General features: G+C 70.2%; 50 protein-coding genes (2 of these 50 cut by a window edge). 17 read left to right on the top strand and 33 right to left on the bottom strand.

Annotation, left to right across the window (positions count from 1 at the left end; translation table 11 throughout):
* From ABD648_RS19370 to ABD648_RS19330, 9 genes are all read left to right on the top strand, one after another.
* Positions 1–82, top strand: the end of a protein-coding gene (locus tag ABD648_RS19370; protein WP_282216563.1) for an ABC transporter substrate-binding protein. 1,514 nt of this gene lie to the left of the window's left edge; only the last 82 of its 1,596 coding nucleotides appear in the window; the start codon falls outside the window, past its left edge; the stop codon is at positions 80–82.
* Between the two features lie 22 nt (positions 83–104).
* Complete coding sequence (locus tag ABD648_RS19365; RefSeq protein WP_282216562.1) at positions 105–1,103, top strand: ABC transporter permease; 999 nt, start codon at positions 105–107, stop codon at positions 1,101–1,103.
* Positions 1,100–3,031 (top strand): dipeptide/oligopeptide/nickel ABC transporter permease/ATP-binding protein, encoded by a 1,932-nt coding sequence (locus tag ABD648_RS19360; protein ID WP_344709902.1) that lies wholly within the window; start codon positions 1,100–1,102, stop codon positions 3,029–3,031. Before ABD648_RS19365 ends, ABD648_RS19360 begins: the two co-directional genes overlap by 4 nt.
* Positions 3,028–4,071 carry an ABC transporter ATP-binding protein gene (locus ABD648_RS19355; RefSeq protein WP_282216560.1) on the top strand — a complete coding sequence of 348 codons (1,044 nt, stop codon included), beginning with the start codon at positions 3,028–3,030 and terminating at the stop codon, positions 4,069–4,071. Before ABD648_RS19360 ends, ABD648_RS19355 begins: the two co-directional genes overlap by 4 nt.
* Positions 4,072–4,090: 19 nt before the next feature.
* The gene (locus ABD648_RS19350) at positions 4,091–7,423 is read left to right on the top strand and encodes a serine hydrolase (RefSeq protein WP_282216559.1); all 3,333 of its coding nucleotides are present in this window, start codon (positions 4,091–4,093) and stop codon (positions 7,421–7,423) included.
* On the top strand, positions 7,423–8,538 hold the full coding sequence (locus tag ABD648_RS19345) for a M20 family metallopeptidase (RefSeq protein ID WP_282216558.1): 1,116 nt from the start codon (positions 7,423–7,425) through the stop codon (positions 8,536–8,538). Before ABD648_RS19350 ends, ABD648_RS19345 begins: the two co-directional genes overlap by 1 nt.
* A complete protein-coding gene (locus ABD648_RS19340) occupies positions 8,535–9,410 on the top strand; it encodes a GNAT family N-acetyltransferase (protein WP_282216557.1) in 876 nt (291 codons plus the stop codon). The genes ABD648_RS19345 and ABD648_RS19340 overlap by 4 nt, the downstream gene beginning before the upstream one ends.
* Positions 9,407–10,513 carry an o-succinylbenzoate synthase gene (gene menC / locus ABD648_RS19335; protein WP_282216556.1) on the top strand — a complete coding sequence of 369 codons (1,107 nt, stop codon included), beginning with the start codon at positions 9,407–9,409 and terminating at the stop codon, positions 10,511–10,513. Before ABD648_RS19340 ends, menC begins: the two co-directional genes overlap by 4 nt.
* A gap of 122 nt (positions 10,514–10,635) precedes the next feature.
* Positions 10,636–12,306: a helix-turn-helix domain-containing protein gene (locus tag ABD648_RS19330; RefSeq protein ID WP_282217454.1), complete on the top strand. Its 1,671-nt coding sequence runs from the start codon at positions 10,636–10,638 to the stop codon at positions 12,304–12,306.
* Positions 12,307–12,386: 80 nt separating this feature from the next.
* Here the strand turns inward: ABD648_RS19330 and ABD648_RS19325 are convergent, their stop codons facing one another.
* From ABD648_RS19325 to rsmA, 4 genes are read right to left on the bottom strand one after another with little or no spacing between them, the layout of a single operon-like run.
* A complete protein-coding gene (locus ABD648_RS19325) occupies positions 12,387–12,812 on the bottom strand; it encodes a hypothetical protein (protein WP_282216555.1) in 426 nt (141 codons plus the stop codon).
* 57 nt (positions 12,813–12,869) lie between these two features.
* Positions 12,870–13,799 carry a 4-(cytidine 5'-diphospho)-2-C-methyl-D-erythritol kinase gene (locus tag ABD648_RS19320; RefSeq protein WP_282216554.1) on the bottom strand — a complete coding sequence of 310 codons (930 nt, stop codon included), beginning with the start codon at positions 13,797–13,799 and terminating at the stop codon, positions 12,870–12,872.
* Between the two features lie 7 nt (positions 13,800–13,806).
* Positions 13,807–14,874 (bottom strand): aldo/keto reductase, encoded by a 1,068-nt coding sequence (locus ABD648_RS19315; RefSeq protein WP_282216553.1) that lies wholly within the window; start codon positions 14,872–14,874, stop codon positions 13,807–13,809.
* A gap of 9 nt (positions 14,875–14,883) precedes the next feature.
* Positions 14,884–15,753 (bottom strand): 16S rRNA (adenine(1518)-N(6)/adenine(1519)-N(6))-dimethyltransferase RsmA, encoded by an 870-nt coding sequence (gene rsmA, locus ABD648_RS19310; RefSeq protein WP_282216552.1) that lies wholly within the window; start codon positions 15,751–15,753, stop codon positions 14,884–14,886.
* Between the two features lie 36 nt (positions 15,754–15,789).
* Here rsmA and ABD648_RS19305 point away from each other — a divergent pair, with 36 nt between their 5' ends.
* A complete protein-coding gene (locus ABD648_RS19305; protein WP_282216551.1) occupies positions 15,790–17,073 on the top strand; it encodes an MFS transporter in 1,284 nt (427 codons plus the stop codon).
* Here ABD648_RS19305 and ABD648_RS19300 read toward each other — a convergent pair.
* The 11 genes from ABD648_RS19300 to rsmI all read right to left on the bottom strand — a co-directional run bounded on the left by ABD648_RS19300 (position 17,055) and on the right by rsmI (position 30,417).
* Positions 17,055–17,951, bottom strand: coding sequence for a TatD family hydrolase (locus tag ABD648_RS19300; RefSeq protein WP_282216550.1), 897 nt, complete (start codon positions 17,949–17,951; stop codon positions 17,055–17,057). The two genes, ABD648_RS19305 and ABD648_RS19300, sit on opposite strands and share 19 nt — an antisense overlap.
* Positions 17,952–18,032: 81 nt before the next feature.
* Positions 18,033–19,610, bottom strand: coding sequence for a methionine--tRNA ligase (metG, locus tag ABD648_RS19295; RefSeq protein ID WP_282216549.1), 1,578 nt, complete (start codon positions 19,608–19,610; stop codon positions 18,033–18,035).
* Positions 19,611–19,651: 41 nt separating this feature from the next.
* The gene (locus ABD648_RS19290; RefSeq protein WP_282216548.1) at positions 19,652–21,196 is read right to left on the bottom strand and encodes a molybdopterin-dependent oxidoreductase; all 1,545 of its coding nucleotides are present in this window, start codon (positions 21,194–21,196) and stop codon (positions 19,652–19,654) included.
* A 28-nt stretch (positions 21,197–21,224) separates the two neighbouring features.
* A complete protein-coding gene (locus tag ABD648_RS19285; RefSeq protein WP_282216547.1) occupies positions 21,225–22,394 on the bottom strand; it encodes a glycoside hydrolase family 1 protein in 1,170 nt (389 codons plus the stop codon).
* A 40-nt stretch (positions 22,395–22,434) separates the two neighbouring features.
* Positions 22,435–24,162, bottom strand: coding sequence for an ABC transporter ATP-binding protein (locus ABD648_RS19280; RefSeq protein ID WP_282216546.1), 1,728 nt, complete (start codon positions 24,160–24,162; stop codon positions 22,435–22,437).
* On the bottom strand, positions 24,159–25,073 hold the full coding sequence (locus tag ABD648_RS19275) for an ABC transporter permease (protein ID WP_282216545.1): 915 nt from the start codon (positions 25,071–25,073) through the stop codon (positions 24,159–24,161). The genes ABD648_RS19280 and ABD648_RS19275 overlap by 4 nt, the downstream gene beginning before the upstream one ends.
* Entirely contained in the window at positions 25,070–26,050 is a 981-nt protein-coding gene (locus ABD648_RS19270) for an ABC transporter permease (protein WP_282216544.1), read from the bottom strand. The genes ABD648_RS19275 and ABD648_RS19270 overlap by 4 nt, the downstream gene beginning before the upstream one ends.
* Positions 26,047–27,741 carry an ABC transporter substrate-binding protein gene (locus tag ABD648_RS19265; RefSeq protein WP_282216543.1) on the bottom strand — a complete coding sequence of 565 codons (1,695 nt, stop codon included), beginning with the start codon at positions 27,739–27,741 and terminating at the stop codon, positions 26,047–26,049. The genes ABD648_RS19270 and ABD648_RS19265 overlap by 4 nt, the downstream gene beginning before the upstream one ends.
* Before the next feature lie 84 nt (positions 27,742–27,825).
* Positions 27,826–28,932 carry a LacI family DNA-binding transcriptional regulator gene (locus ABD648_RS19260; RefSeq protein ID WP_282216542.1) on the bottom strand — a complete coding sequence of 369 codons (1,107 nt, stop codon included), beginning with the start codon at positions 28,930–28,932 and terminating at the stop codon, positions 27,826–27,828.
* A gap of 19 nt (positions 28,933–28,951) precedes the next feature.
* On the bottom strand, positions 28,952–29,599 hold the full coding sequence (locus ABD648_RS19255; RefSeq protein ID WP_282216541.1) for a class I SAM-dependent methyltransferase: 648 nt from the start codon (positions 29,597–29,599) through the stop codon (positions 28,952–28,954).
* The gene (rsmI, locus tag ABD648_RS19250; protein WP_282216540.1) at positions 29,596–30,417 is read right to left on the bottom strand and encodes a 16S rRNA (cytidine(1402)-2'-O)-methyltransferase; all 822 of its coding nucleotides are present in this window, start codon (positions 30,415–30,417) and stop codon (positions 29,596–29,598) included. The genes ABD648_RS19255 and rsmI overlap by 4 nt, the downstream gene beginning before the upstream one ends.
* A gap of 35 nt (positions 30,418–30,452) precedes the next feature.
* Here rsmI and ABD648_RS19245 point away from each other — a divergent pair, with 35 nt between their 5' ends.
* Complete coding sequence (locus ABD648_RS19245) at positions 30,453–32,006, top strand: dolichyl-phosphate-mannose--protein mannosyltransferase (protein ID WP_282216539.1); 1,554 nt, start codon at positions 30,453–30,455, stop codon at positions 32,004–32,006.
* 5 nt (positions 32,007–32,011) lie between these two features.
* On the opposite strand, the gene ABD648_RS19240 is transcribed toward ABD648_RS19245, so the two are convergent.
* From ABD648_RS19240 to hisC, 3 genes are read right to left on the bottom strand one after another with little or no spacing between them, the layout of a single operon-like run.
* Positions 32,012–32,494, bottom strand: a complete 483-nt coding sequence (locus ABD648_RS19240) for an Lrp/AsnC family transcriptional regulator (RefSeq protein ID WP_282216538.1) — start codon at positions 32,492–32,494, stop codon at positions 32,012–32,014.
* A 3-nt stretch (positions 32,495–32,497) separates the two neighbouring features.
* On the bottom strand, positions 32,498–33,904 hold the full coding sequence (locus tag ABD648_RS19235) for an amino acid permease (protein ID WP_282216537.1): 1,407 nt from the start codon (positions 33,902–33,904) through the stop codon (positions 32,498–32,500).
* Positions 33,901–34,992 carry a histidinol-phosphate transaminase gene (gene hisC / locus ABD648_RS19230; RefSeq protein ID WP_282216536.1) on the bottom strand — a complete coding sequence of 364 codons (1,092 nt, stop codon included), beginning with the start codon at positions 34,990–34,992 and terminating at the stop codon, positions 33,901–33,903. The genes ABD648_RS19235 and hisC overlap by 4 nt, the downstream gene beginning before the upstream one ends.
* 202 nt (positions 34,993–35,194) lie before the next feature.
* Here hisC and ABD648_RS19225 point away from each other — a divergent pair, with 202 nt between their 5' ends.
* A complete protein-coding gene (locus ABD648_RS19225) occupies positions 35,195–35,413 on the top strand; it encodes a hypothetical protein (RefSeq protein ID WP_282216535.1) in 219 nt (72 codons plus the stop codon).
* Positions 35,414–35,416: 3 nt separating this feature from the next.
* On the opposite strand, the gene ABD648_RS19220 is transcribed toward ABD648_RS19225, so the two are convergent.
* A complete protein-coding gene (locus ABD648_RS19220) occupies positions 35,417–37,216 on the bottom strand; it encodes a thioredoxin domain-containing protein (RefSeq protein ID WP_282216534.1) in 1,800 nt (599 codons plus the stop codon).
* 53 nt (positions 37,217–37,269) lie between these two features.
* Between ABD648_RS19220 and ABD648_RS19215 the strand changes: the two genes are divergently transcribed.
* The gene (locus ABD648_RS19215; protein WP_282216533.1) at positions 37,270–37,503 is read left to right on the top strand and encodes a type II toxin-antitoxin system ParD family antitoxin; all 234 of its coding nucleotides are present in this window, start codon (positions 37,270–37,272) and stop codon (positions 37,501–37,503) included.
* Positions 37,504–37,505: 2 nt separating this feature from the next.
* The gene (locus ABD648_RS19210; protein ID WP_282216532.1) at positions 37,506–37,796 is read left to right on the top strand and encodes a type II toxin-antitoxin system RelE/ParE family toxin; all 291 of its coding nucleotides are present in this window, start codon (positions 37,506–37,508) and stop codon (positions 37,794–37,796) included.
* A 23-nt stretch (positions 37,797–37,819) separates the two neighbouring features.
* Here the strand turns inward: ABD648_RS19210 and msuE are convergent, their stop codons facing one another.
* From msuE to ABD648_RS19180, 6 genes are all read right to left on the bottom strand, one after another.
* Positions 37,820–38,389: an FMN reductase gene (gene msuE, locus ABD648_RS19205; RefSeq protein WP_282216531.1), complete on the bottom strand. Its 570-nt coding sequence runs from the start codon at positions 38,387–38,389 to the stop codon at positions 37,820–37,822.
* Between the two features lie 75 nt (positions 38,390–38,464).
* On the bottom strand, positions 38,465–39,301 hold the full coding sequence (locus ABD648_RS19200; RefSeq protein ID WP_282216530.1) for an aldo/keto reductase: 837 nt from the start codon (positions 39,299–39,301) through the stop codon (positions 38,465–38,467).
* A complete protein-coding gene (locus ABD648_RS19195; protein WP_282216529.1) occupies positions 39,298–40,545 on the bottom strand; it encodes a heparan-alpha-glucosaminide N-acetyltransferase domain-containing protein in 1,248 nt (415 codons plus the stop codon). The genes ABD648_RS19200 and ABD648_RS19195 overlap by 4 nt, the downstream gene beginning before the upstream one ends.
* 43 nt (positions 40,546–40,588) lie before the next feature.
* The gene (locus tag ABD648_RS19190) at positions 40,589–40,879 is read right to left on the bottom strand and encodes a transcriptional regulator (protein WP_282216528.1); all 291 of its coding nucleotides are present in this window, start codon (positions 40,877–40,879) and stop codon (positions 40,589–40,591) included.
* On the bottom strand, positions 40,872–41,549 hold the full coding sequence (locus tag ABD648_RS19185) for a hypothetical protein (RefSeq protein WP_282216527.1): 678 nt from the start codon (positions 41,547–41,549) through the stop codon (positions 40,872–40,874). The genes ABD648_RS19190 and ABD648_RS19185 overlap by 8 nt, the downstream gene beginning before the upstream one ends.
* Positions 41,549–42,319, bottom strand: a complete 771-nt coding sequence (locus tag ABD648_RS19180; protein ID WP_282216526.1) for a CPBP family intramembrane glutamic endopeptidase — start codon at positions 42,317–42,319, stop codon at positions 41,549–41,551. Before ABD648_RS19180 ends, ABD648_RS19185 begins: the two co-directional genes overlap by 1 nt.
* A gap of 68 nt (positions 42,320–42,387) precedes the next feature.
* Between ABD648_RS19180 and hrpA the strand changes: the two genes are divergently transcribed.
* Together hrpA and ABD648_RS19170 are read left to right on the top strand one after the other, a co-directional pair.
* Positions 42,388–46,320, top strand: coding sequence for an ATP-dependent RNA helicase HrpA (gene hrpA, locus ABD648_RS19175; RefSeq protein ID WP_282216525.1), 3,933 nt, complete (start codon positions 42,388–42,390; stop codon positions 46,318–46,320).
* Positions 46,321–46,347: 27 nt separating this feature from the next.
* Positions 46,348–47,292 carry a quinone oxidoreductase family protein gene (locus ABD648_RS19170; RefSeq protein ID WP_282216524.1) on the top strand — a complete coding sequence of 315 codons (945 nt, stop codon included), beginning with the start codon at positions 46,348–46,350 and terminating at the stop codon, positions 47,290–47,292.
* A 9-nt stretch (positions 47,293–47,301) separates the two neighbouring features.
* Here the strand turns inward: ABD648_RS19170 and ABD648_RS19165 are convergent, their stop codons facing one another.
* The 8 genes from ABD648_RS19165 to ABD648_RS19130 form a co-directional block, all read right to left on the bottom strand.
* Positions 47,302–47,907 carry an alkylhydroperoxidase domain protein gene (locus ABD648_RS19165; RefSeq protein WP_282216523.1) on the bottom strand — a complete coding sequence of 202 codons (606 nt, stop codon included), beginning with the start codon at positions 47,905–47,907 and terminating at the stop codon, positions 47,302–47,304.
* A complete protein-coding gene (locus ABD648_RS19160; RefSeq protein ID WP_282216522.1) occupies positions 47,904–48,530 on the bottom strand; it encodes a CMD domain protein in 627 nt (208 codons plus the stop codon). The genes ABD648_RS19165 and ABD648_RS19160 overlap by 4 nt, the downstream gene beginning before the upstream one ends.
* Positions 48,527–49,546, bottom strand: coding sequence for a putative FMN-dependent luciferase-like monooxygenase (locus tag ABD648_RS19155; RefSeq protein WP_282216521.1), 1,020 nt, complete (start codon positions 49,544–49,546; stop codon positions 48,527–48,529). The genes ABD648_RS19160 and ABD648_RS19155 overlap by 4 nt, the downstream gene beginning before the upstream one ends.
* On the bottom strand, positions 49,543–51,159 hold the full coding sequence (locus tag ABD648_RS19150) for a dipeptide ABC transporter ATP-binding protein (RefSeq protein WP_282216520.1): 1,617 nt from the start codon (positions 51,157–51,159) through the stop codon (positions 49,543–49,545). The genes ABD648_RS19155 and ABD648_RS19150 overlap by 4 nt, the downstream gene beginning before the upstream one ends.
* The gene (locus ABD648_RS19145) at positions 51,156–52,049 is read right to left on the bottom strand and encodes an ABC transporter permease (protein ID WP_282216519.1); all 894 of its coding nucleotides are present in this window, start codon (positions 52,047–52,049) and stop codon (positions 51,156–51,158) included. Before ABD648_RS19145 ends, ABD648_RS19150 begins: the two co-directional genes overlap by 4 nt.
* Entirely contained in the window at positions 52,046–53,014 is a 969-nt protein-coding gene (locus ABD648_RS19140; RefSeq protein ID WP_282216518.1) for an ABC transporter permease, read from the bottom strand. Before ABD648_RS19140 ends, ABD648_RS19145 begins: the two co-directional genes overlap by 4 nt.
* A gap of 16 nt (positions 53,015–53,030) precedes the next feature.
* On the bottom strand, positions 53,031–54,665 hold the full coding sequence (locus tag ABD648_RS19135; protein ID WP_282216517.1) for a TIGR04028 family ABC transporter substrate-binding protein: 1,635 nt from the start codon (positions 54,663–54,665) through the stop codon (positions 53,031–53,033).
* Positions 54,666–54,799: 134 nt separating this feature from the next.
* Positions 54,800–56,182, bottom strand: coding sequence for an NtaA/DmoA family FMN-dependent monooxygenase (locus ABD648_RS19130; protein ID WP_282216516.1), 1,383 nt, complete (start codon positions 56,180–56,182; stop codon positions 54,800–54,802).
* A 105-nt stretch (positions 56,183–56,287) separates the two neighbouring features.
* Here ABD648_RS19130 and ABD648_RS19125 point away from each other — a divergent pair, with 105 nt between their 5' ends.
* Positions 56,288–57,152, top strand: the 5' portion of a protein-coding gene (locus ABD648_RS19125; protein WP_282216515.1) for a Gfo/Idh/MocA family protein. It continues 131 nt past the right edge of the window; the window shows 865 of its 996 coding nt (coding positions 1–865); its start codon is at positions 56,288–56,290; its stop codon lies off the right edge, out of view.

Raw genomic sequence — 57,152 nt, 5'->3', positions numbered from 1 at the left:
CGTCCTGACAACGTTCGGCAACAAGGCGACCTTCACCGAGGGCGACGGCATCGACCCCGCCTCGATCCGCATGTACGAGTAGACCCGAGAGCCGGAGGCAGCCGATGGCCAGCACCACCGCCACGCAGGCGATACTGATCAGATCCGCACGGTCGGACAACCCCTGGGTGTCCTTCCTGGTCCGGCGCGGCGGGCAGTTCGTGCTGTCGGTGTGGGTGCTGGTCACGGCTGCCTTCCTCATGATCCACCTGGTGCCGGGCGACCCGGTCCGCGCTGCGCTCGGGATGAACGCTCCGGTGGAGCTCGTCGAGGCGCGCCGCGCCGCGCTCGGGCTCGATGAGCCGCTCTTCGTGCAGTATCTCCGCTACATCGGCGGCCTGTTCACCGGCGACATGGGCACGTCCATGATCACCGGCCAGCCGGTCGCCGACATCATCACCACCCGGCTGCCTGCGACTCTGCAGCTCGCTCTGCTCGCGGTCGTGCTGGTGCTGCTGGTCTCCGTCCCTCTCGGGGTGACGATGGCCGTCGCGACCCGCGGCGGCCGGCGTCGCGGCCTGGAGCTGGCCTTCGCGACCGGATCGGTGATCCTCGCCGCGATCCCCGAGTTCCTCCTCGCCGTCGGCCTCGTCTACGTCTTCGCGGTGTCGCTCGGCTGGTTCCCCATCGCCGGCAACACCGCCCCGTTCGCCCTCGTGCTCCCGGTGATCGCCCTCTCGGTCGCACCGATCGCGGTGTTCTCGCGCATCATCCGGGTCGAGGTGCTTTCCGTCCTCAACCAGGACTTCATCCGCACCGCCCGGGCCAAGCGACTCGCGCCACGCCGGATCTACTCGCGCCACGCGCTGCCGAACGCCATGACTGCGACTCTCACCCTCACCGGACTGCTGCTGACGGGCATGGTCGCCGGCACCGTGCTGGTCGAGAACGTCTTCGCCTGGCCGGGCCTCGGCACCATGATCGTGCAGTCGATCCTGACCAAGGACTACTCGGTCGTCCAGGGGATCGTCCTCGTCTACGGCATCGGCGTCCTCATCGTGAATCTGGTGATCGACGTGATCCTCGCGCTCCTCGACCCTCGCTCCACCATCCGGGAGGCATGATGTCCGCACGCACCGCATGGACAGGGATCGTCCGCTCACCGCTCGGCATCACCGCGCTCAGCCTGGTGCTGCTGGTCACGCTCGCCGCGATCTTCGCGCCGATCATCTGGGGCGCTCAGGCCGAGCAGGTGAATCCGACCGAGATCACGCAGGGGCCGAGTGCCGCCCACCTGCTGGGCACAGACACCCTCGGTCGCGATGTGCTCGCACGGGTGCTGGTCGCGACCCGGCTCTCGGTCGTCCTCGCCGTGATCGCCGTGATCATCGGCGTCGTCGCCGGAACGCTGCTCGGCACCGCCCCCTCCGTTCTCCCGCGCTGGATCGGGCGACCCATCGTAGGCTTCGTGAACATCGCCGTCGCGTTCCCCGGGCTGCTGCTCGCGCTGTTCTTCGCGGTCATCTTCGGGGTGGGGTCCACGGGCGCCGTACTCGCGATCGGCTTCGCGATGGCGCCGCAGTTCGCGCGGCTCACCCAGACCCTCTCCGCCGCGATCGCCGGACGCGACTTCATCGACGCCGCCCGGGTCGCCGGGGTTTCGCGGTTCCGTATCCTGATCAGGCACATCCTGCCGAACATCGGCGAACCGCTCATCGTGAACGCGACCGTCTCCGCAGGATCGGCGCTGCTCGCCTTCGCCGGACTCTCCTTCCTCGGGCTGGGCGTGCAGGTGCCCGAGTACGACTGGGGTCGGCTGCTGGGCGAAGGCCTGAACCGCATCTACCTCAATCCGGCGTCCGCGCTCGGCCCCGCCGTGGCCGTGGTCATCGCCGGACTCGCGTTCAACCTGCTCGGCGAGACCGCGGCGGCGGCCCTCGGCGGGCGCTCGGGTCGCCGCCGCCACCGTCTCCCCGCCCTCGCGCTCCCGAGCGCCCCTCGACACGCGCAGGTCGCCGGCGACGACGTGGTGCTCCTCGTCGACGACCTGCGCGTCTCCTTCCCGACACCCAGCGGCTGGGTCACCCCGGTGCGCGGCGTCTCGTTCACGGTGTCGCGCGGCGAAGCGATCGGAGTGGTCGGCGAATCGGGCTCCGGCAAGAGTCTGACCGCTCTGGCCGCCGCCCGGCTCATCGAACGCCCTGGCCACGTTGCGGCCGCGCAGCTGGACTTCTGCGGCACCCCTTTGCTGACGACATCCGACCGTGCGGTGCGGAGCCTCCTCGGCACCTCGCTCGCCATGGTCTTCCAAGACCCGATGACCTCGTTCAATCCGACCAGAAGGATCGGCTCGCAGCTCGCCGAGGCCGCGTCCGAGCACCAGGACATCACGCGGAAGCAGGCGATGGATCGAGCGATCGAGCGCCTCCAGTCCGTGCGGGTGCCCGCGGCCGCCCGACGCGCCCGCCAGTACCCGCACGAGTTCTCCGGCGGTATGCGCCAGCGCGCGATGATCGCGATGGGCCTCATGAACCACCCGCGTCTGATCATCGCCGACGAGCCGACCACGGCGCTCGACGTCACGGTGCAGCGACAGGTCCTGCAGCTTCTCGCCGGTGTACGCCGCGACACCGACGCCGCGATCCTGCTGATCAGCCACGACATCGCGGTCGTCGCGCAGACCTGCGACCGTGTGCTGGTGATGTACGCGGGGCGCATCGTCGAGGACCTTCCCGCGGCGACGCTGCACACGAGTGCCCGGCACCCGTACACACGCGCGCTTCTCGATGTCGTGCCCGAGCTCGACGCGGACCGGGATGCACCTCTGAAGATGATTCCCGGCCGGCCGCCGGCTCCCGGCGCCTTCCCGGCGGGATGCGCCTTCGCCGCCCGCTGCCCTCTCGCCACGGACGTCTGCCGCGAGAGCGACCCCGAGCTCGTGACCGATACCGGGGGCCACCGGGTCGCGTGCTGGAACCCGGTCAGCGGCGAGGCGACGGTACCGGTGGCGATCGCCACGGCCGCAGAAGAGGAAGAGACGGTCCTGCGATGAGCGAGCTGCGTTTCGATCAGGTCAGCGTCCGCTACGGCTCGCACCGCTCCGGCCTCACGGCCGTCGACGATGTGTCCCTGACCGTTCCCTCCGGGTCAGTGGTCGGACTCGTCGGCGAGTCCGGCTCAGGCAAGTCGACACTCGCTCGGGCGGCGATCGGCCTCGCGCCGATCAGCGAAGGCGCCATCACGCTGGACGGGGTGGACGTGCGCAGCTTCCGTCGCCGCCGCCCCGTGCAGATGGTGTTCCAGGATCCGTTCTCCTCGCTCGATCCCCGAATGACGATCGGTGAATCGATCGCCGAGGCCCTCCCCCGCGACATTCGCGGAAGCAGGGCCCGTCGTGCCGAGGTCGCGCGGCTGCTCGACCTCGTGAGCCTCGACGCCGACCGCGCTCAGTCGCTCCCGGCCGCGCTCTCCGGCGGGCAGCGCCAGCGCATCGCCCTTGCCAGAGCTCTCGCCGCCCGGCCGGAGGTCGTGGTCGCCGACGAGATCACCTCGGCGCTCGACGTCTCGGTGCAGGGCTCGGTGCTCAATCTGGTGCGCGAGCTCCGCGAAGAGCTCGACCTGACGATGCTCTTCATCTCGCACAACCTGTCGGTCGTGCGCTACCTGAGCGACCACATCGCTGTGATGTACCTCGGACGGATCGTCGAGTTCGGGCCCACCGAGCAGGTGCTCGCCGACCCGCAGCACCCGTACACGCGCGATCTGCTCCAGGCGGCGCCCACCCGGCACGGGAATCTGCTGGCGGTCGACCCACTCGCACCCGTCGATGTGGAACCCGCCGACCCGCACGCCCCTCCCAGTGGCTGCCGTTTCCACCCGCGGTGTCCGATCGGTCCCGCAGCGCGACCCGACCGTCAGATCTGCGTCATCGCGGCACCTCCGCTGCCGTCCGGCCCAGCGGGCGCGGCCTGCCACTTCGCCGGGACGCATGCGGACGCCGCACTCGGAACTGTGCCCACCTCCCAAAGCATCCCCCTGGTTTCGGCCCCTGACACAACACCTTCCCCGCTCTCAGCGGACACAGTGAACTGACCATCCGATTGGAGCTCTCATGAACCGCCTCACCGTCGACGATCTGCTCTCCGTCCGCACGCCCGAGCAGCCGGCGCTGTCTCCGGACGGCACCCGTATCGCCTTCGTGCTGCGGACGACCGACCGCGACGGCGACCGGGACACGAGGGGCCTGTGGCAAGTGCCCGCCACCGGCGGAGAGCCCGCTCCGCTCACTCACTCGACCGCCGACTCGACGCCGGTGTGGAGCCCCGACGGCTCGCAGCTGGCGTTCCTCCGGGCCCAGGACGGTCCCGCGCAGATCTGGGTGCTGCCCGCCGCCGGCGGCGAGGCACGCGGCCTCACGACCCTCCCTCTCGGTGCCGGAGCCCCGGCGTGGAGCCCCGACGGCGCACGCATCGCCTTCACGGCGCCGGTCGACGGCGCAGCGCTCCCCGGAGAAGACGCCAAGACCATCCTCGCCCGGCGCTCGGCACCGGCGGCGACCGACCGACTCGGCTACAAGGCCGACGGCGCGGGCAACCTCGGAACGCTCGTCCAGCAGCTGCACGTGGTCGACGTCGCCTCCGGAAAGGTCACCGTGCTCACCGCCGGCCACTCGCACGCCTCCGACCCGTTCTGGTCGCCCGACGGCACGCTCCTCGCCTACTCCTCGAGCGTGGACGACGACGCAGACCTGACCATGCGGATCCCGGTGTTCGTGCGCTCCTCGACCGACCCGCGCCGCGCCGCCGTGCAGATCAGCGCCGCCGACGTGCAGGCGACCGCGGTGGGGTGGACTCCGGACGGCCGCCATGTCGTCGCCGCCGGTCGCACCGACACCGAGGTCGGGAACGCGGATCTGCTGCTGTTCCCGGTCGACGGCGGCGAGCCGCAGAACATCACGGGAAGCCTCGACCGCAACGTGATGCCGGGCGGCCCCGGGTACCCCGGCGGGATGCCGCAGTTCACGGCCGACGGCGACCTCGTGTTCTGCCTGCGCGACAACGGCTACTCGCACGTGTACCGGGTCGCTGCGGACGGCTCCGCTGCCACACCGCTCGTCGACGGCACCGCGAACGTCTCCGGACTGTCGGTCTCCGGGGCGTCCGCCGCGATCGTGCGGGCGACGCCGGAGTCCTTCGGCGACATCGCCCTCCTCGATGTCGCGAACGGCACGACCAGGGTCCTCACCGAGTACGGCGCCCCGGCGTTCGAGCTCGTCCCCTCCGAAGAGCGCCGCTTCACGATCTCCGACGGCACGGTCGTCACGGGGTGGCTGCGTCGCGACCCCGACGCCACCGGACCCCTCCCGCTGCTGCTCGACGTGCACGGCGGTCCGCACAACTCCTGGAACGGCGCAGCCGACCTCATCCACCCGTACCACCAGGTGCTTGCCCGCCGCGGCTGGGCGATCCTCACCCTCAACCCCCGGGGCAGCGACGGATACGGCGACGCGTTCTTCTCCGCGGTCTCCGGCGGCTGGGGCGTCAACGACGCGAACGACTTCCTCGAGCCGATCGACGCGCTCGTCGCCGAGGGCATCGCCGATCCCGCGCGCCTCGCCGTCACCGGCTACAGCTACGGCGGCTTCATGACCTGCTACCTCACCTCGCGCGACGATCGCTTCGCCGCCGCCGTGGCCGGCGGTGTCGTGACCGACCTGCTCTCGGTGGGCGGGACCTCGGACTTCGGTCATTTCATCTCCTCGAAGGAGAACGGGGGGCTGCCCTGGCGCGACGCGGAGCACCTGTCGGCGCAGTCGCCGTTCACGCAGGTCGACCAGGTCACGACGCCCACTCTGATCCTGCACGGCGCCGCCGACGACCGGTGCCCGGTGGGTCAGGCCGAGCAGTGGTTCACGGCTCTGCGCGAGCGCGACGTGCCCACACGGCTCGTGCTCTACCCCGGTGGCTCGCACCTGTTCCCGCTCTCCGGCGCTCCCTCGCATCGAGCCGACTTCTCGCAGCGCGTGATCGACTGGGTCGAGCAGTACGCACCGCCCGCAGGCAAGCCGGTGCGGGCACCCCTCGACGCCCGGCACTGGCAGCAGCGGCTGAGCGCCCTGGCCGCGGAGCACAAGGTTCCCGGCGCCACCCTCGGCATCCTCCGCCTCGGCGAGGAGCCGGTGTATGCCCATCACGGCATACTGAACGTCCGCACCGGCATCGAGACCACCGACGACTCCGTGTTCCAGATCGGCTCGATGGGCAAGGTGTGGACCACCACCGCGATCATGCGGCTCGTCGATCAGGGGATCCTCGATCTCGATGCTCCGGTCGCCTCGTACGTGCCGGAGTTCTCGTCCTCCGACCCGGAGATCACCCGGACCGTGACGCTGCGTCACCTTCTGAATCACACGAGTGGGATCGACGGCGACGTCTTCACCGACACCGGCCGCGGCGACGACACACTCGAGAAGTACGTCTCGCTACTGGCGGGGGTCGCGCAGAACCACCCGCTCGGTGCGACCATGTCGTACTGCAACTCCGGCTTCTCCCTGGCCGGGCGCGTGATCGAGAAGGTCACCGGAACGACCTGGGATCAGGCCATGCGCGATCTGCTGTTCACGCCGCTCGGACTCACCCACTCCTCCACGCTGCCGGAGGAGGCCATCATGTTCCGTGCGGCGAGCGGCCACACCGTGGTCGGCGACGACGGCCCGGAGCTCGCGCCGGCCTGGATGCTGCCCCGGTCCATGGGCCCCGCGGGTCTCATCAACTCCACGACGGCCGACGTGCTCGCGTTCGCCCGGATGCACCTCACCGGCGGACTCGCCGCGGACGGCACCAGGGTGCTCTCGGAAGCGAGCGTGAAGCGCATGCAGCAGCGCGAGGTCGACATGCCCGACCCGTATTCGCTCGGTGACGCCTGGGGCGTCGGCTGGATCCTGTTCGACTGGGATGGACGCAAGCTCGTCGGTCACGACGGCAACACGATCGGGCAGTCGTCGTTCCTGCGCATCCTGCTCGACGAGGAGGTCGCCGTCACTCTGCTCGCGAACGGCGGAAACACCCGTGACCTGTACGACGCTCTCTTCGGCGAGATCTTCGCTGAGATCGCCGATGTGCGACTCCCCGCGGGGCTCGTGCCGCCGGCGCAGCCGTTCGCCGACGATTTCTCCGAGTTCGAGGGCGTCTACGACCGGGCGGGTGTCCGCACCGAGATCTTCGCCGAGGAAGGCGGCCTGCGCATGCGCACCACCATCAACGGACCGCTGGCAGCCCTCCTCCCCGATCCGATTCAGGAGCATCCGCTGGTGCCGGTCCGACCGGGCGAATTCGTGATGCGCAGTGAGGGCGAACAGGCCTGGCATGCCGTGGTCTTCTACTCCCTGCCCACCGGCGAGCGCTATCTGCACCACGGCGTCCGCGCGGCGCCGAAGGTGTCGTGATGACCGTGCAGGCGGACGTCGACCTCGACCTGATCGTCGCCGACATCGAGACCCTCGTCACCTGCGAGTCACCGTCCGATGACCTGGACGCGGTCGCCCGCAGCGCAGAGGTCGTCGCCGCCCTCGGCGAAAGGCTGCTGGGTGCCGCCCCCGAGCGCATCATCATCGACGGCCGCACCCACCTGCGCTGGCGGTTCGGCACACCGCAGGTGCTGGTCCTCGGCCATCACGACACGGTCTGGCCGCTCGGCTCCCTGCAGAGTCTCCCGTTCCGCATCGACGACGGGGTGCTCCGAGGTCCCGGCTGCTTCGACATGAAGACCGGCGTCGTGATGGCACTGCACGCCGTCGCCGCGCTGCCGGACCGAACCGGCGTGAGCATCCTGATCACGGGCGACGAGGAGCTCGGCTCGCCGAGCTCCCGCCAGCTGATCGAGCAGGAGGCGATCGGCTGTGCGGCAGTGTTCGTGCTCGAGGCCTCGGCCGACGGCGGCGCCGTGAAGATCGCGCGCAAGGGCGTCTCGCTCTACCGCGTGCACGTCACCGGCCGTGCGGCCCATGCCGGACTGGAACCGGAACGCGGCATCAACGCCGCCGTCGAGGCCGCACACCTGCTGCTCGCGATCGCCCTGCTCGGCGACCCGGAAGCCGGAACCAGTGTCACCCCCACGCTCGTGCGCGCCGGCAGCACCACGAACACGGTGCCGGCGGCGGCGGAGTTCGCGGTCGACGTCCGTGTGCGCACGGGAGCGGAGCAGGACAGGGTGGATGCGGCTCTCCGCGCGATCCCGGCCACACTTCCGGGCGCCTCCGTGCGCGTGGAGGGCGGTGCGAATCGCCGCCCGCTGGAGCGGGAATCCTCGGCGCGCCTGTTCGCGCAGGCCGTCGCGATCACCGAACGCAGAGACCTCCCTCCGCTCCAGGGCGTCGCGGTGGGCGGAGCCTCCGACGGCAACTTCACCGCCGCGCTCGGGGTGCCGACCCTCGACGGTCTGGGCGCTGTCGGCGGCGGCGCGCACGCCGACGACGAACACGTGGTGGTCGCGATGATCCCCGAGCGCACCCTGCTGCTGCAGGAACTGATCTCCCTGGCATTGGCTGGAGGAAGGGCATGAGCATGACGGATGCCGCGGCGTACAGCGCCTCGCCCGAGGAGGCGGCCGATGCGGCGACTGCGGCCGCGGCGAGAGCGGGGGTGGAGATCCGCCTGCTCTCGGAGGTGGGCGACTTCGCCCGGGTCGCCGAGCTGTTCCAGAGCATCTGGACCAAGCAGGGCGAATCCTCTCCCGTGAACGTCGAGACGCTGCGCGCGCTCTCCAAGGCGGGGAGCTACGTGGGCGGCGCCTTCGAGAACGGCGAGCTGGTCGGTGCCTGCTTCGGATTCTTCGCAGCGCCCGACCAGCGCGCGCTGCACAGCCACATCGCCGGTGTCTCGCAACGGATGCGGGGGCGCAGCGTCGGCTTCGCCCTGAAGGTGCACCAGCGCGCCTGGGCTCTCGAGGAGGGACTCGACGAGATCTCCTGGACGTTCGATCCGCTCATCAGCCGGAACGCGCACTTCAACCTCGTCAAGCTCGCGGCCACGCCGACGTCGTACCACCGCAACTTCTACGGACAGATGGCCGACGCGCTCAACGGCGCGGACGACACCGACCGGATGCTGGTCACCTGGTACGTCCGCGACCCTCGGGTCGTCGCTGCCTGCCACGGAGATCCGATCGGCGTCGCGGACGAGCCGACGGCCTCCGAGCCGCTGCTCAGCGTCGGCGAAGACCTCGGACCGCTGCGGCACAGCACGGACGCCCGAATCGTACGCGTGGCGCTGCCGCGCGACATCGAGTCGTTGCGCCTCACAGAGCCCGCCCGTGCGAGCGCGTGGCGTCTCGCCCTTCGCGAGACGCTCGGATCATCGCTGGAGGGTCAAGGACGTGTGCTCTCGTTCGACCGCTCCGGCGCCTACACCATCGACAGAGGAGAACAGGGATGAAGCTCACCGGATTCGAGCTGCGCGTGATCGAGATGCCGCTGGTGTCGCCGTTCCGGACGTCGTTCGGGGTGCAGACCGTGCGCGAGGCGCTGATCGTGCGCGCCGTCACCGATGAGGCGGAGGGATGGGGCGAGGGCGTGGCGATGAACGACCCGCTGTACTCCTCCGAGTACGTCGAGGCGAGCGTCGACGTCATCACCCGCTTTCTGCTGCCGGCGCTCGCGCAGGTGAAGGACCTGGATGCCGGCGGCGTCGCTCCTGCGCTCGCGAAGTTCAAGGGGCATCGCATGTCGAAGGCCGCCGTCGAGCTGGCGATTCTCGACGCCGAGCTGCGGGCCACGGGTGTGCCGCTCTCGCGCGAGCTCGGCGCCGTGCGCGACCGGGTCGACTGCGGCGTCTCGGTCGGCATCATGGACTCGATTCCCGAGCTGCTCGATGCGGTCGGCGGCTACCTCGACGAGGGCTACGTGCGCATCAAGCTGAAGATCGAGCCGGGATGGGACATCGAGCCCGTGCGCGCTGTGCGCGAGCGCTTCGGCGACGACGTGCTGCTGCAGGTCGATGCGAACACCGCGTACCACCGCGGTGACGCCCGGCACCTCGCCAAGCTCGACCCGTTCGATCTGCTCCTGATCGAGCAGCCGCTCGACGAGGAGGATCTGCTCGGCCACGCGCAGCTCGCCAAGGCCATCACGACCCCGGTGTGCCTCGACGAGTCGATCGTGTCGGCCCGCGCGGCGGCGGATGCGATCGCGCTCGGCGCGTGCTCGATCGTCAACATCAAGCCGGGACGGGTCGGCGGGTACCTCGAGGCGCGTCGTATCCACGACGTGTGCGTGGCCAACGACATCCCGGTGTGGTGCGGCGGGATGCTGGAGACCGGGATCGGTCGCGCGGCGAACGTCGCCCTCGCGGCGCTGCCGGGCTTCACGCTTCCCGGCGACACCTCGGGTTCCGGCCGGTATTACTCTCGCGACATCACCGAGCCGTTCGTCGTGGAGGACGGCACCCTCACCGTCCCCACTGGTCCGGGGATCGGCGTCACACCCGACGCCGATGCGCTGGATGCCGTGACGGTGCGCACCGAGTGGATCACCTTCTGAGCGGGGACTGAGCTTCCGTGGGGCACGACGATGCTGTCGAGATCGACCAAGAGTCGATACGATTTCGTCGTGCCCCACAGCTCCGCGACCGGCGGTCGCCCTCTAGCCTGGGCCCTGTGCTCATGTCCGTGACGACCAGGCCCCGCGCCAGCCTCGGCCGGGTCATCGAAGACCTCGGCAACACCCTGCTCGAGGTGGTGAGCGGCGCCGCCGACGATGAGGCCGAGATCGAGACCGTCGTGATCCATGACGTGCTCGATGACGCGATGCCGATGCGCGGGGCGCTCGTCCTCGGCGTCGGACTGAGCGATCCTGACGAGATCGCCGAGCTGCTGCAGACGCTCGCCGCCCAGCACGCGTCCGCCCTCGTGCTGCGCGCGCCGGTGCGGGCGGAGCAGCCGGTGCGCGATGCGTCCGACGCCACCGGCATCCCCGTGCTCGCACTCACCCGCGGGGCATCGTGGGCGCAGCTGGCCGCGATGCTGCGCTCGCTCATCGCGGAGGGCGATGTCGGCGACCAGGGGGCCACGACGCTGGGCGGGATGCCGTCCGGCGACCTGTTCGCGCTCGCCAACGCGATCGCCACCCTGTTGAACGCCCCGGTCACGATCGAGGACCGCAACTCCCGGGTCGTCGCGTTCTCGGGCCGCCAGCACGAGGCTGATCCGGCGCGCATCGAGACGGTGCTCGGACGGCAGGTTCCCGAGCGGTTCGCCCGCCAACTGGAGGAGCGTGGGGTCTTCCAGGAGTTGTACCGCAGCGAGGACCCGATCGACGTCAGACCGGTGCTCAACACCGAGGGCCTCCCCTCGTTCCCGCGCGTCGCCCTCGCGGTGCGCGCCGGCGACGAGATTCTCGGATCGATCTGGGCCGCGGTGCAGGAGCCGCTCTCGCCCGATCGCGTGCGGGCGCTCAAGGACTCCGCCGGTCTCGTGGCCCTCCACATGCTGCGTCTGCGTGCCGGTGCCGACGTCGAACGCCGGCTGCGCGCCGACCTGCTCGCGACGATCCTCGAAGGCGGCCCCGGAGCAGCCGACGCAACGGCACGGCTGCGCCTGAGCGATCACCGGTGCGTGGTGCTCGCCCTGTCGGCAGCGGAGGACGTCGACGACGAGCAGTCCACCGGGGCCCGCGGAGTGGCAGAGAGACAGCGCATAGCCGACGCCTTCGCCGTGCACCTGGGCGCCGTGTACCTCCGCTCCGCCGTGGCGGTGATCGGGAACGTCGTGTACGCGGTCGTCGGAATCCGTCCGGAGCACGCCGATGCCGATTCCGTCGCAGAGCACAGCGATGCGGACAGCCGTGCCGCACGCGTCGCGACCGATTTCCTCGGTCGACTCGGCGCCACGAGTGAGATCCGCGTCGGCGTCGGCACGGTGGCTGATGCTGCGGCGGGAATCCCCTCATCGCGCGCCAACGCCGACCGTGCTCTCCGCGTTGTCCGCCAGGCGCCGTCGCGCGAGCCCGTCGCCCGCTTCACCGCCGTGCAGATGGAGGCGCTCCTGGTCGAACTCGGCGACCTCGTCCGCTCCCGTGGCGATCAGCCGACCGGCCCCGTCGCGCAGCTGCTGGCGCAGGACAGGGAGAAGGGCACGCATCTGGTGGAGACGCTGCGGGCCTGGCTCGACGCCTTCGGCGATGTGGCCGTGGCCGCCGCACGCGTGTACACGCACCCCAACACGTTCCGCTACCGGCTGCGTCGCCTGTCGGAGATCAGCGGACTCGATCTGACCGACCCGGAAGCCCGGTTCTCGGCCATGGTGCAACTGCGCCTGCTCGTTCCCCGCGACTGAGGTCGGCGGCCCGTACCGGGTGAGCGCACTGCGGCAGGCGCAGTAGCCTCCCCCGAAACGAGGCAGGCGGCTGAGCCGCCTCAGGCGCGCGGAGCGAGGCCCGCGTAGAGCAGTTCCGCGGTCTGGGGATCGGTCATCACGAGGACCTCTTCCCCGACACGAGGGATCTCCAGACGCGAGATGAGCGCCTGCACGGCCACGGCCTGTGCGCCCAGCTGCAGCGTGAGCACCACGCGGGGGTTGTCGTTGATCGTCTGGCCGGTGTCCTGCAGGCCGAGCACCGTCGCGGACTGCGTGGGCACGCCGGCCGCCCGCAGCGCCGCCACGTGCTCGGCCTGATGGATCGACGACGTCGCCTGCTGCATCGCCTCGGTGAACTCGCTCCCCAGGAACGCCTTGGTCATCTTCCCCATGAACCCGCGGCCCGCGGCGATGTCGTCGGCCATCTGGAGCCCTTCCTCCTGGCGCTCCTGCTGCGACTTGCGGGTGACTTTGAACAGTCCCATGATCACTCCTTCAGTGGTGGTGGTGATCACAGGCTATGCACCCGCTGCGGCTACCGATCACAGGATCCGCGCGCCAGCCACGGGACCGTGCACGTGCAGAGGATCCAGTCCCGCGCCGCGCAGCGTCGTCTGCACGTCCTGCGCGGTCTCGGGGTCGGGGCACAGCAGCGCGATCGTGGGGCCCGATCCGGAGACGAGTCCCTGCAGCGCACCCGCCTCGACGCCCCGGCGGATCACGTCCTCGAGGTCGGGGCGCTCGTAGACGGCCGCGGCCTGGAGGTCGTTGAACAGACCTTCGGCGAGCTGCAGGGCATCGCCCGACCGCAGCGCCTGCAGGACGGGGATCGGCACGTCCAGCGACAGCGGCGGATCGTCGGCGAGGGCGCCCTCCTCGCCGCGCAGGATGTCCAGGCGCTCGTAGACGACCGGCGTCGAGAGGCCCTCCTCGCTCGTGACCAGGACCCAGTCGAAGCGGCCGCGGGCGAGGGCGGGATTGAGCTGATCGCCACGACCGGTGCCGACCGCGGTTCCACCGTGCAGCGCGAAGGGCACGTCGGCGCCCAGGCGTGCGGCGAGGTCATGCATCCGCGCCGGTGAGAGTCCGGTGCCCCAGAGCGCGTCGCACGCGACCAGTGCCGCCGCGGCATCCGCCGATCCCCCGCCCATACCGCCGGCGACGGGGACGCTCTTGCGGATCTCGAGGGCCACGCCGCCGGTGTACTCCGTCGCGGTCGCGAGCAGCTTGGCCGCTCGCATCGCGAGATTCCTGTCGTCGAGGGGGACGGAGTCCACGTCCTCGACGCCCGACACCGTGAGCGAGAAGTCGTCCGCGTGCCGTGCGATCACGTCCTCGTACAGGGAGACCGCCTGGAACACCGTCGCGAGGGCATGGTAGCCGTCGTCGTGGCGCCCGCCGACACCGAGGTAGACGTTGATCTTCCCCGGTGCGCGCACATGCACGGATCCGGCGGTCGCGGCGACGCTCATGATCGGATCACAGCTCCGTCGAGGTCGCCCAGAGGTCCACGTCGATGGAACCGGAGAGCTCGTCGATGCGGGCGAGCTCCTCGTCGGTGAGCGTCGGCCCGTTCACCGCCGCGATGTTCTCGTCGAGCTGCTCGGGGCGGGAGGCGCCGATCAGGGCCGAGGCGACGACGGGGCTCCGCAGAGTCCACTGCAGGGCCAGCTGCGCGAGGGACTGGCCACGGCCCTTCGCGATCTCGTTCAGCGCGCGCAGCGTCTGCACGGCCTCGTCGCCGAGGGGGCCGTCGGGGAGAGAGCCGCGGTTCTGCGCGCGCTTCGCCGTGCCGTCGCCGAGGTACTTGTCGGTGAGCAGGCCCTGGGCCAGCGGAGTGAAGGCGATCGCGCCGAGGCCGGACTGCTCCAGGGTCTCGGTGAGGCCGTCCTCGACCCAGCGGTTCAGGATCGAGTACGCCGGCTGGTGGATGACCAGGGGCGTGCCGAGCTCCTGCGCGACCGCGACTGCCTCTGCGGTGCGCTCGGCGCTGTACGACGAGATGCCGACGTAGAGCGCCTTGCCCTGGCGCACGAGCGTGTCGAGCGCGCCGACGGTCTCGGCGATCGGCGTGACGGGGTCTGCCCTGTGCGAGTAGAAGATGTCGACGTGGTCCAGGCCCATGCGGGTCAGGGACTGCTCGGCGCTCGCGAGGATGTACTTGCGGCTCGCGAAATCTCCGTACGGTCCCGGCCACATGTCCCAGCCGGCCTTGGACGAGATGATCAGCTCGTCGCGGTACGGGCGGAAGTCCTCCGCGAAGATGCGGCCGAAGTTCTTCTCGGCCGAGCCGTAGGGCGGGCCGTAGTTGTTCGCCAGGTCGAAGTGCGTGATGCCCCGATCGAACGCGTGGCGCAGCAGCGCACGCTGGTCGTCGAGCGGGATGTTGTCGCCGAAGTTCCACCACAGGCCGAGCGAGATCGGCGGCAGGTACAGACCCGACGTGCCGACCTGGCGGTAGGCGAACTGCTGGTAGCGACTCTCGGAGGCCGCATAGGGACGGTGCAGCTCGGGGACGTCGGGAGAGAAGCGCGGGGAGTCGGTCACCGTGCCAGATTAGTCCCTGACGCTCTCCGCGTTCATCGATGCGGCATGTTGCGCGATGCGCTGATAGTCGTCCACCGTGAGGTCCTCCCCGCGTGCCGTCGGCGCGACGCCGGCGGCGATCAGGACCTCGGATGCCGCGGCAGAGCTGCCGAAGATTCCGGACAGTGCCTGGCGGAGCATCTTGCGGCGCTGATTGAAGGCGGCATCCACGATCTGGAAGGTGCGGCGGCGCTCGTCCTCGCTCCCGCGCTCCCCCTCCGAACGGTCGAATCCGACCAGCAGGCTGTCGACGTTCGGCACCGGCCAGAACACCTGGCGCGACACGGTGCCGGAGAGCCGCCAGTCGCCGTACCAGGCGGCTTTGACGCTCGGTGTGCCGTAGATCTTCGACCCCGGCTTGGCGGCGAGCCGTTCGGCCACCTCGGACTGCACCATGACCACGCCGCGCTTCAGGTAGTCGAAGTGCTCGAGGAAGTGCAGGAGCACGGGGACCGAGACGTTGTACGGCAGGTTGGCGACGAGCACGGTGGGCTCGCCGTGCAGCTCGGTGATGCGGAGGGCATCGGCGTCGACGACCGTGAGCCGGTCCGGTTCGACGCCGTGCTCGGCGGCCGTCTGCGCCAGCCGCGCCGCCAGACGGTGATCGATCTCGACCGCGGTCACGGATGCCCCGGTCTCGAGGATCGCGAGGGTGAGGGAGCCGAGTCCGGGCCCGACCTCGACGACCCGCTCCCCCGGCTGCACGCGAGCGGCCTGCACGATCTTGCGGACCGTGTTGGCGTCGACGACGAAGTTCTGTCCGAGCTTCTTCGTCGGGGTCACGTCGAGCTCTGCGGCAAGGCGGCGGATCTCGGTGGCGCCGAGCAGCGTGATGGTCATCCCTCCATTGTCCCTCACCCTCAGTAGTCTTTCGGGATGCCCTCCCTCGGCGACCTCGTCGCGCCCCGCCGCATGGGCCGTGATTTCCGCTGGCTGCTCGCGTCCTCGTGGACGAGCAACATCGGCGACGGCGTGGCCCTGGCTGCCGCACCGCTGCTGATCGCGTCGATGACGTCGTCGCCGATCCTGGTCGCGGCCGGTGCGATCCTGCAGTTCCTCCCCTGGCTGCTCTTCGGTCTGCACGCGGGCGCCATCGCCGACCGCTTCGACCGCCGCCGACTGGTGATGTTCGCGAACGGCGCCCGGGCCGTCGTCCTCACCGGCCTCTGCGTCTTCCTCGTCACCGGCACAGCGAACATCTGGATCGTGCTCGCGGTCGCGTTCCTCTACGGCACGGCCGAGGTGTTCGTCGACACGGCGGGAAGCACCCTGCTGCCGATGCTCGTGAAGCCGGCAGACCTCGGGCTCGGGAACGCTCGGCTGCAGGCGGGCTACCTGGTGGCGAACCAGTTCGCCGGTCCGCCGCTCGGCGCGTTCCTCTTCGCCGCCGGGACCGCCTGGCCCTTCCTCCTCGAGATCATCTGCGTCGCGCTCGCGGTCGTGCTGATCTCGCGGATGGCGAAGACCCCGGTGCCGCCGCGCCGCCCTTCGACAGGCTCAGGGACCCAGGGAAGCTCAGGGACCCAGGAGCGAACGCACCCGCCCGTCCACACCGACATCGCCGAGGGCCTGCGCTGGCTGTGGCGGAACCCGCCGGTGCGGATGCTGGTGCTGATCATCCTCGTGTTCAACGTCACGTGGGCAGCCCCCTGGGGCGTCCTGGTGCTCTATGCGACCGAGCACCTGCACATGGGCGCCGTCGGGTTCGGGGCGCTCACGACCGCCTCCGCGATCGGCGGGCTGCTGGCCACGGCGTGCTTCGGATCGCTGGAGCGGCACGTGTCGTTCGCGACGCTGATGCGCGTGGTGCTGTCGCTCGAGGTGCTGATGCACCTCGCGTTCGCGCTGACGAGCACCGGGTGGGTGGCGCTCGTGATCATGTTCGTCTTCGGCGCCTACGCGTTCGTCTGGGGGACGATCTCGACCACCGTGCGCCAGCGTCTCGTCCCGGCGGAGCTCCAGGGCCGGGTCGCCTCCGTGAACATGGTCGGAGTCTTCGGCGGCATGGTGATCGGTCAGGCGCTCGGCGGCGTGATCGCCGAGATCTGGGGCCTCACGGGGCCGTGGTGGTTCGCCTTCGGCGGCGCTGCCCTGACCCTGCTGTTCGTCTGGAAGCCGATCTCGCACATCGTGAGCGCGACTCAGTCGAACGAGCCGTAGACGCGGAGCGTGTTGGCGGCGAGCTGCCGGGAGAGCTCGTCGACGTCGATCCCGAGCTCGGCGGCCATGAAGCGCACCGTGATCGGCACGAGGTACGGGGCGTTCGGACGTCCGCGCAGCGGCACCGGCGTGAGGAAGGGGGCGTCGGTCTCGACGAGGATGCGATCGAGCGGGGTGACCTTCAGCGCGTCGCGCAGGTTCTGGGCGTTCTTGAACGTGACGTTGCCGGCGAACGACAGGTGGTAGCCGGCATCCGCGCAGATCTTCGCCATCGCCTCGTCACCGGAGAAGCAGTGGAAGACGGTGCGCTCCGGGGCGCCGACACGGCCGAGAGTCTCGAGTACCGCGTCGTGTGCCTCCCGGTCGTGGATCTGCATCGCGATGCCGTGCTTCTTCGCGAGCGCGATGTGCGACTCGAAGGACTCGTGCTGCGCCCCCTGGCGCTCCGGCTCCGTGCGGAAGAAGTCGAGACCGGTCTCGCCGATCGCGCGCGTGCGCGGGTGCGCGGCGAGCTCGTCGATCACCGCGATCGCCTCGTCGAGACGGCCTTCCTCCGCATAGGTCGGCGCGTCGTTCGGGTGGATCGCGACGGCCGCCAGCACGCGCGGATCGGATGCCGCCGCCTCCACGGCCCACCGTGACGACTCGATGTCGCCCGATGCCTGCACGACGCCGGCGATCCCGACCGCCTGCGCCCGGTCGAGCTGCTCGGTCAGGCTCAGCCCCTGGGTCCCTGAGCCTGACGAAGGGTCGCCGTCGAGGATCTCGAGATGCGCGTGGTTGTCGTACACGGGTACGGCGAGCGGCTCGGGAGCGGGCGGGTACTTCAGGTCCTTGCGCCCGTCTCCCGAGCGCTCGCGCACGTACGTGTCAACCATGCGTTTCGTCTCCTCGCTGCGCTCGTCGCTCAACGACCGATGCGTCCCGTTCGTTGAGCGAGCGAAGCGAGACGAAACGCGTCAGGCGGTGGACTCCACCCGCGGGAACAGCGGGGCGAGTCCGTTGACGCTCGTGCCGGGCTGCAGCGCACCCCAGGCTCCGGCCTCACGGATCGGCTGATCCTGCAGACGACCGAGGCTCTCGCCGGCGCCGAGCGCGTGCCAGAGCTTCTCGGTCGACTGCGGCATCACCGGCGAGAGCAGCACGGCGAGCGCCCGCAGGCCCTCGGCGCAGGTGTACAGCACGGTGCCGAGGCGGCCGCGCTGGTCCTCGTCGCGGGCGAGGGCCCACGGCTCGTTCTCGGTGATGTAGCCGTTGAGCGCGTCGACGATGGTCCAGATCGACGAGATCGCCTCGTCGATGCGGAACTGCGTGACGGAGGCATCCGCCTTCGAGGCGGCATCCGCCACGATCTTCTGGATCGCGAGGTCCTGCTCGGTGTAGTCGGCAGGCGGCGGCACGATGCCCTCGAAGTACTTCTCGATCATCGCCGTGGTGCGCGAGGCGAGGTTGCCGAAGCCGTTCGCGAGCTCGGACTGGTAGCGCGCCGACAGGTCCTCCCAGGAGAAGGATCCGTCCTGCCCGAAGGCGATCGCCGACAGGAAGTAGTAGCGGTACGCGTCGGAGCCGAAGACGTCGGTGATCTCGGTCGGCGCGATGCCGGTGAGCTTCGACTTCGACATCTTCTCGCCGCCGACGAGCAGCCATCCGTGTGCGAACACGCCCTTCGGCACCTCGAGTCCGGCGGCCATCAGCAGCGCCGGCCAGATGACGGCGTGGAAACGCAGGATGTCCTTGCCCACCACGTGGTAGGCGGGCCAGCGGCGCGCGAACGTCTCCTCGTCGGCGCCGTATCCGACGGCCGTGGCGTAGTTCAGGAGCGCGTCCACCCACACGTAGATGACGTGCGACTCATCCCACGGCAGCGGAATGCCCCAGTCGAACGTGGAGCGCGAGATCGACAGATCCTTCAGACCCTGGCTGACGAACGACACGACCTCGTTGCGCGCCGAATCGGGGCGCACGAAGTCGGGCTGCGTCCGGTACAGCTCGAGCAGGCGGTCCTGGAACTCGCTGAGCTTGAAGAAGTAGTTCTTCTCCTGCAGCAGCTCCAGCGGCTTCGAGTGGATCGCGCAGACCTTCAGCCCCTCGAAGGGACCGGTGCCGTCGACGATCTCGGACTCGGGCTTGAATTCCTCGCAGCCCACGCAGTACAGCGCCTCGTACTCGCCCGCGTAGATGTAGCCGCGGTCGTAGAGACGCTGGAAGAACGTCTGCACGTTCGTCTCGTGGCGCTCCTGCGTGGTGCGGATGAAGTCGTCGTTGGCGACGTCGAGCGTCTCCAGCAGCGGGAACCACGCCTCGCTGACGAGCTTGTCGACCCATTCCTGCGGCGTCACGTTGTTGGCCGCAGCAGCCCGCAGCATCTTCTGGCCGTGCTCGTCCGTGCCGGTCAGCATCCAGGTGTCATCCCCCGCCTGGCGGTGCCACCGCGCGAGAGTGTCGACAGCCACCGACGTGTACCCGTGACCGATGTGAGGTACGTCGGAGGGGTAGTAGATGGGCGTGGTGATGTAGAACGATTCGCCTGCGGGCATGGGGACAATTCTAGGTGCCGCAGAGCCGGTGGTTACGCCGCTCAGGCGACCGAGACCTCGACCCGATGCCAGCCCTGAGCGCCGTCGGGCGCCGGGGCCGCCGGCTGGTCCGTCTGGGTCTTCCCGTCGGCGCCGATCGCACGGCATTCCAGCGTGTGCCGCCCGCTCTGCGCGGTCCACGGAAGCCGCCACTGCACCCAGGTATCGGTCGAGATCGCGTCGGCGAGTTCGGCGCGCTGCCAGTCGCCGCCGTCGATGCGGACCTCGACGCCGTCGACGCCGACGTGCTGCTGCCAGGCCATGCCGGCGATGACCGTCTCCCCCGGCTCGACGCTGCCGCCGCCCCGTGGCACGTCGATGCGCGACTGCAGCTTGATCGGGCCGTGGTCCGACCATCCGCGCGTGGTCCAGTAGGCCGTCGCTCGATCGAAGCGCGTGACCTCGAGCTGCGTGACCCATTTCGTCGCCGACACGTAGCCGTAGAGACCCGGGACGACCATCCGCACCGGGAACCCGTGCTCCATCGGCAGCGGTTCGCCGTTCATCCCGATCGCGAACAGCGCGTCCCGATCGTCGGTGAGTGCCTCGAGAGGCGTGGATGCCGTGAAGCCGTCCGCCGACGTCGACAGCACCATGTCGGCATCCGCCGAGACGCCGGCGCGCGCGAGCAGCTCGCGCACCGGGTAACCGAGCCAACGCGCATTCCCGATCAGGTCGCCGCCGACGGTGTTCGAGACGCACGCGAGCGTGACGTCGGCCTCCTGCATCGGCAGGGCGAGCAGTTCATCCCAGGAGATCACGACCTCGCGATCGACCATGCCGTGGATGCGCAGCGACCAGTCGGCGGGGTCGATCCGCGGGACGATCAGGGCGGTGTCGATGCGGTAGAACTCCGTGTTCGGAGTCACGACGGGAGCGAGACCCGGGATGTCCAGTTCCGCACCTGTCGGGACGGGCGGCGCCGCACTGGCCGCTTTCGGCAGCTGCAGTGCCGACCGGACCGCATCGATCGAGCGGGTCGCGCCGCGCGCGACGTTGCCCACGATGAGGGTCGCGACGCCGACGGCGGCCGCACCCGCGGTCCAGACCAGGAATCGCCGCCGATCCACGCCGTCAGGGCGGATCCCGGCGATCGGTCGCAACCGGCGGATGAGCAGACGCAACGCGATCACCGCCACGACGCCCGCGACGATGCCGGGCAGCCACGCGAACGGCCCTGCGCCGGGACGGATCATCGCGGCGACGACGGCGAGGGCCCCGAGGCCGCCCAGGATCGTCGCGCCGAGACCCGACCGACGCAGCTCCAGGAGCCCCGCACCGGCGGCGACGACCGCGAGCACCAGGGCGATGCCCGTGATCAGCGCGATCTTGTCGCCGGTGCCGAACAGCGCGATGGCCGTGTCCTTCGCCCAGGCCGGTGCGAGATCGATCAGCCCGCCCCCGATCACGGCGAAGGGGCTCGCGGCGGGCTCGACGATCGCCGCGACGAGTTCCGCGACGCCGACGCCGACGACCGCGGCACTGAGTCCCGCGGCCGCCGATCGCAGCCGGTCGCCGGCGCGCGTCTCGCGCATCGCATGCGTCATGACCCGAGCGTAACCCCGGCTGCTGTGGTCAGAGGCCGTTGCGCCTCGCGACTTCTCCCAGCCATGCGAGAGAGGGCTTCGGCGAGCGCACGAACGTCTCGCGATCGAAGCCGATCAGCCCGAATGTCGGCGCGAATCCGCTCGCCCACTCGTAGTTGTCCAGCGCGCTCCAGTGCTGGTAGGCGCGCACGTCGATGCCGTCCGAGATCGCCCGGTGCAGACCTTCCAGGGCGCCCTGCGTGTAGGCGATGCGCCGGGTGTCATCGGCGGTGGCGATGCCATTCTCGGTCACCAGGATCGGCACGCCGCCGCTGCGCTCCCACGCGCTGCGCACGCCCAGCTCGAGAGCCTCGGGGAAGAACTCCCAGCCCGTGAGGGTGGTCTCCACGTCGTCGGCGACCGGCCGCGGGCCCTCTGGGCCGATGAAGGTGCGGGTGTACGCCTGCACGCCGACGAAGTCGTCGCCGGCGGACTGGTCGAGGTACCAGTGGTCGCGCGGATCGCCGTAGGTGGACACCATCTCGTCGGCGCCGGGCTCGCCCGTGGAATGGAAGGCCTGGGTCGCGATGGTCCAGCCGGCCTGCGCGCCCGAGACGCTGCGCACGATCTCGGATGCCCGGTGGTGGGCGTCGAGGAGCGTGTCCGCGACCGCGAGGTCGGGGTTCGGGAGGCCGTAGGCGACGAGGTTCGCCGCATCCTCTCCCCCGGCGAGCATGGCGGCGATGTTCGGCTCGTTGATCGTGCAGACGTAGGTCACGCCGTCGAGGATCGGCAGCACGGTCTCGACGTAGCGCGAGAACAGGTCGACCGCGTCATCCGCCCGCCAGAAGCCGTCCTTCTGGAACCACTGCGGCACCGTGAAGTGCATCAGCGTGACCGTGGGGTCGAGCCCGTTCTCCCGCGCCGTGTCGATCATGCGGCGGTAGTGGTCGAGCATCGCGCGCGAGACGAAACCGCGCTCCGGCTCGATCCGCGCCCACTCCACCGAGAAGCGGTAGGAGTTCAGTCCGGCATCCGCCAGCAGACGCATGTCCTCCGGGTACCGGTGGAAGTGGTCGGCGGCATCGCCCGAGGGCTCCACCATGGGAGACCCTGGGGCATGCTCCATGGCCCACCAGTTGCTGGTCGTGTTGTTCCCCTCCACCTGATGGGCTGCGGTCGCAGCTCCCCAGAGAAAGCCGTCAGGGAATGTGAGCACGAGTGCTCCTTTCGGTCGTACGTTCGCGATCGCGCAGGATTCAGCGCGCCGCGCGGGCAGGATTGGGCACGGCATCCAGCAGCTGGACCGTGTACGGATCCTCCGGATGCTGCAGCACCTCCGACGTCTCGCCGCGTTCGACGACACGTCCGCTGTTCAGCACCAGGATGTTCTCGGTCACGAGTCGCGCGCTCAGCAGGTCGTGCGTGATGTAGAGCATGCTGATGCCCCAGCGCTCACGCAGATCCTCGAGGAGCGCCAGCACGCCGGCGCGCAGCGAGACGTCGAGCATCGAGACGGGCTCGTCGGCGATCAGCACCTGCGGATCGCTCGCGAGCGCCCTGGCGATCACGACGCGCTGCCGCTGCCCTCCGGAGAGCTGATGCGGCAGCTTCGCCGCGAACTGCTCCACAGGCGCGAGGCCCACGGTCTCCAGCAGCTCCAGGACGCGCGCCCTGGCCTCCTGCCCACGGAGCTTCGTGTAGTTCATGACGGGCCGCGTGAGCGCGTACTCCACCGTGTGCAGCGGGTTCAGCGCCGCATACGGATCCTGGAACACCATCTGCACGTCCTTGCGCAGGTCGCGGAGCCCTCGGCGCTTGAGCGTCGCGACATCCGTGTCGCCGAAGCGCACGGTGCCGGAGCTGGGCTTCTCGACGCCGGTGATCAGCTTGGCGATGGTCGACTTCCCCGATCCGGATGCTCCGACGAGGGCGAGCGCCTCGCCCGGCTCCAGCCGGAACGACACGTCGTCGACGGCGGTGACGGCCTCCTGGCCGCGGCGCGGCGCCGGGTAGCGCTTCGACACGCCCTCGACGACGATCGCGGCATCCGCGCGTCGGGAGTCGCGCTCCGACACCGTCGGCACGGTCTCGGTGACGTCGGTGCGCGAGCGTCCCTCACGGCGCCGGGTGCCGAGGTCGACGAAGCCCGGGATCGAGATGGTCTTGGCGCGCGGATCGGCGTAGTGGCTCAGCAGCATCCGGGTGTACTCGTCACTCGGGTCCTCGAGGATCTTCCGGCTCGACGCGTCCTCGACGATCCGTCCTTCATGCATCACCATCACGCGATCCGTGGCCTCGAGCACGATGCCGAGATCGTGGCTGATGAGGATGGCGGTGAAGCGCTCGGCGTGCTGCAGCTCCTTGATGGTGTCCATCACCGCGTGCTGCACCAGCACGTCGAGCGCGGTGGTCGGCTCGTCGAACACCATGAGCTGGGGTTCGAGCGACAGCGCGAGCGCGATCGACGCGCGCTGCCGCATGCCGCCGGAGAGCTCGCCCGGGTAGCGCTTCAGCACCTCGGCGTCGAGACCGACCTTGCCGATGAGCTCACGGGCGCGAGCGTCGCGGGACTCGCGAGGCACGTGTCCATGGGCGGCGAAGATGTCCTGGAAGTGCGCGCCGACGGTCCGCACCGGGTTGAGCGCGTTCATGCCGGACTGCAGCACCATGGCGAAGCCGCCCTGACGCTGCCGGCGCAGCTCCTCGGTGTCGAGCTCGCGGATGTCGCGGCCTCCGAACAGGATCCGTCCGCCGCTGATCCGTGCGGGTGGCTTCTGCAGACGGGTCAGTGCGAAGCCGAGCGTCGACTTGCCGGAGCCCGATTCGCCGACCAGGCCGACGAACTCGCCGCGACGGAGGGAGAACGACACGTCATGGACGGCCGTGACCGGTGTGGTGCCGGGCGAGGCGTACTCGACCGACAGGTTCTGCACGTCGAGCAGGATCTCGCTCCGTTCGGCGGGCATCGGTGCGGAGACGGTCATCGTCCCTTCCCCTCTCGCAGGCGCGGGTTGGATATGCCGTCCACGCCGAAGTTGATGAGTGTGAGGCTCAGCGCCAGGAGGGCGATGCAGAGACCGGGGGCGAACAGCAGCAGCCACTGCCCGGTGAGCAGCGAGTTGGAGTTCTGCGCCCAGTAGAGCATCGTGCCCCAGCTGACGATGCTGGAGTCGCCGAGCCCGAGGAACTCGAGCCCCGCTTCCGCGAGGATCGCGGCCGTCGCCGCCCCGAAGAGCGTGCCGGCGATGATCGAGGTCATGTTGGGCAGGATCTCGCGGAAGATGATCCGCGCCCTGCTGTCGCCGGAGAACTGCGCCGAGGTGACGAAGTCGTTCCCGCGCAGGGACTGCGTCTGGCTGCGGAGGACGCGCGCGCCCCACGCCCATCCGGTGACCACGATGACGGCGATGATCATCAGGATGCCGCCGTTCTGCAGGTACGCGGCGATCACGATCATCAGCGGCAGCCCGGGGATGACGAGGAAGAGGTTGACGATGAAGCCGACGACCTCTCCGCCGAAGCCGCGCATGTATCCCCAGCTCAATCCGATCAGGATGGCCACGATCGTCGACAGGATGCCGGCGGCGAAGCCGACGAGCAGGCTGACCTGCGCGCCGAAGATGAGCTGGCTGAGCACGTCCTCCCCGGCGGCGGTGGTGCCGAGCCAGTGCTCCCAGGAGGAGTCGAGGTTGCGTTCGAAGCCGTTGTCCTTCGCTCCGTACGGCGCGAGGAGCGGGGCGAAGACCGCCACCAGCACGAAGAAGGCGAGGATGCACAGGCCCAGCCGCGCCTTGCCGTTGGACCAGAGGGTGCCGACCATGCGCCCGAAGGCGCGCCACGGGCTGGGCGCGGCGATGCGGTCGGCCGGGATCTTGACGTTCATCGTGGAGGTCATCGGCGGGTCCTCGGGTCGAGTACCCCGTAGAGGATGTCTACGAGGAAGTTGGCGATGAGCACGCTCACGGTGATCATCAGGAAGAGCGCCTGCATGAGCGGGTAGTCCTGCCCGATCACGGCGTTGAAGAGCAGGTATCCGATGCCGGGGTATCCGAACACCTGCTCCACGAGGATCGATCCGCCGACCACGCCGCCGAGCGTGAGCCCGAAGCCGGTGAGGTTCGGCAGGATCGCGTTGCGTGCGGCGTAGCGGAGGGCGATCGTGCGGCCGTGCAGGCCGTTCGCCTCCGCGAAGGTGATGTAGTCCTCGCCGAGGGTGTTGATCATGGCGTTGCGCATGCCGATGATCCAGCCGCCGAGAGAGGTGAGCAGGATCGTCAGCGCCGGCAGCACGGCGTGCTGGGCGAGGTCGGCGAGGAAGTCCCCGGTGAACCCGGGTGTCGTCGTCGCAGCGTAGGCGCCCGTCGTCGGGAACCAGTGCAGCACGTAGCCGAAGAAGAACAGCAGCAGCAGCGCCGTCCAGAAGTACGGGAAGGTGCTGAGGAACGACCCGGTCAGCGTCGGCAGACTGTCGAGCCAGGTGCCGCGGCGCCAGGCCGCGGCGACGCCGATCAGCGTGCCGGTCACGAAGGCGAGGATGGTGACGATGCCCACCAGGCCGATCGTGTACGGCAGGGCGGTCGAGACCATGCTCGACACCGACTGCGGGTAGAACGTGTACGAGACGCCGAAGTCGAGCCGGGCGACCTGGCCGAGGTAGGTCACGTACTGGTCCCACATCGATCCGGTCGGAACGCCGAGCTGGGCTTCGATGGCCGCGCGGGTCGCATCGGACACCGGCCCGTTCTGCGAGAGCTTGGCGATGGCCGCATCCGCAGGGGATCCGGGCATGAGCCGCGGGAGGAAGAAGTTCAGCGTGATCGCAGCCCACAGCGTGAGGACGAACAGCCCGACCTTCTGGAGGACGTACTTCACTGGTCGTCACCCTTCACTCGCTCGAGCCGCGTGAAGATCATCAGCGGCGCATTGTCGTAGTTCTGCGGGATCATGTACGGGTCCTCGGCCGAGGGCCAGCCGGTGAACTTGGCGTCGCTGAACAGGCCCCAGATACCGCCGTAGTACAACCCGATCACGGGCATCTGGTCGTAGACGATGCCCTGCAGCTCCTGCACGATCTCGGTCTGTCGGGCGGGATCGACGGTGCCGCGGTACTCCGCCAACAGCGCATCGGCCTCCTTGGACTGGAACCGCTGGAAGTTGTTCGAGGTCGCCTCACCGGAGGGCACGTAGAACTGGCTCGACAGCAGGTTGTTGTAGGCCTGGTAGACGTCGCCGCCACCCATGCCGCCGATCGCCATCTCGAAGTCGCCGTTGCTGATCGCGCTCTGATAGCCGGCGGGCTGCGGGAGCTTCAGCGTGACCTTCACGCCGACGTCGGCCAGCTGACGCTGCACGGTCTGCGCCGCACGCGTCCAGTCGGTGAACCCGTTGGCCGTGGTGAGCGCGAACTCGAGCTGCTCGCCATCCGGGCCGACGAGGCGGTCGCCGTCGAGCGTGTAACCCGCCTCTGCGAAGGCCGCGAGGGCGGCATCCTTGTCCTGCGTGATCATGCCCTGGTCGGGGATGTCGGGGTCGAGGTACTCCTCCTGGTTGGGGAGGATGAGGCCGGTCTGGCCGGCGGGCTCCATGTAGCCCTCGGAAGCGGTCTCGGCGATCTCCTCGCGATCGAGCGAGAGCGCGATGCCACGGCGGACATTCACGTCGTCGAACGGAGCGACTTCGAGGTTCGGCATCAGAGCGATCACGCCGCCCGGCGGGAACCACCACTGGTTGTGCTCGCTGGCTGCGCCCCAGGTTCCCTCGACGTCGGAGATGAAGGAGTACGACCAGTCGTAGCCGCGGCTGACCGTGTCGAGCTGCGAGTTGGTCGACGGCAGGATGATGTGCTCGATCTCGATCTTGTCGGCCTGCCAGTAGTCGGGGTTCTTGTCCACCGAGTACTGCTGGTCGTTGTAGTTGCCGAGCACGAACGGCCCGGTGCCGACCGGGTTCTCGTTCCGGTACGTGCCCGGGTCCTTCACGTCCTTCCAGAGGTGCTCCGGCACGATCATGGTCTGTCCGAGGATCGTCAGCGCCGGGGCATCGTCGCCCTGCAGGTGCAGGATGACGGTGTTCCCGTCCGTCTCGACGCTCTCGAGGTGCTGCCATGCGCCCTTGATGTCGAGCGGCGGGTTGTCCTTGAGCATCTGGAACGTGAAGGCGACGTCGTCGGCGGTGAACGCCTCGCCATCGCTCCAGGTGACGTCATCGCGGAGCGTCATCACGATGGTGCGGGCGTCGGGCTGCTCCCATTCGGTCGCGAGCCAGGGGTTCAGCGAGCCGTCGAGGTTGTTCATCAGGATCAGCGGCTCGTAGATCCACCGCGAGGCGGTCCGCGTGTTGGTGAGGTAGGGGTTGAAGTTCTGGGTGAAGAACGGATTCCCCTTGTCGGCGTTGATCAGCATCGTGTCGGCGCCGATCGAGGGATCCGGCTGCGACGTGATCTGGATGCTGCATCCGCTCAGAACGACCGCTGCGCCGGCGAGCGCGACGACGGCCGCTCTCCGCCAGCGCCGGAACACGTGCTTCATCGACACTCTGTCCGTCTTCGACAACTTCGTCACCATGGGACGATTGTAAGCGCATACATTTCGGGTCGGCAACCCCTTGACTCGGATCGGAGATCGTGTGTGCGACCTTCCGATGCGCGGTCAGGAAGGCCGCAGCGAGCTCTCCCGCACGACGATCTCGAGGGGCAGGCGCACCGCGACCGGGTCCGCATCGGGGCGCTCGAGGCGACGCGCGAGCACCTGCACGGCCGCTCTTCCGAGCTCGATCATCGGCTGACGCACCGTGGTCAGCCGCGGGCGCGACAACGCGGCGGCCTCGATACCGTCGAAACCCGTCACGATCAGGTCTTCCGGCACCGCGATGCCGGCCGATCGGAAGGCGTCGAGCGCTCCGAGCGCCATCTGGTCGTTGGCTGCCATCAACGCCGTCGGCAGGCCGTCCGAGATGAGCTGCTCCGCCGCGCGACGGCCCGACGCGCGCGTGAAGTCGCCGCGCAGCACGACCACCTCGTCGATGCGGATGCCGGCCTCGGAGATCGCGTGGGAGAACCCCTCCCAGCGCTCTGCGCCGTCCGGCGAATCATCGGGCCCGGCGAGGAACACCGGCGGCGTGTCGCCGGTCTGATCCAGCACTCGTCGGGTCAGTTCGGCCATCGCCTCGGCGTTGCTCACGGTCACGTGGTCGTAGCTGTCCCCACGCGAGGGACCGGAGAGCACGACGACCGGGATGCGCAGGGCCAGCCGGGCCAGCACCTCGTCCGGCACGCTGCGAGCCAGCACCACGAGTCCGTCGACACGGCCGGCCATGTCGCGCACGGTCGACCGGTCCGGGTCATGCCGTCCGACGCCGACCATCAGGACGAACCCCTGCTTCCACGCCTCCAGCTCCGCACCGCGGAGCACCTCGTCGAGGAAGAGCATCGAGGGATGCTCGCCCTCGGCATCCGTCTCGTCCTGGACGATCGTGAACGGCGGCGTCGCACCCGCGATGTTCGCGAGGACATCGAGCGCCGGCGCCTCCTCGGCCGCATCGAATCCCGGGAAGTACAGGCCGAGCACTCCCGTGCGCCGCTCGGCGAGTCCGCGCGCGCTGCCGCTGGGCACGTACCCCAGGGCCGAGACGGCGTCGAGCACACGCTCGCGCGTGACCGGCCGCACCGCATCCGGCGAGCGCAGCACGCGAGAGACCGTGGCGATCGAGACGCCGGCGCGGTCCGCGACGTCGTACACCGTCGCCGCCTTGCTCACGATCGCCCCTCCGTTGCCGTCATCCTGCCCAGGGTACCCGGCGTGCGATCAGGGCCCCGTGGGGACGCACGCTCATCTCACCGGGTTCGCGTTCACGCCGCTCGGCGAAGGTCACCTCGAACCCGGCATCCGCCAGCAGCGCGTCGAGAGCATCCGCAGACCAGAAGTAGGCGGTCGTAACCGCGTGGGAGAACGGCTCGCGCGGCTCGCCGACGAAGAAGCCGAGGAGCAGACTGCCGCCCGGCACGAGCACCCGCGCGAATTCGGCGAGCACGGCGGGAGCCTCAGCGGGGTCGGTGTGGATCAGCGAGTACCAGGCGAGGATGCCGCCCACGGAGCCGTCGGCCGCGGAGAGAGCAGCGAGCGACTCCTGCTCGAACCGGAGGGCGGGGTGGTTCTCCCCCGCGGTTCGCAGGAACTCCGCTGAGATGTCGACGCCGATGACGTCTCGGCCGCTGCCGGAGAGGAACCGCGTCCAGTGCCCCGGTCCGCACCCGGCATCGAGCAGCATCCCCGGGGTCTCGTCTCGCCACCGCCGGATGAGCTCGATGTCACGGTCGTCCATCTGCTCGATCCGTCCGCCGATCTCGACGTACTCGGCGGCACGCGAGTCGTAGGCGGCGGCGACGCGAGCCTCTGCGGAATCCCGCAGATCGTGTCCGCTCATCGCGTGCGGGCCGCCAGGGCGGCCTGGTACAGATCGCGGGAGGACAGCCCGGTGAGAGCGGCGACCTCGGAGGCGGCGTCCTTGAGGCGGATGCCGTCGCCCACCAGCTTCTGCACCTGGGCGAGCGCATCCTCCGGGGAGGCGTCGCGGCGCGACGCGCCCTCGACGACCACGACGATCTCGCCCTTCACGCCCTCCTGCGCCCACGCGACGAGTTCGGATGCCGTGCCCCGCCGCACCTCCTCGTAGAACTTCGTGAGCTCACGGCACACGGCGATGCGCCGTTCGTCGCCGAAGGCTCCGCCCATGTCGGCGAGCGCGCTCGCCAGGCGGGCCGGCGACTCGAAGAACACCATGGTGCGGGCCTCCGCGGCGAGGGCGCGCAGCGCCGAGCGCCGCTCCCCCGGCTTGCGCGGGAGGAATCCCTCGAAGGTGAAGCGGTCGGTGGGAAGACCCGAGATCGCCAGCGCCATCAGCACGGCACTCGGTCCGGGGATCGCGGTCACGGTCACGCCCTGCGCAACGGCCTCGGCCACCAGCCCGTAGCCGGGGTCGCTGACGGTCGGCATGCCAGCGTCGCTCATCACGACGACGTCGGACTCTGCGGCGAGCGCGGCGATCTCCGCGGCCTTCTGCTTCTCGTTGTGGTCGTGCAGCGCGATCAGCCGCGGCCGGTTGTCGATCTGCAGCGCCTTGAGCAGCTTCTGGGTGGTGCGCGTGTCCTCGGCCACGATCGTCTCCGCGTTCTCGAGCACCTCCACCAGGCGACGGGACACGTCGCCGAGATTTCCGATCGGCGTGGCAGCGAGGATGATCACCCGCTCAGCATAGGCGCGTTGTCTAGGCTGAGCAGGTGACCGCGCCCGTGCCTCTGCTGCCTGCTCCCGAGGACCGGCTGACGCGCTACGGACAGTTGCGCGATCGCGTGCTGCAGAGCCCGGACTGGGGACGGGCCGTCCGCTGGCTCGCCCCGCTGCTCATCACCGCGGTGGCGGCTGTCCTGCGCCTGGTGAACCTCGGCCACCCGCATCAGCTCGCGTTCGACGAGACCTACTACGTCAAGGACGCCTGGTCGCTGTGGACGCTCGGCTACGAGGGCGTCTGGGGCGAGAACGCCAACGAGGCCTTCATCACGCTGCAGGAGCTGCCGCTCTCGGACAAGGGCGCCTTCGTGGTGCATCCCCCGCTGGGCAAGTGGCTGATCGCTCTGGGGATGGCGATCGGCGGACCGGACAACAGCGCGGGATGGCGGCTGGCGACCGCGCTGCTCGGCGTCGGATCCGTCCTGCTGGTGTACCTGATCGCCCGCCGGCTCAGCGGCTCCGTGGTGGTCGCCACAGTCGCGGGCACCCTGCTCGCGATCGACGGGCTGAGCATCGTCCTGAGCCGGATCGCGCTCCTCGACGGCATCCTCACGTTCTTCATCCTGCTCGGGGCGCTGTTCGTGCTCGTCGATCGGCAGCGGACGATCCCACTGCTCGAACGACAGGACCCCGATGCGTCGGCTCCGTTCTGGGGTCCGGTGCTCTGGCGCCGCCCTTGGCTCGTCGCGGCCGGAGCCGCCCTGGGTGCGGCATCGGCCGTGAAGTGGTCGGGGCTCTACGCGCTGGCGGCCTTCGGGCTGTACGTCGTCGTGACCGATGCGCTGGCACGGCGACGCGCCGGCGTGGTGCTCTGGCCGACCGCCGCCGCCTTCAAGCAGGGGCCCGTCTCGTTCGTCCTGATGGTTTTCCCGGCCCTCGCGGTCTACCTCGTCAGCTGGACCGGATGGCTCGTGACGGCGGGCGGCTACGACAGGGAGAGCGATGCGAACCCTCTGGTCGCGCTCTGGAAGTACCACCAGTCGATCCTCGGCTTCCACGTCGGGCTGAGCAAAGGCCACCCGTACGCGAGCCCCGCCTGGGAGTGGCCGTTCCTGCTGCGGCCGACGGCCGTCTGGGTCGGTTCGGATCCCGGGCCGTGCGGAGTGGACCACTGCATCGCCGTGATCTCCTCGATCCCGAACCCGCTGATCTGGTACGGCGGGGTCGCTGCATCCGTCTATCTCGTCTACCGGCTGGTGCGCGGCTGGATCACCCGCCGACCGGTCGGCGCCGAAGTCGGGCTGCCCCTCGTCGGCCTCGCCGCGACCTATCTGCCGTGGCTGATGTTCCCCGAGCGCACGATCTTCCAGTTCTACACGGTCGTGATGATGCCGTTCCTCGTGATCGCGCTGGCGCTCACCCTGCGGATCATCGCCGGACGCCGTGAGGATCCCCTCCACAGGCGCCAGTCCGGCGAGCGGACGGTCCTGATCTGCCTCGCGTTCATCGCGCTCGTGTCGGCGTTCTTCTACCCGGTCTGGACGGGCATGAGCGTTCCGTACGACTTCTGGCTGATCCACAACTGGCTGCCCGGCTGGGTCTGACGCAGCTACCCCGCCTCGTCCGTCGCGACGTGGGCCACCAGCGGGAGCACGCGCCCGGACAGGTGCGTGCGCATCGCGATCGACGACGCGGTGCGCGCGACGCCGGGCACCAGGGCGACCCGGTCCAGCACCTCCTGCAGCTGCGTGGCGTCCCGCGCGACCAGACGCAGCTGCATGTCGCTCGCCCCGGTGACCGTGTGCATGTCGACGATCTCCGGCACCGCATCCGCGAGCGCCCCGGCGACATCGTCGTGCCCGACCTTCTGATCGATCTCGACGAGGCAGAACGCCACGACGCCGTAGCCGAAGCCGCTCGGGTCGATGCGCGGCACGATCGCCTCGATCACCCCGCCCTCGTGCAGCCGCGCGAGACGACTGGTCGCCGTGCCGCGGGCGATCCCGAGGCGCCGTGCGCACTCGAGGATCGGCAGCTGCGGCGACTCGGTGAGCATCCGGATGAGCTCGGCGTCGAGACGATCGATGCGCATCGACTACTCCCGCTCGACCCCGGGGCGAGCGACGCTCCGCGTCGCACGGGCGACGAGAAGCAGCACCGCGGTGAGGCCGAGGGTGAGCAGCAGCTGGATGCGCGCGGCCGGGTCGATCATCGCGAGCGCGATCACTCCGGCGAGCAGCGCGAGGCACAGCCACGACAGCCAGGGGAAGCCCCACATGCGCATCGGCATGGCTTCGCCCGCGCGGTCCGCACGGCGCCGCAGGATGATCTGCGCGACGGCCGTCGCGGTCCAGATGACGAGGAGCGTCGAGCCGACCACGTTGAGCAGGGCGGGCAGCACGACGTCGGGGAACGCCCAATTGAGTCCGACGGTCACGAAGCCGAAGGAGACGGACGCCAGCACGGCGACGTACGGCACGCCCTTGAGGCTGGTGCGGGTCGCGGCCAGCGGAGCGAGTCCGCGCTCGCCCAGCGAGTAGGCCATGCGGGATGCGCCGTAGATGTTCGCGTTCATGGCGGAGAGGAGCGCGATCACCACGATCAGATCCATCACCAGTCCCACGCCGGGCACGTTCAGGGTCGCGAGCACCGCGGAGAAGGGTCCCTCGGTCACCGCGGGATCGTTCCAGGGCAGCACGGCGACGATCACGAAGATCGATCCCACGTAGAAGATCAGGATGCGCACGAGCACCTCGCGGACGATCCGTCGGATGTTGCGCGAGGGGTCGTCCGACTCCGCCGCGGCGATCGCGACGACCTCGGTGCCGCCGAACGCGAACACGACGATGAGCAGCGCCGCGGCGATGCCGGTCATGCCGTTCGGCGCGAAGCCGCCGTTGTCGGCCAGGTTCGCGATGCCGGTGGCGGGTACCCCGGGGATCAGCCCGATGATCGCGCACACACCCACGACGAGGAACGCGATGATCGCGGCGACCTTGATCGCCGCGAACCAGAACTCGAAGCGGCCGTAGTTGCGCACGCCGAACAGGTTGACGGCGGTGAGCGCCACGACGAACACGAGCACCCACACCCAGGCGGGGATGCCTGGAATCCAGTTCGCGACGATCCCGGCGGCGCCGGTCGCCTCGGCCGCGATCACGACCACCAGCTGGATCCAGTACAGCCAGCCGACCGCGCTCCCGGCGCTGCGGCCCATCGCCTTCTGGGCATAGGAGCTGAAGGCCCCGGAGCTCGGACGCGCGGCCACCATCTCGGCGAGCATGGCCATCACGAGCACGACGATGCCGCCCGCGACGAGGTAGGAGATCAGCACGGCGGGGCCTGCGAGACCGATCGCCTGGCCCGAACCGACGAAGAGGCCGGCACCGATCGCGCCGCCGAGGCCCATCATCGAGATCTGGCGCCGGGTGAGCCCCGGGTGCAGCCCCTTGGTGGTCGTCGTGGTGGTGGGCACCTCGGTGTTCATGCTGTCGGTGGTCATACGGTCGCCTCCTTGCGAACGGAAAGGTCGGGTGTCGGCGAGGACGCCGCGAGCGCGGCCTCCACGCGGTCGATGTCCGCGGCGCTGCCGGAGGAGATGCGGATGCCCTCACCGGGGAACGCCCGCGTGATCACGCCGCCGTCGTGGAGCAGGGCCTCGAGCAGTGCGGTCCGCTCCCTCGCCGGCACCCACACGAAGTTGGCCTGCGAAGGGACGGCGGGCCAGCCTGCCGTCGCGAGCAGCGCCTGCATCCGGTCACGCTGCACGACGACCTCGTCGATGCGTCCCGCGAGCTCCTCCTCCGCGTCCAGCGAGGCGCGTGCGGCGGTCTGCGCGAGGTCGGTGACCCCGAACGGGATGGCGACCTTGCGCTGGTTCTCGGCGATCTCCGCCGGAGCGATGGCGTAGCCGATGCGGAGACCGGCGAGGCCGTACGCCTTCGAGAACGTGTGCAGCACGGCCACGTGCGGGTGACGACGGAACAGCTCGATGCCGGCGCCGCGGCTCTCGGTGCGGTCGAAATGCACGTAGGCCTCGTCGATGACCACGAGCACGTCGTGCGGCACGGCGGCGACGAAGGCCTCCAGCGCGTCGGCGTCGACCACGGTGCCCGTCGGGTTGTTCGGGTTGCAGACGAAGATGAGGCGGGTGCGCGACGTGATCGCCGCGAGCATCGCGTCGAGATCGTGCGCGTGGTCGGCGTTCAGCGGCACGGCCACGGGAGTGGCCCCGGCGATGCGCACGAGCGACGGGTACGCCTCGAACGACCGCCAGGCGAACATGACCTCATCGCCCTCGCCGGCGACCGCGTGGATGAGCTGCGCGGCGATCTCGACGGAACCGGCGCCGACCGTGATCAGCGCAGGATCGACCGCGTAGCGGACCGCCAGGTCATCGCGCAGGGCGGCCGCACTCATGTCGGGATAGCGGTTGATGCCGTCGAGACGCTCGCGCACCGCTTCCACGACCGACGGCAGCGGCGCGTGGGGCGATTCGTTCGAGGAGAGCTTCGATGCACCGGCCGGGGCGGAGCGCCCTTGCCGGTATGCGGGGACGGCGTCGAGTCCGGCACGGGTGGGGAGGGGCATCGGCAGAGCATCCTTGCTGTGATCCGGCGGCGGACCGAGTGGTCCTGCCTGCTGTCGCGCAACCCTAGACCGGAATCGAAACGCTGAGCAATCGGCGCACCGGATGCTGCGCATGACGCGCAATCATTCGGTGATTGACCGCGAGACGCTATGCAGATTGCACAGTGCTCTCCGCCCGTCACGTCGGCGCTACGCTCGCTGCATGGGCAGCCCCTCCGGTTTCGAGTTCGCCGTGCGCGGCGACGAGGTCGTCATCCGCCATCACGGCACGACGGCCGCGGTGCTGCGTGGCGCCCGCGCCCAGGAGTTCCTCGTGGATGTCGAGCGCGGCGACGCGCAGCTGCTGATGGCGCGGCTGACCGGGAACTACCGCCGCGGCAACGAGCGCACCGCGCGACAGCATCCGCGCAACCAGCGCTGAATCTCAGCGCGCGATCCGGAGTTCGGCCGCATCGCTCACCGGGAGCCGGCAGACGAACGCGTGGCAGTCGTACGCGCGCTCCGCCGTCGCCGCCTTGCCCTCGAAGAGCTCGAATCCGGCATCGGCGAACGCCGCAGCCTGGGTGGGCGTGGCGACGGCGATCACGTCGGCGTCCATCCGCTGCGCGGCTCGGGCCAGCGCACCATCCGGCTCGAACGTGACGACCACGACCTGACGCGGGGCTGCCGCGAGTCCTGCTGCCACCCGCAGGAGACTGCCGTGCGCGAACGGCTGCTCGAGCGCCCGGACCGCGAGGGCCCGAACGGTAGCCGCCGCCGCTTCGCGATACCGGTCCCCCGCGCCCAGCCGCCAGGCGGTCAGCGCCGCGGCCGCGACCGCGGCGGCATCCGAGGGCAGATCGCCGTCGGTGTGATCCGGTGCCGTCGCGATGCCGTTGGCCGACAGCAGCGGATCGCCGCCGACACCCGCGAGCGCCTCGTCGAGGATGCCCCGCGCCGTCACGGCCCAGCTCGCCTCCCCGGTGGCAGCGGCGAGAGCGAAAAGCCCATCCGCGAGGAGTCCGAGGTCGGCCGCCGTCGCGACCGCGGTCGAGGCCTCGCCGTCGAGCGAGGCGCGCACGAGAGCACCGCGGGAGTCCCTGTTGCACCGCAGCACGAGGGTTGCCGCGGCTGCGGCCACTGCGACCCACGACGGCTCCCCGAATCGCGACCCGGCGCGGGCGAGCGCCCCGATCGCCAGGCCGTTCCAGCCCGTGATGACCTTGCCGTCGACCGCGGGCGGCTCGAGCCCCGCCCGCTCCGCGACGGGGCGCAGGTAGTACCCGCCCTCGCTGCGCGCACCGTCGATCCACGACTCGGAGTCCTGCCCCGCGCCGAAGCCGCCCTCGTCCCGCCGGAGCGCAGCCAGCAGGAACCCGGCGACACCCCTGGCCACCGCCTCATCCCCGACATCGAGCGCGACGTCGAGCAGCTGGGCGTTGTCGGTGAGCATCCGCTCGTAGTGCGGCACCGACCAGTCGCGCCGGGTCGCGTAGCGGAAGAAGCCGCCATCGGCGTCGCGCAGCGGCGAGGCGGCCATCGCGGCGAGCGCCCTCTGCGCGGCGGCGGCAGCCACCGGTGCCTGCTGACGCACGAGCGGGTCCTGAAGGAAGCGCAGGGTCGTGGCGACCGGGAACTTCGGCTCCCCACCGAAGCCGCCGTGGTGACGATCCTCGCGCGCGACGATGGATTCCGCGGCGGCGGCGATCGCGCTGCGCTCGGGCAGATCGGTCGGCGCGGATTCGGCAGCGCGTGCCAGGGCGTCGGTCACGGCATCCGCCGATTCCTCGGCCTGCGCGCGCCGCAGCGTCCACGCCTCGCCCACGGCTGCGAGCACATCGCGGAACGCCGGCATGGGAGGCCGGGCGTCCGGCGGCCAGTAGGTGCCGGCGTAGAACGCGCGCCCGCCCGGGGTGGCAAACACGGTGAGCGGCCATCCCAGGTTCTGCGTGAAGGCGGATGCCGCGGCCATATACGCGCTGTCGACCTCCGGATGCTCCTCGCGGTCGATCTTCACCGACACGAAGCCGTCGTTCATGAGCGCCGCGATCGCCGGATCCGAGAAGGACTCCCTGGCCATGACATGGCACCAGTGGCAGGTCGAGTAGCCGATCGAGATCAGCAGGGGCACATCGCGCCGTTGGGCTTCCGCGAAAGCGGCCTCACCCCAGGGGTACCAGTCGACGGGGTTGTCGGCATGCGAACGCAGATACGGGCTGAGGGTGTCGGCGAGCCGGTTCGTCATGGACTCACTCCTTTTCCGATCTCCACACTACCAATTCTTGGTATTCTCGGGGCATGGCGAACAACACCTCGATCAGCCTCGACGAGCACTTCACGGATTTCCTCGCCCGTGAGGTGTCGACCGGTCGCTACCGATCGGCGAGCGAGGTCGTTCGGGCCGGTCTGCGACTCCTCGAGGATCAGGAGACGCAGATGGCCGCGCTGCGCACAGCTCTCGTCGCCGGAGAAGAGAGCGGCGAGCCCCAGCCGTTCGACTTCGACGCGTTCATCGCTTCGAAGAAACCCTGACCGTGGGGCAGTATCGGCTCACCCCGTCCGCTCAGCGCGATCTCTCCGCGATCTGGGATTTCACCGCCGAACGATGGGACGCGCAGCAGGCCGAGACCTACGTTCTGGAGATCCGAAGTGCGATCGAGAGAATCGCGGACCAGCCGGAGCGCGGCCGTGCCGTCCCGGAGATACGAACCGGGTACCGCCGCTACGCCATCGGCAGCCATCTGATCTTCTTCGTCACGAGCGCAGCCGGGGTCGATGTGATCCGAATCCTGCACCAGCGGATGGACCCCACGCGCCACCTGTGAGCACCAGCCCGCCCGGGCTCAGGTCACGAGACGAGAAGCTCCACGGGTCGCGACGCGGCGTAGCCCACGAGCGGCAGCGCACGCTCGGCGGCGAGGGAGATGCGTGACTGCAGGATCTCGGACGTGATCTCGTAGCCGTCGAAGTCGGTGTCGCTCGCGTAGACCCCGAGCGGCAGAGTGAGGGCCTGGAAGAAGCCGAACAGCGGTCGCAGCTGGTGCTCGATGATCAGGGCGTGCCGTTCACCGCCGCCGGTGGCCGCCAGCAGCACCGGCTTGCCGACCAGGTCGTACTGCCCCACGAAGTCGAAGAGGTGCTTGAAGAGTCCGGTGAACGAGGCGCGGTAGACGGGGCTCCCGACGATCAGCAGGTCGGCGGTCTCGATCGCGCGCAGCTGCTCCTCGACCTCGGCGGGGAGCTGATCGCGGCGGAGCGCCCCGGCCAGGCCGGGCCCGATCTGCGTCAGCTCGATGAGCTGCGACTCGACGGGGGCGCGCTCTGCGATCGCGGCCGTGATCGCGCGGACGAGGGCGGTCGTCTTGCTCGGCTCGTGCAGGGAACCCGACACGGCGACGACGCGGAACGGAGCTGTCATGCCTCGACGGTACCTACGACGACGCCCCGTGTCGCGGACGGCGACACGGGGCGTCATGTACGAACGGGTGCGGCGTCAGTTCACGTCGTCGGGGTGGGATCCGACGCGGCCCGACCCGTCGAGCGGGTCGAGTGCGTCGATCGCCGCGACCTCCGCGTCTGTCAGCGTGAAGCCGAAGACGTCGAGGTTCTCGCGCAGGCGCTCGGCGCGCACCGACTTCGGGAAGACGATGATGCCCTTCTGCAGGTGCCAGCGGAGCACGGCCTGCGCGGGCGTGACGCCATGTGCCGCGGCGGCCTCGGCCACGGCCGGCGTGCCGAACAGGTCGTACTTGCCCTGACCGAGCGGGCCCCACGCCTCGGTGCGGATGCCATGGTCATCGGACCAGGCGACGACGTCGCGCTGCTGGTAGGCGGGGTGCAGCTCGATCTGGTTCACGGCCGGCACGACGCCGGTCTCGTTCACCACGCGCTCGAGGTGGGGCACCAGGAAGTTCGAGACCCCAATGCTGCGGGTCAGGCCCGCCTCACGCAGCTCGACGAGCTTGGCGAACGCGTGGACGTAGTCGTCCTTCGCGGGAGTCGGCCAGTGCACGAGGTACAGGTCGACGTTCTCGAGCCGGAGCTTCTCCAGGCTCTCGGCGATCGCCGCGCGCGGCTCCTCGTCGTGGTGGCGGTCGTTCCACAGCTTCGTGGTGACGAACAGCTCGTCACGGGCGATGCCGGATGCCGCGATCGCCGCGCCGACGCCCTCTTCGTTGCCGTAGATCGCGGCCGTGTCGATGTGGCGGTAGCCGATCTCCAGCGCCTCGCTCACCGCGCGCTCTGTCTCTGCCGGCGGCACCTTGAAGACGCCGTAGCCGAGCTGCGGGATGGAGTTGCCGTCATTCAGTTCGAGTGCAGGAATGGTCATGATTCCAGCCTATGACCTGTGATGACAGGCGAGGTCGGAATCGCCGCCATCGCCGCCGCCCCTCGGCCGACCAGTCGCTCGAGAGGTCCGCGTCCGAAGAACATCGACCACAGTGTCGTGACCAGCAGGAGTCCGACCGCTGTCAGACCCCAGAACGGGTTGCTCGAGAAGAATCCGCCGGGGCCTGCGACCAGCACGATCGACGCCACGTGCGCGCTGTATGCCGACAGCGGCATGGAGCCGAGGGCACCCAGCGGCAGCAGCGGCCAGCGCAGCGGACGGCTGAGCAGCAGGCACAGCGCGATCACGGCGAGCGCGAGCCCGCCGGAGCCGAGGATCTCGGCCGTCCCGCCGCTGTGCGGTTCGACGGCGAACACCGCGGTGACCACGGCATGGAGCGGATCGGTCCCGGCGAGGGCCTGCGGGTAGCCGTCCCAGCCGCTCGGAGGGGACCAGACCTCGCTGCTACCGTCCGCCGCGTACGAGGAGCTGCCCTCCAGGGAAGCCGTGATGCCCGTGGCCTGGCCGACGACGCCGAGTCCGTATCCGACGACGGCCAGCACGACTCCGACGACGAGCGCGATGACCGCCGTCCGCAGCCGGTCTACCCGCATCCGGCCCAGAGCCAGGCCGCCGAGGAGCAGAGCCATCCACACAGTGATCGGGTAGGACCCGTAGAGCACGAAGCCGATCCCGGCGCCGTAGGGATGCAGCATCACGGCGGCGAGGAACGCCAGCAGGGCCGGTGCCGCCAGCGCGAGCACCCCGGCACCGAGCAGCAGCTGCCACGGACGCCACCGCAGGAACGGGATGACCGCGACGTAGAGCAGCCCGTAGAGCGTGAGGATCACGGCGATCGGCGTGTTCAGCATCTCCAGCGCGAGCCCGATCACGAAGATCACCGCTCCGCGTCCGATCAGCCGCAGTCGGATGTCGGGCAGGCGTTCCCGCTCCGGCACCGCGCTGCGCCCTGTCATCAGCGCGATCGAGACACCCGCCAGAACCGCGAAGAGGATCGAGGAGCGCCCGTGCACGAGGTCGGTCCAGGTCGCGGGATCGAGCCACTCGAAGGGCTCGGTCTCGCCGATGTGCGCTCCGGCCATGCCGAGGATCGCGAGGCCTCTCGCGACGTCGAGTCCGAGGATCCGCGGTGGGCGTCCGAATCCGCGGAGCCAGCGCAGCGGGCGCAGGGCGATCGGTGTTCGCGCGCCCTGCGGGGCGGGCGGCAGCTCTGTCGTCGTCACCCGACGATCGTAGGGGTACGACCCTGTGGGTGGTGTGCGGATGTCACCCGCCCAGGACGGCGCGCAGCGCTTCGGTGTAGGCGTCGAACGCTCGCCTCCCCGGCGGCGTGAGCGCGAGGTAGGTGACCGGAGTCCGCCCCTTGTGCGTCTTCTCGACCGCGACGTAGCCGGCATCCTCGAGTCTGCGCAGATGGGTGGAGAGGTTCCCGGCGGTCATGTCGAGCAGTTCCTGCAGGCGGGGGAACGTGATGCTCTCGGCGGGCTCCAGCGTCGCGAGCGCCGCGGTGATCCTCAGCCGCGCGGCGGCGTGGATCACCGGGTCGAGCTCAACCACGGCGGCCTCCCGCCAGGGGCCGGCGCAGTCGGGAGAGGTGGCGGAAGGACAGCGCCCCCAGAGCGAGGAAGCCGAGTCCGCCGCCGACCGCGAGGACGAGGAGAACGGCGGGGTATCCGAAGAACGGGGCCGCGACGGCGACGGCGACGATCCAGACGCCGAGGAGCAGCATCGGCACCGCGCGCCAGATGGCGGCCCCGAGGACGAACATGAGCCCGGCGAACAGCACCAGCACGGTGGGGAAGAAGATGCGTGCGAGCGCGGCATCCATGCCGTTCGCGAGCAGACCGAGTCCGACGGCGACGATCGCGACGGTGCCGAGGCTCCACGTGCAGCCGTACACGATCGCCGGGAACGCCGTCGCCGCGTCACGGCGCACGCCGCGTCCCGAACGAGCGCCCAGCACGGCGGACAGCACGATCGCACCGACGAACAGCGCCGCGGCGATCGTGATCGCCACCGCCGGCGGCACCGTGAGACCGGGGCGCATCCCGTCGATCAGCCAGAGGGCGCCGAGGCCGAAAAGCCAGGCGACGCCCCACGCGACGAGCAGCAGGGGGACGAAGGCCGCGATCTGCCCCTCGACGCTGCGCTGCTGGTCGCGCACCAGCGCGAGCATCTCCGCCGGCGCCAGCGCCTCGTCCTTCTCGTGATGCGACGACTCGACCATCAACCGGCTCCGTTCACGGGGAGGCCCATCATGACGAAGACGAGCACGGGAAGGGTGAAGAACAGATTGACCAGTCCGTGGGCGAGGACCAGGGGCATCAGCCGACCCTGACGCCGGTAGATCCACCCGGATCCCACACCCCAGACGAAGAAGGCGCACATGAACGCGACCACCGCCGCGGGCGTGGGCGCGTACCAGATGTGCTGCGATGCGAAGAGCGCCGCGGGCACGATGATCGCGAGACCCGTCGGCCAACGCCGCTCGAGCGCCCCCTGGGCGTACCCGCGGTAGACGAGTTCCTCAACCGGGGCGTTCAGCGGCGCGAAGGTGAGCACGCCGACGACCGCGATGACTGTCCAGGTGACCGGGTCCAGCGTCGGGATGCTCGCCGGGTCGAAGAAGATCGTCTCCATCCGGCCGAAGATCTCGCTGCCGTACTGCAGCCAGACGACGAGCATGATCGTCGCGACCAACGGCAGGTACATCACCACGAGCCACAGCAGCCCCCACAGGAGGTCGCGTCCGAGTCGGCGCGGCTCGTAGCCGAGGAACTCTCGGATGCTGCGCCCCTCTCGTCGCAGCAGCCGGGCGACGAGCACCAAGCAGACCACGTTGACCGGGAGCATCGCGATGACCGCGAGCATCGGCGGCGGCGGGAACGAGACGTCGCTCTCGCCCATCCGGACGACGAGCCAGACGAGGACGGATGCCGTCGCGACGAGCGCGACCCTCAGCACCGGCAGTCCGATCGCCCATCGCCACGTGGTCATGTCTACTTTGTATCTCAAAGCAGTTTGCGTGGCAAGAGCATCCTCGACTCGTCATACGATGGAGGGCTATGTCCGCGACCCTCCCCGTCATCTCCTACCCCCCGGAGCTGCCCGTCAGCGCCGCCCGGGAGGAGATCGCCGACGCCATCCGCGACAATCAGGTCGTCATCGTGGCCGGCGCGACCGGATCGGGCAAGACGACGCAGCTGCCGAAGATCGCGCTCGAGCTCGGCCGTACCCGCATCGCGCACACCCAGCCGCGACGCCTGGCCGCCCGCACGATCGCCGAACGCGTGGCCGAGGAGCTGCAGGTCGAGCTGGGCACGCTCGTCGGCTACAAGGTGCGCTTCACCGACAAGGTGTCCGACGAGACCCGCGTCGCGCTGATGACCGACGGCATCCTCCTCAACGAGATCCATCGCGACCGACTCCTCACCCGATACGACACGATCATCATCGACGAGGCGCACGAGCGCTCGCTCAACGTCGACTTCCTGATCGGCTACCTCGTCCGCATCCTGCCGGAGCGTCCCGACCTCAAGGTGATCATCACCTCGGCGACGATCGATCCGGAGAGCTTCGCGAAGCACTTCGCGCCTTCGACCAGCTCAGGAACGAGCGGCGACCCCGCCCCGATCATCGAGGTGTCCGGCCGCACCTACCCGGTGGAGATCCGCTACCGCGCGCAGACCGACGAGACCGAGGACGAGGACGAGGTGTCGGCGATCGTCGCGGCCCTGCGCGAACTCGATCGCGAGGAGCCGGGCGACGTGCTCGTCTTCCTTCCCGGCGAGGCGGAGATCAGGGACGCCGCGGATGCCGTGCGCGGCGCATATGCGAAGGATCGCTCCCCCACCGAGGTCCTCCCCCTCTACGGACGCCTTTCGGCCGCCGAGCAGCACCGGGTCTTCGAGCGCAGCCGCGTCGCCGGCGTGCGCCGTCGGGTGGTCCTCGCCACGAACGTCGCCGAGACGAGCCTCACGGTTCCCGGCATCCGGTATGTGATCGACACCGGCACGGCGCGCATCTCCCGCTACAGCAATCGCTCCAAGGTGCAGCAGCTTCCGATCGAGGCGATCTCGCAGGCGTCGGCGAACCAGCGTGCGGGCCGAGCCGGGCGAACGAGCGACGGCATCGCGATCCGCCTCTACGCGGAGGAGGACTTCGAGAAGCGCCCGGAGTTCACCGAGCCCGAGATCCTGCGCACCTCGCTGGCCTCGGTCATCCTGCAGATGCTGTCGCTCGGCTTCGGCGACATCACGGCTTTCCCGTTCCTCACCCCTCCGGACTCGCGTGGCGTGAAGGCGGCCTTCGACCTGCTCACGGAGCTCGGCGCCGTGGAGCCGTCGCGTCGCGACGATTCCCCTCACCTCACCCGCATCGGCCGTGACATCTCGCGCATGCCGATCGATCCGCGATTCGCACGGATGCTGATCGAGGCGGGGCGCCCTTCGACAGGCTCAGGGACCCAGGTCGTGCACGACGTCCTGCCGATCGTGTCGGGCCTGACGATCCAGGATGTCCGTGAGCGTCCGGAGGAGCGTCGCGAGGAGGCCGATCGCCTGCACGCGCGCTTCGTCGACCCGACGAGCGACTTCCTCACTCTCCTCAACCTCTGGAACCACCTGCGTGAGCAGCAGCGCGAGCTGGGATCGAGCGCGTTCCGGCGCCTGTGCCGCTCCGAGCACCTCAACTACGTGCGCGTGCGCGAGTGGTTCGACGTGCACCGCCAGCTCAGCACCTTGGTCAAGGACGCGAAGAAGGGCCCTTCGAGAGGCTCTGGGACCCAGCAGGGGGCCTCGGATCCGGACGCGATCCACCGCGCGCTGCTGTCGGGGCTGCTCTCGCAGATCGGCATCCTCGACGAGCGCACCGCCCCGGCGGGCAAGGGGCACTCCCCCGCGAAGGAGCCGAAGGGTCGCCGTATCGCGGAGTACCGCGGAGCCCGCGGCATCCGCTTCTCGATCTTCCCCGGCTCCGGCCTGCGCAAGAAGAGCCCGCAGGCGGTCATGGCCGCCGAGATCGTCGAGACCTCCCGCACCTTCGCACGCACGGTCGCCGCGATCGACCCCGCCTGGGCGGAACCGCTCGCCGGCGACCTCGCCAAGCGTCAGGTCACGGAGCCGCACTGGTCGAAGGATGCCGGCGCCGCCGTCGCGTTCGAGAAGGTCACGCTGTTCGGCGTCGAGATCATCCCCCGTCGCCGCGTGCAGTTCGCGCGCATCGACCGCGCCGCGTCGCGTGAGCTGTTCGTCCGGCACGCGCTCGTCGAGGGCGAGTGGGATCCGACCCGCATCGACAAGCGGGTCAGTGCGTTCTGGCGCAGCAACCACGAGCTCCGCAAGCGCCTCGAGAAACTCGAGGAGCGGGAGCGGCGCCGCGACATCCTCGCCGGCGACGAGGCCGTCTTCCGGTTCTACGACGAGCGGATCCCCGCCGAGGTCTTCGACGTGCGGTCCTTCGAGACCTGGTGGCGTGACGCGCTGCAGACCACGCCGAAGCTGCTGGTCATGCGCGAGGCCGACCTGCTCGATGACGAGGCCAGGGCCGACCAGAGCGAGTTCCCGACGCGCTGGAACCAGGGCGATCAGGTGCTGGGCCTCGCGTACCGGTTCGAGCCGGGTGCCGCCGACGACGGCGTGAGCGTGGTCTTGCCGCTGCCGCTGCTCGCGCAGATCGAGGACCGCGGTTTCGACTGGCAGGTGCCCGGCCTCCGCGCCGAGCTGGTCACCGGACTCCTGCGCGCCCTGCCCAAGGCGATCCGCCGTCACGTCGTCCCCGCCGCGGACTGGGCGGAGAAGTTCGGCGCCGAGCTCGCGGACCAGGGGCCGGAGAACCACGGCGGCCTGCCGCCGCGGACGCTCAAGGAAGCGCTCGCTCGGATGATCCAGCCGCTGGCGAATCAGCTGGTGGCGGCCGGCGACTTCGAGGACGAGCGCGTGCCGCCGCACCTGCGCATGAACTTCCGTGCCGTCGACGAGCGCGGCCGGATCGTCGGAAGCAGTCGCGACCTGCGTACGCTGCAGGCCGAGCTCTCCGACCGCGCCCGCAGCAGCGTGGCACGGTCGATCGCCGCCCCTCCGCGCACTTCCGGACCCCTGAGGGTATCGAGCGATCCAGCCCCGAAGATCGAGCAGACCGGCCTGACAGCCTGGACGTTCGGCGAGCTCCCGGAGGTCCTCGACACCCGCGTCGCCGGCGGCGTGGTGCGCGGGTACCCGGCGATCGTCGACCAGGGCAAGACCGTCGCGGTGCGAGTCGAGTCCACGGCGGATGCCGCGGCGGACGCGACGCGCAAGGGCGTGCTCCGGCTCGTGCTGCTGGGCGTCCCCTCCCCGTCGTCGTACGTGCAGGAGCACCTCACCAGCCAGGAGAAGCTCGCGCTCGCGGCTTCGCCCTATCAGTCGGCCGCCGCGCTCATCGAGGACAGCCGGGCGGCGGTCGCGCGACGAGTGATCGACGCGTCGACCCAGGGAACCGGGATCGTGCGCAGCGAGGCGGAGTTCGCCCGGGTCCGCGAGGCGGTCTCGGCATCCCTCGTCGATGAGCTGTTCGCCTGCGTCTCGCTGGTCGCGCGCATCCTCACGAAGTCCCGCGAGGTGGAGCGCGGGATCAAGGCGCAGAACTCGCTGGCCCTGCTCGGCCCGCTGAACGACATCCGCACGCAGCTGTCCGGCCTGCTGCATCCGGGATTCGTCTCGACCGCGGGCGTCGAGCGTCTCGCGCATTTCCCGCGTTATTTCGAGGGCATGCTCGACCGCCTGAAGACTCTCACGAACGAGCCGGGCAAGGACCGCGCGCGCATGACGGAGTTCGAGCGGATGGCGAAGGCGTTCGAGGACGCCGGCGGGACGATCCCGCTCCCCACGGATGCCGCGCCCGCACTCGTGGAGGTGCGCTGGCTTCTGGAGGAATACCGGATCAGCGTGTTCGCCCAGCGGCTCGGCACCGCGCAGGCGGTTTCGCCGCAGCGCATCATGAAGGCGCTCGCCGGGCGCTGAGCACCGCACGCGGGTAGCCTGGATCGCATGGCACGCGCGATCGTCTACACCGAGTTCGGATCCCCCGCAGTCCTCCACGAGATCGAGATCCCCGACCCCGTCGCGGCGCGCGGCGATGTGGTCGTGCGGATCGAGGCCGCCGGCGTGAACCCGATCGACGCGAAGCTGCGCAGCCGCAAGCGCCCCTCGCCGGACATCACCGAGCCGCGGCCGGTCGGCTTCGACGGCGCGGGCGTCGTCGAGGTCCTCGGCGAAGGGGTCGACGACTTCGCGGTCGGCGACCGTGTCGCCATCCGCGATGCGCTCGGCACCTACGCCTCGGCGCTGGCGATCGCGACCGAGAAGCTCGTCGCCCTTCCGGATGCCGTGACCGCCGCCGAGGGCGCGGCGATCGGCATCCCGGCAGGCACCGCCTACCAGGCGCTGCGCTCGCTCGGCGTGACCGACGGCGATGTGCTGCTGGTCCACGCCGGTTCCGGCTCTGTGGGCCAGTTCGCGGTGCAGTTCGCCGTGGCCTGGGGCGCGACCGTGATCGCCACCGCGAGCCCTTCCCGCCACGAGCTCCTGCGCGAGCTCGGCGCCATCCCGATCTCCTATGACGCCGGCCTCCTCGAGCGCGTGAGAGACGTCGCACCTGCTCCCGTCACGGTCGTCCTGGACTGCGCGGGCACCGACGAGGCGATCGAGACGTCGCTCGCCCTCGTCGCCGACCGCGACCGGATCGCGACGATCGTACGAGGCCCGGATGCCGCGTCGTTCGGCATCCGCGCCTTCTCCGGCGGTTCTCCCGTGCCCCTCACCGAGGAGGAGCTCGCCTGGCGGGCCGAGGCGCTGCCGAAGACGGTCGAGCTGCTCGCCTCCGGCGACTTCACGATCGAGCTCGGTCCGGAGCTGCCGCTCGCCGAAGCGGCGCAGGCCCATGAGCTCATGGAATCCGGCGCCGCCTCGGGCAAGATCATCCTCGTCCCGTAGGTCGAGAGGTCAGGCCGGCGCGACCGGCCGTCCGATCGACAGCATCAGCCGGTTGGCCCAGTTGAAGAACGCCGCGCCGTGGATGACATCGGCGATCTCCAGATCGTCGAGGCCGGCCGCGCGGAGCCGGGCGATCTCGGCCTCCCCGAACGCACTGGGCGTGTCGGTCAGGGCGACGGATGCCGCGACGACCGCGTTCCACCGCTCGCCGAGGTCGGCCTCCACGCCCGCGTCGAGCAGGCGGTCGACATCGTCCACGCGCTTGCCGTGGTGCGCGGCGAAACGGGAGTGCACCGAGGCGCAGAACACGCAGCCGTTGCGGCGGGATGCCGCGGTCGCCGCGAGCTCGCGCTCGGCCCGAGGGAGGCCCTCGGCGACGTTGTAGAAGATGTCCTTGTCGACGAGGGTGCGCGCCTTCAGAATCTCGGGATCGCGCGCGAGGAGGCGGAAGTAGTCGTTCTTGGCCCGCGCGGCGTCGACGAGCCCGTCGTAGTGCCGCTCGGTGAGCTCCTCCTCGGGCAGCGGCGCGAGGTGCGGCAGCCAGCCGACCTCGCCGCGCGTGAAGGCGTGGGGATGCGGGGCGTCGTGCGTGAGCACGCTCTGGTCGGCGGTCATGCTGCTTCCTCCTCGGAATCGGTCTGCGCGGTCGACGCGAGACCGGCGGCAGCGAGCACCCGGAGACCGGTGATGACCCGCTGCTGGAACGCCAGGAACGACACGAGCTGCGACAGCGTGATGATGCCGTCGGCCGACCATCCGGCGTCGAGCAGTCGACTGATGTCCGCCGCCGACGCCTCCCGCGGACGGAACACCAGCAGGTGCGTGTGCGCCAGTGCGGCGGCGAGCCGGTCTCCGAGAGCCTCGGCGGCGGCATCCGACGGCGCGTAGCGCTCCCCCTCGGTGCTCTCGCCCTGCAGTCCGCGTTCGGTGTATGCGCCGAACGGTCCTTCGACCGCAGCGTCCGACGCCTCGGCCAGCACGACCGCCGCACCATCTGCGTCGGCGGCGAGCGCGCGGTCGGCGTAGAACGTGCCGGTCGCGTCGGAGCTGCCGGCGAGCCGCGTGGCGAACGCGGCGATGAGCTCCCGCTCCGCCTGCGATGCGTGCTCCTCCGAGACCGGACGGAACAGCGCGTCGAAGCTCGCCTGCAGCTGCTCCCTGGTGACGGGGCGACGACGCCGCAGGGCATCGAGCTCGGGCGTCACCCCCGCGATCTGATCGACGATGTCGTGGGTCATGCCTTCTCCTTGATGGTGTCGGTGAGTGCGTAGCCGAGCGCGGGCGCGACCTGCTCGGCGAAGAGCTCGATCGAGCGCAGCACGTGGTCATGCGGGGCGTCGACCGAATGCACCTGGAACGCGACCTCCGTCGCGCGGGCGAGGGTGGAGTCGGCGGCGAGCGACTCCGCGACCTCCTCCGGCGTGCCGAGGTGCGTGTCGAGGGCGACGATCAGCTCGTCGATGCTGTCACCGGGGATCGTCTGGCCCTGTCGCCGGAACCCCTCGGCCGCGCGCCGCAGTCCGACCTCCGCGAAGCGCAGAGCCTCGGCGCGGTCGTCGGCGACGAACACGGTGCGGGAGGCCGTGATCCGCGGCGTCGCACCGTCGGGCAGAGCCTCGAGGTACGCGTCGATGATCGGATCCTGCAGGGCGGCGAGCGGCGCGTGCAGCGCGTCGTCGCGGCGGGGCTGAGTACGGGACAGCAGCAGTCCGTGCCCGTGGACGCCGGCGCGATGGCCGCCCGGCGCCGAGAATGTCGCCTGCCAGATGCGGTCGGCGAGGTCAGCGGCATCCGGATAGAGCGTGTTGCCCGCGCCGATGTCGCGAGCGGTCAGGGCGTCGAGCAGCACGGCGAGCTTGCGGTCGTAGGTCGGCGCCTTGTCGCGCACGTCCTCGCCGAACGGCACGAACGACGACGGGGTGCCGCCGCTGCCCAACCCCAGGTCGAGCCGCCCGTCGGACAGCAGGTCGGCGACCACCGCGTCCTCGGCGACGCGCACCGGATCCTCCAGCGGCAGGGTGATGACGCCCGTCCCCAGGCGGATGCGCGTGGTGCGCGCCGCGATATTCGCCAGGAGCACCAGGGGCGAGGGAAGACCGCCCTCCGCCGCGCGGAAGTGGTGCTGCGCGACCCACGCTCGTCCGATGCCGACGCTCTCGGCCAGCTGGATCTGCGCAGCTGCGAGGGCGTAGCGCTCGGCGGGCGCCGCGTCGTCGAGCAGGCGGGTGAAGAAGGCGACGGTGGGGGCGGTCATGCGGGGATCTCCGTTCGACCGGGCACCGCGGCCAGCAGCTCCCGGGTGTAGTCGTGTTGGGGGTCGTGGAACAGCTCTTCGGTCGGGCCCTCCTCGACGATCCGACCACGGCGCATCACCGAGACCGTGTGGCTGATCCGGCGCACCACCGCGAGGTCGTGCGAGATGAACAGGTAGGTGAGTCCGAGCTCGGCCTGCAGCGAGGTGAGCAGCTCGAGGATGCGGGCCTGCACGGTCACGTCGAGAGCGGAGACCGCCTCGTCGAGCACGACGATCTCCGGGTCGATCGCGAGGGCACGGGCGATCGCCACGCGCTGCCGCTGCCCGCCGGACAGCTCCTGCGGAGTGCGTCGTGCGACGTCGGCGGGAAGCGACACCCGGTCGATCAGCGCGAGCGCCCGTGCACGCTGGTCGGACCGCGAGCCCTGGCGGAAGTTCCGCAGCGGCTCTGCGACGATGTCGACGATCTGCTGGCGCGGATCGAGCGACGCGAAGGGGTTCTGGTAGACCAGCTGGATACGACGACGCAATGCACGCAGCTGCTCGCGCGACGCACTTGTCACGCCGGCCCCCGCGACCTCGATCGTGCCGGCATCCGGCTGCTGGAAGCGGGTGACCAGCCGGGCGGTCGTGGTCTTGCCCGACCCGGACTCCCCCACGAGCGCGTGCGTGGTGCCCTTGCGCACGCGGAACGACACGTCGTCGACGGCGCGGAAGCGCTCGCGTCCACCGACCCGGAACTCCTTCACGAGTCCCTCGGCCACGATCGCGTAGGGATTCTCCGCAGCGACCGCGGCCGCATCGCGCAGGAACGGCGGGGCGTCCGGCCGGCGGAACCCCGTCGCGAACGCCGGAGCATCGGCGAGGAGCTGCTTGGTGTAGGCGTCGGCCGGCGCCGCGAGCACATCGGCGCTCGCACCCTGCTCCACGATCCGGCCGTCCTTCAGCACGACGAGCCGCTCGGCACGGTCGGCGGCGACGCCGAGGTCGTGCGTCACGAGGAGGATGCTGGTGCCCTCCTCGCGGCGCAGCTCGTCGAGCAGGTCGAGCACCTTGCGCTGCACGGTGGCGTCGAGCGCGCTCGTGGGCTCGTCGGCGATCAGCAGCCGCGGGCCCAGCGCGATCGCGGTGGCGATCAGCACGCGCTGCCGCATCCCGCCCGAGAGCTCGTGCGGGTACTGGCGGGCGCGGAGGTCGGGGTCGTCGATGCCGACGCGGTCGAGCAGCTCGATGACCCTGGCGCGGCGGGCCCGGCGATCCCGATGCCCGTGCAGCCGCAGGATCTCCGCCACCTGTGCGCCGATCGGCCGCACCGGGTCGAGCGAGGTCGTCGGGTCCTGCGGAACGAGGCCGATCGCCGGCCCGCGGATGCCGCGCAGAGCACGGTCCGACCAGCCGGAGATGTCGAGGTCGCCGAGCCGCACGCTGCCGCCGTCCACGCGTCCCCCGGCGGGCAGGAGGCCCAGCAGAGCGTGTGCGGTGGTGGACTTGCCCGAACCCGACTCGCCGACGAGCGCGACCGTCTCACCCTCCTGGATCTCGAAGGAGATGCCGTGGACGACCTCGCGTCCGGCGTAGGAGATCCGCAGATCGTTCGCTGCGAGGACGCTCATCGGGTGTTCCTTCCGAGTCGGTGGCTGATGCGGTTGGCGCTGAGCACCACCGCGACGACGACGAGACCGGGGAGGGCCGTGAGCCACCACGCCGTCCCGATGTAGTTGCGCCCCTCGGCGATCAGAAGGCCCCATTCGGGCGTGGGCGGCGGCGCGCCGTAGCCGAGGAACCCGAGCGTCGAGATCGCGAGGATCGCGGTGCCGAACTGCAGGGCGGCGAGCGCGACGATCGGGGTGAGCGAGTTCGGGAGCACGTGCCGGCGGAGCACGGCGAAGAAGGTCGCCCCACTGCCGTACGCGGCCTCGACGTACTCGGTGCGCCGCACCCGGGCGACCTCGGCGCGCATCAGGCGCGCGAAGGCCGCGACGCTGCCGAGACCGACCGCGAGCGCGGCGTTCACGGTGCCGAAGCCGAGCAGGATGATCACCGAGAGCGACAGCAGCAGGCCGGGGATCGCGAGCAGCACATCGACGATCCGCATCAGCACGTCGTCGAGGATGCCGCCGACGGCACCGGCAACCGCGCCGATCAGCGTGCCGAGGCCGAGGCCCACGGTCACGGCGATGAGCGCGCCGGAGAGCGAGTGCACCGCGCCGTGGACTACGCGGCCGAACAGATCGCGGCCGAGCGTGTCCGTGCCGAACCAGTGGGCGGCGCTCGGCGGCAGCAGCTTGTCGGCCGGCGCACCGGTGAGCGGATCGGCCGGGGCGAAGACTCCGGGGATCACGGCCCAGAGCACGGCCAGCACGACGACCGAGATCGCCAGGTACAGGCCCCACGGCAGCGCCCGGAGCGGCGTGCCGGGGCGGACGGATGCCGGAGCGACGGCATCCGTCTCGGGCTCGGGGTTGACCGGGACGGGAAGCGTGGTGAGAACGGGGACGGTCATGCCGGGGCCTCCTGGAGTGCGCGGGGCACGGTCGCCCTCGCGACGTTCCGCTGACGCGGGTCGATGAGCGGCGTCACGAGATCGACGGCGAAGCTGATGAGCACGAAGCCGAGGGCCGACAGCAGCACGACGCCCTGCAGTACCGGGATGTCCTGGTTCGCGACGGCCTGCTCGGTGAGCCGTCCGACGCCGGTGCGACCGAACACGGTCTCCGTCACCACGGCGCCGCCGACGAGCTCGCCGAACAGCACACCCGCGATCGTGAGGGTCGGCACCGCCGCGTTCCGGGCGACCGAGCGGGTGAGCACCCAGACGGGAGGCGCCCCTTTGGCCCGCACGACCGTGATGAACGGCTGGGCCTGCACCTGATCGATGCTGCGCACGAGCACCTGCGCCAGCGGCGCCGAGATCGGCACGGCGAGCGTGAGCACCGGGAGGATGAGGCCCGACACCGGGTCGGCGCCGACGATCGGCACCCATCCGAGGCCGAAGGAGAACACCTGGATGAGCAGGATCCCGAGCCAGAAGACCGGAACGGCCACGAACAGTCCGGGGATCTGACGCAGACCGTCGCGCAGCCACGCGAAGCGCGCGAGCGACGAGAGCCCGGCGACGAGGACCGCGATCACCAGCGCCACGACCAGGCCCAGGAAGGCCAGCAGGAGCGTCGACGGCAGCGCCTCGCCCAGCATCGTGAGCACGGGGGTCCCGAACTGCGTCGAGTAGCCGAAGTCCCCGGCCAGGAAGCCCAGCCCCGCGTGCACGTACTGCTCCCACCACGGCAGGTCGGCGCCGTAGGTCGCGCGGATGCTGTCGAGCTGATCGGGTGAGAGCCCGAGGCTCGGGTCCGAGAACTTGATCAGGATCGCATCGCCCGGCAGCAGCTGCAGCAGGAAGAAGGTGGCCGTGAAGGCCGCGATCAGAACGATCGCGGCCTGCCCGGCTCGTCGGAGGACGAAGCTCATCGGTGCACCGTGCTCATCAGTGCTCGGCGAGCCACACGCCGGAGAAGGTCGGACGACCCACCGACTCGAAGGCCACGCCCTGCACGTAGGTCGCCGCGCCGTACACCTGCGGCTCCTCGAACAGCGGGATCACGTACGCCTGCTCGGCGATGTAGTCCTGCACGGCCTGGGAGGCGGCGACGCGCTTGTCGGGGTCGGGCTCGGATGCCACGGCGAGCAGCAGAGCGTCGAGCTCGGCGTCGTTCGAGATGAGCGTGTCGCGGTTCTTCGTGAAGTACTGGCTCTTGATCACGTCGAGGTCGGCGCGTCCGACCATGGAGTGGTAGAAGCCGGTCTTGAGCGGGTCGCGGTTATCGGCGGCGGCGCTTCCGGCGTCTCCCGGCTTGACGCTCAGCTCGACACCGACCTTCGCCAGCTGCTGCGCGACGAGCTCCAGGGTCTGCTTCGAGAGGGGCTGCGGCTTCGCCTCGTACACCGTGAAGGAGAGGCGCTCGCCGTCCTTCTCGCGGATTCCGTCGGATCCCGGCTTCCATCCCGCATCGTCGAGGAGCTTCTCGGCCTTGTCGGGATCGAACGCGTAGTGCTCGGACTCGTCCTTGTAGCCGAGGGCCTCGGACGAGAGGACCGAGGTCGCGACCGGATAGTTCTCGGTGAAGAGCGTGTCGACGACCTCCTGCGCGTCGACCGCGGCGACCAGCGCCTGGCGGACGCGGATGTCGGTGAGGAGCGGGTTGCTCGGACGCAGGCTGATCGCGTTGTTCACGCCGCGGGTCTGCGGGGCGTAGAGGGTGAAGCCCGCACTCTCGACACGGTCCTCGTCGAAGGCCTGCACGTACCGCACGTAGTCGGCCTGTCCGGCGATCAGCGAGCCGATGCGCACCGAGTCCTCGGGCGTGACGAGCACGTGCACGGCGTCGACGTACGGACGCCCCTGGTTCTCCGCGCTCTCCGGCGCCCACGCGTAGTCGTCGCGCGCCGTGAGCGTGTACTCGGTGCCCAGCTTCTCGTCGGTCACGGTGAAGGGGCCGGAGCCGATGATCTCCTCCGCGTTGCCGGCGCCGAAGTCCTCGATCGTGCCGTCCAGCGTCGCGGGCGAGAGGAGGCCCGAGTTGATGGTCGAGGTCGCCTGCAGGAAACCGGGTGCCGGAGCCGAGAAGCGGAACGTGACCGTGTCCTCGTCGACGACCTCGCTGCTGGCGTAGTTGTTGATCGCTTCGGAGATCGTGAGCCCTCGGTCGGCGACGCCGAGCCCGTACGTGTCGAAGTTCTTCGCCACGGCCGCGGCATCGAGCGGGGTGCCGTCGGAGAACGTGACGTCGGGCTTCAGATTGAACGTGTACTCGGTCGCGTCGTCGTTCACGGTCCAGTCGGAGGCGATCCACGGCTCGATGTCGAGCGACTCCGGGTTCTGCCAGGTGAGGCGGGCGGCGATGTTGTTGACGACGCCGCCGTTGGGGTAGAAGCCGGCCTGCGGCGGGTACAGGTTGGTGTACGTCTGGTGCTCGAGGTAGGTGAGGGTGCCGCCGGTGACGGGGTCGCTCCCCTCGGCCGGCGCGTTGGCCGGTGCCGGCGAGGAGGCGCAGGCGGCGAGGCTCGTCGCGAGGACGAGCGGGAGCGCCACGGCGGCTGCACGGATGAGACGGCGGTTCATGGGAGAGGCCTCCTGGGCTTCGGGTGCACGGGTGCGGGAGTGGTGCGGGACTGCGAGGTGAGGATCACGCTAGGGAAGACGGATGCCGTGCGGCGAAGCGCCGGACACCGACCGTCGCGAGACGAAACGTCCGGTCATGCGTCGACACGGGAGGTCACACGCAGGCGATCGCGAAGGGTCTCGCCGGACCGGTCGGCGTCCGGAGCGAGCAGGCCGCGGCGCCGCAGTTCCGGGGCCGCGATGCGCGTGAACGCCTCGAACTGGGCGGGCTGGAAGGCCGACAGCACATTGAATCCGTCAGCCGCTCCCTCGTCGCGCCAGGTCTCGAAGTGATCGGCGATCGTGCGCGCGTCGCCCACCACGAAGGCGGCCGGCACGGCGTGCGCGGCGACGAGGTGCCGCCAGGTGAGCGGGTCTCCGGCGGAGACGCCGACGCCGGCGATGCGCGACACCCTCTCGACGAGGGCCGCACCGACCTCCCCCAGCCGCGCGGCGTCGTCGGCGGTCACGGGCTGGTCGAAGGCGGCCGCGCGGAGCGGATCGTCGGCGGCGACACCCAGCGTGTCGGCGAGCGCATCGACGGTCCGGTTCGGCGGGAACGCCGTGCGCGTGGTCTGATGCCCTTCCGCGAGCGGCACGAGTGCCAGCAGGCGCTCCACGATGCGGTGCGCCTCGGCATCCGTGTCGGCGACGACCGGGAGCACGGGCGCGATCACCTTCACCTCGTCCGGCGAGCGCCCGGACTCCGCGGCGATGTCACGCAGCCCCGCTCGTGTGGCGATCGCATCTGCGAGGTTCGGCGCGGCGATGAGAGCGAGGTCGGCCTGGGTGGCCGCGAGCGCGCGCGATCGGGGCGAGGTGCCGGCGTGCACGATCGGGATCTGCCCCTGCGGCGGGCGGGCGACGTTCAGCGGACCGGTGACCCGCACCCGCTCGCCCACGAGGTCGGCGGCTCGAAGGCCCTCCGGGTCGATGAGCACGCCGCGCGCGGCATCCGCGATCCAGGCGTCGTCGCTCCAGGAGTCCCAGAGTCGCCGCAGCGCCGTGACGAACTCCTCGGCGCGGTCGTAGCGCGTCTCGTTGTCGGCGTGCGCGTCGCGGCCGTGGTTGCCCGCGGCGCGCGGCTCGGCGCCGGTCACCAGATTGACGCCGGCGCGGCCCCGCGTGAGCACGTCGAGCGACGCGAGCGACCGCGCGGTCGAGTACGGGTCGGCGTAGGTCGTGTTGACCGTGGCGATGAGTCCGATCCGCGACGTGATGCCGGCGAGGAACAGCACGGCGCTGACCGGATCGATCCGAGCGAGCAGGTACGGATCGCGGAACTCCAGGTCGGGCCCGGTCGCCAGCCAGTCTCCGAAGAAGAGGTAGTCGAGTCCAGCGTCCTCTCCCTCCCGCGCGATGCGGCGGAGGATGTCGGCATCGGCCGCCGGATCGCGATGAGCGCCCGGCTGCCGCCACCCCGACGGGTACGCGCCGAGCGTGCGCACCATGGCGCCGATGATGAGAGGTTCCGTCATGTCGTCACCGTAGATTCGCGGTGCGCGCCGCTGCCATGCCGCCGATGCCGGACGTCACGCGATGTCACACTCCGTCACACCCGCGACACCCTCTACGCTGAGATGATGACTGGTCTTCGTTGGGGAATCCTCGCGACCGGCGGCATCGCCGCCTCGTTCGCATCCGATCTACGCACCGCAGGACTCGACTTGGTGGCCGTCGGTTCGCGCTCGCAGGAATCGGCGGATGCCTTCGCCGCCCGCTTCGACATCCCCCACGCGCACGCGTCGTACGAGGCGCTCGTCGCCGACCCGGATGTCGACATCATCTACGTCGGGACCCCGCACCCGATGCACCACGAGAACGCCCGTCTCGCACTCGAGCACGGCAAGCACGTGATCGCTGAGAAGGCCTTCACGCTGAACCGCGCCGAGGCGGAGGACCTGCAGCGGCTCGCCGCCGAGAAGGGCCTGCTGGTGACCGAGGCGATGTGGACGCGGTATCTGCCGCACATGGTCCGCATCCGCGAGATCATCGCCGCCGGCACGTTGGGTGAGATCCGCGTCGTGAGCGCCGACCACACCCAGCTGCTCCCGACCGACCCGGCGCACCGGCTCAACGACCTCGAGCTGGGCGGCGGCGCGCTGCTCGATCTCGGCATCTACCCGATCTCGTTCGTGTACGACATCCTCGGCGCCCCCACCGAGGTGCGCGCCGTCGGGCGCCTCATCGAGACCGGAGCCGACGCCGAGGTCGCGACGGTCATGACGCACGAGGGCGGCGCGATCTCGACCACGCTGTCGTCCTCCCGCGGCGCCGGACCGAACGCCGCGAGCATCGTCGGCACTGCGGCCCGCATCGACATCGATCGCGTCTGGTATTCGCCCACCTCGTTCCGCGTCGTCCTTCCGGACGGCACCGTCCAGGAGGAGTACGTCTCCGAGGTCGAGGGGCGCGGCATGCAGTATCAGGCGCTGAACGCCGAGCGCC

It is taken from the genome of Microbacterium luteolum (genome assembly GCF_039533965.1).
Lineage (GTDB): Bacteria > Actinomycetota > Actinomycetes > Actinomycetales > Microbacteriaceae > Microbacterium > Microbacterium luteolum.
This window is presented reverse-complemented; position numbering and strand designations above follow the sequence as displayed.

Excerpts from the sequence above, each read along its gene's own strand:
- ABD648_RS19215 (WP_282216533.1), top strand. The coding sequence starts at position 37,270 with ATGGCGAACAACACCTCGATCAGCCTCGACGAGCACTTCACGGATTTC.
- ABD648_RS19255 (WP_282216541.1), bottom strand. The coding sequence starts at position 29,599 with ATGAGCGGACACGATCTGCGGGATTCCGCAGAGGCTCGCGTCGCCGCC.
- ABD648_RS19160 (WP_282216522.1), bottom strand. The coding sequence starts at position 48,530 with ATGACCCACGACATCGTCGATCAGATCGCGGGGGTGACGCCCGAGCTC.
- ABD648_RS19140 (WP_282216518.1), bottom strand. The coding sequence starts at position 53,014 with ATGAGCTTCGTCCTCCGACGAGCCGGGCAGGCCGCGATCGTTCTGATC.
- ABD648_RS19200 (WP_282216530.1), bottom strand. The coding sequence starts at position 39,301 with ATGACCATTCCTGCACTCGAACTGAATGACGGCAACTCCATCCCGCAG.
- ABD648_RS19240 (WP_282216538.1), bottom strand. The coding sequence starts at position 32,494 with ATGCGCATCGATCGTCTCGACGCCGAGCTCATCCGGATGCTCACCGAG.
- rsmA (WP_282216552.1), bottom strand. The coding sequence starts at position 15,753 with ATGACCATCACGCTGCTCGGCGCCACCGAGATCCGCCGCCTTGCCGCA.
- ABD648_RS19345 (WP_282216558.1), top strand. The coding sequence starts at position 7,423 with ATGACCGTGCAGGCGGACGTCGACCTCGACCTGATCGTCGCCGACATC.
- hisC (WP_282216536.1), bottom strand. The coding sequence starts at position 34,992 with ATGCCCCTCCCCACCCGTGCCGGACTCGACGCCGTCCCCGCATACCGG.
- msuE (WP_282216531.1), bottom strand. The coding sequence starts at position 38,389 with ATGACAGCTCCGTTCCGCGTCGTCGCCGTGTCGGGTTCCCTGCACGAG.
- ABD648_RS19330 (WP_282217454.1), top strand. The coding sequence starts at position 10,636 with ATGTCCGTGACGACCAGGCCCCGCGCCAGCCTCGGCCGGGTCATCGAA.
- ABD648_RS19300 (WP_282216550.1), bottom strand. The coding sequence starts at position 17,951 with ATGGTTGACACGTACGTGCGCGAGCGCTCGGGAGACGGGCGCAAGGAC.
- ABD648_RS19145 (WP_282216519.1), bottom strand. The coding sequence starts at position 52,049 with ATGACCGTCCCCGTTCTCACCACGCTTCCCGTCCCGGTCAACCCCGAG.
- ABD648_RS19180 (WP_282216526.1), bottom strand. The coding sequence starts at position 42,319 with ATGACCACGTGGCGATGGGCGATCGGACTGCCGGTGCTGAGGGTCGCG.
- ABD648_RS19170 (WP_282216524.1), top strand. The coding sequence starts at position 46,348 with ATGGCACGCGCGATCGTCTACACCGAGTTCGGATCCCCCGCAGTCCTC.
- ABD648_RS19135 (WP_282216517.1), bottom strand. The coding sequence starts at position 54,665 with ATGAACCGCCGTCTCATCCGTGCAGCCGCCGTGGCGCTCCCGCTCGTC.
- ABD648_RS19290 (WP_282216548.1), bottom strand. The coding sequence starts at position 21,196 with ATGACGCATGCGATGCGCGAGACGCGCGCCGGCGACCGGCTGCGATCG.
- ABD648_RS19235 (WP_282216537.1), bottom strand. The coding sequence starts at position 33,904 with ATGACCACCGACAGCATGAACACCGAGGTGCCCACCACCACGACGACC.
- ABD648_RS19340 (WP_282216557.1), top strand. The coding sequence starts at position 8,535 with ATGAGCATGACGGATGCCGCGGCGTACAGCGCCTCGCCCGAGGAGGCG.
- ABD648_RS19305 (WP_282216551.1), top strand. The coding sequence starts at position 15,790 with ATGCCCTCCCTCGGCGACCTCGTCGCGCCCCGCCGCATGGGCCGTGAT.
- ABD648_RS19185 (WP_282216527.1), bottom strand. The coding sequence starts at position 41,549 with ATGGTCGAGTCGTCGCATCACGAGAAGGACGAGGCGCTGGCGCCGGCG.
- ABD648_RS19150 (WP_282216520.1), bottom strand. The coding sequence starts at position 51,159 with ATGAGCGTCCTCGCAGCGAACGATCTGCGGATCTCCTACGCCGGACGC.
- ABD648_RS19320 (WP_282216554.1), bottom strand. The coding sequence starts at position 13,799 with ATGAGCGTCGCCGCGACCGCCGGATCCGTGCATGTGCGCGCACCGGGG.
- ABD648_RS19355 (WP_282216560.1), top strand. The coding sequence starts at position 3,028 with ATGAGCGAGCTGCGTTTCGATCAGGTCAGCGTCCGCTACGGCTCGCAC.
- ABD648_RS19365 (WP_282216562.1), top strand. The coding sequence starts at position 105 with ATGGCCAGCACCACCGCCACGCAGGCGATACTGATCAGATCCGCACGG.
- ABD648_RS19130 (WP_282216516.1), bottom strand. The coding sequence starts at position 56,182 with ATGACGGAACCTCTCATCATCGGCGCCATGGTGCGCACGCTCGGCGCG.
- ABD648_RS19220 (WP_282216534.1), bottom strand. The coding sequence starts at position 37,216 with ATGACGAACCGGCTCGCCGACACCCTCAGCCCGTATCTGCGTTCGCAT.
- ABD648_RS19155 (WP_282216521.1), bottom strand. The coding sequence starts at position 49,546 with ATGACCGCCCCCACCGTCGCCTTCTTCACCCGCCTGCTCGACGACGCG.
- menC (WP_282216556.1), top strand. The coding sequence starts at position 9,407 with ATGAAGCTCACCGGATTCGAGCTGCGCGTGATCGAGATGCCGCTGGTG.
- ABD648_RS19325 (WP_282216555.1), bottom strand. The coding sequence starts at position 12,812 with ATGGGACTGTTCAAAGTCACCCGCAAGTCGCAGCAGGAGCGCCAGGAG.
- ABD648_RS19275 (WP_282216545.1), bottom strand. The coding sequence starts at position 25,073 with ATGACCTCCACGATGAACGTCAAGATCCCGGCCGACCGCATCGCCGCG.
- metG (WP_282216549.1), bottom strand. The coding sequence starts at position 19,610 with ATGCCCGCAGGCGAATCGTTCTACATCACCACGCCCATCTACTACCCC.
- ABD648_RS19165 (WP_282216523.1), bottom strand. The coding sequence starts at position 47,907 with ATGACCGCCGACCAGAGCGTGCTCACGCACGACGCCCCGCATCCCCAC.
- ABD648_RS19350 (WP_282216559.1), top strand. The coding sequence starts at position 4,091 with ATGAACCGCCTCACCGTCGACGATCTGCTCTCCGTCCGCACGCCCGAG.
- ABD648_RS19225 (WP_282216535.1), top strand. The coding sequence starts at position 35,195 with ATGGGCAGCCCCTCCGGTTTCGAGTTCGCCGTGCGCGGCGACGAGGTC.
- ABD648_RS19360 (WP_344709902.1), top strand. The coding sequence starts at position 1,100 with ATGATGTCCGCACGCACCGCATGGACAGGGATCGTCCGCTCACCGCTC.
- ABD648_RS19280 (WP_282216546.1), bottom strand. The coding sequence starts at position 24,162 with ATGACCGTCTCCGCACCGATGCCCGCCGAACGGAGCGAGATCCTGCTC.
- hrpA (WP_282216525.1), top strand. The coding sequence starts at position 42,388 with ATGTCCGCGACCCTCCCCGTCATCTCCTACCCCCCGGAGCTGCCCGTC.
- ABD648_RS19265 (WP_282216543.1), bottom strand. The coding sequence starts at position 27,741 with ATGGTGACGAAGTTGTCGAAGACGGACAGAGTGTCGATGAAGCACGTG.